The following is a 50629-nucleotide window of genomic DNA, read 5'->3' on the forward strand; positions in this document are numbered from 1 at the left end:
GCTCAATCCCTTCGCCGGTATAATCCGGATCAGGTTCCGCGGGTATGGTCTCAGCCCGGCATTTGCCCAGCACCCCGTTGAGTTGTATTGAGTGTAACACGCCCAAAGTAGCAATTCTTTATGACCGCCGCGCAAGCCTGTATCGTGCGACTAGCTGGTTCAGCCGCTCAGCATAAACCGCCGCTTGGCGATAATACACTGCCGGCTGCCACCGATAAAAAACGAGGAGAAAGCAGGTGCCAAAGTTTCTACATACAGCCGACTGGCAGATGGGCCGAACGTATAGTCGATTTGATACAGAGAACGGTTCGGCACTTGTGGAGGCGCGCTACGAAACCATAGAGCGCTTGGCGGCGCTGGCTGCAGAACAGCAGTGTGATGCGGTGCTGGTGGCCGGCGACGTGTTTGATGCACAAACGGTATCTGACCGCACCATACGGCGCGTATTTAATGCCACCCGCGGCTTTACGGGTCCTTGGGTAATGCTTCCCGGTAATCACGATGCGGCGCTGGCGGAAAGTGTGTGGACGCGCGCAAAACGACTGAATGCCATTCCGGAAAACATACACATTGCCCTTGAACCTGGCGTTATATCCTTGCCAGAGCAGGGCATAGCAGTATTGGCGGCACCTCTTACACAACGCCATACCTACGGCGATCTGACCCAGCCATTTGATGATATGCAGACAGCTCCGGGTTTATTGCGCATAGGCCTGGGGCACGGCAGTGTGCAGGGCGTTCTTCCTGACGAGATAGATGCATCAAACCCCATCGCCCCGAACCGGGCCGATATTGCAAAGCTGGATTACCTGGCCCTGGGCGACTGGCACGGAGTTAAGGAAATTAACCCGCGCACCTGGTATAGCGGTACACATGAGCCGGAGCGCTTCCGGAATAACGATGCGGGCTACGTACTGATTGTGGATATAGCGCAGCCGGGCGCCATGCCTGAGGTTACTCAGCGTGAGACCGCCCGTTATCAGTGGCACCAGTGGCGGGAGCACTTATCCGTGCCATCGGATCTGGATAAGCTGTTGAACCGAATAACCCAACTGCCCGAAGCCTCGGTTTTAGACCTGAAACTAAACGGCACCTTAACACTGGCTGGCGACCGAAAACTGACCGATGTATTGTCGGTAGCCGAAGCAAGGTACCGCAGTGTAACTTTCGATCGCACCGGGCTTCAGTTGGAGCCAACTGAAGATGACATTTCTGCACTGCATGCAGACGGCTACCTTGGAGAGGTGGTGCAGGAACTGCGAGAAAGGCAGCAACCTACCCATGCAGATAGTGATGCCGGGGTAGCACGAGATGCTCTGGCCATTCTGGCCGGCTTGCTTACGCCCAACGACACGGAGGTGGCCAAGTGAAACTTCAACGCCTTCGAGTTGAACAGTTCAGGCAGTTTGGACATGCCGTTGAACTGAGAGACCTGCAGCCCGGTATCAACCTGATTCACGGCCCCAATGAGTCGGGAAAGAGCACCTTGGTTCGCGCCATTCGTGCAGCTTTTTTTGAGCGTTACCGGTCAAAATCCGCGGAGGATCTTGCGCCTTGGGGAGACTCTTCTGCAGCGCCCACAGTTGAACTCTCGTTTGAGCACAATGGCCAGAGATGGCAGCTAAATAAACGCTTCTTGAGGCGGCACCGCTGTGATCTTTTGGTTGACCGTGAAAATTTTAGCGGTGAGGAAGCCGAAGAGAAGCTTGCGGAACTGCTGGGTTATCAATTCCCCAAAAAAGGGGCGAGCAAAGAGGAGCACTGGGGTATTCCAGGCTTGCTATGGGTTGAGCAGGGTACCGGGCAGGATATTGAAAAAGCCGTTCAGCACGCTGGCGGCCACTTGAAATCCGCGCTGAATAACCTGGTGGGCGAAGTGGCCAGCACCGGCGGCGATGAGATTATTCAGTCAGTGGAGCAGCAAAGAAAGGAGCTACTGACCGTTACCGGAAAGCCCCGGGGTGACTATTTAGCCCTTGCCAGCGACCAGGAAACTCTACAGCAGCAAGTGTCAGACCTGCAGGGCCGGGTTGAACAATACCAGGTGCAGGTAGATCGCCTTGGCAGCCTGGCGGTTGAGCATGACAAAGCCAGCCAGGAACGGCCGTGGGCGGAAGCAAGGCGCAGCATGCAGCTCGCGGAAACCAGATACCGCGAGATTGAAAGGCTGCAGGAGCAGCAGGATCGTGGGTTGGACGCCCTGAAGCAATTGAAACAGAACCTCACCTTGCTGCAGCAAAGTCAGGCTCACTGGCGCAACCAAAGCGAACAATTGGAGCAGCGCCATCAGAGTTATCAGAAGGCAAAAACAAACCTTGAACGCGAAGAGCTTGCCAGCCCTGAGCTGACAACCGCGATTGAAAACGCCCGCAGCCAATACCAATTCGCTACGGCAGCTGTGGATCGAGCCCACATAAGAGATAAGCGTGAGCGATTGCAGAAAGACTGTGAGCGACTCAAAGCAGAGCTGGCCAGGCAACAGCAAAACCATGAAAAGGCCAGGGGCGTTCACACCTCGCTGGAAAGTGCCCAGAAACAGAAACACCAGAACCAGATCGACGCAGGTGCACTACGCCAGTTACAACAAACACAGCGCGAGTTGGATGACGCACATATTCGAACTCAAGCTGTGGCTACCCGCGTAACGTGGAACCTGGACGTAGGCGAAAGCCTGGCACTTGATGGGCAGAGCATTGAGGGGCAGGGAGAGAAGCTTCTTCTGGAGCAGGGTGTGCTCGAAATCCCGGGTATCGGTAGCCTGGGTGTTCAGCCTGGTGGCGATGAGCTTGCACGCTTGAGCCGTCAGCTTGAACGACTGGAACAGTCGCTTGCTCAGCAATTGGCGATTTTAGCGGTTGGGTCTGTTGAAACAGCTGAGAAAAAGCAGGAGCGGCAGCAGGAAGCAGAAGCGCAGATACAACGTTTCCAGGAGTTGCTGAGATCCCTGGCGCCAAATGGAGTTGAGCAACTGCGTTCAGTCGGTGCTGAAGTAGAAGCTGAATTGGACGCCCACATCGCCGAATTGGAAGCGCTGCCGGCAGTTTGTGCTGTTGAGGGAGAAAGGCCCCTGAACCTTGTGGAGGCCGATCTGAAGCAGGCAGAGCAGCGGCTGACAGATGCAGAGTCGCGCCAACGGGATCAGGAAACGACATTATTGAAAGCTCGCTACGCCACTGAGGCAGCCCATCGCGAGTGGCAGCGAATGACTGCCGAGCTAAACAGCCCTGAGAGACAGAAACAGATACAAGAGCTTACCGATGACATTGCTGGTGCGAAGAACCAGCAGGCAGAGCTTGAGGCTTCTCTGAAAGCGCGCGAAGCCAAGATTCACGAGGCTCGCCCGGATCTCTTGAAGCAGGACATTGATCGTTACCGGGCCACTGCCGAACATCAGGAAAGTGCACAGCAAAAGCGGACCGTGGAACTCAGCGAGATTCGTGCAAGGCTGGACGCTTGGGGTGCTGAAGGGCTGGACGAGCAGTGCAACGAGAAAATGGCTGAGTTGGAACACGTCAACCGCCGGTACCGTGAATTGGATCGGCGGGCGAAGGCGCTGGACTTGCTACTGCACCTGCTGAAACAAAAGCGCCAGGCCCTTACGCGTCGGCTGCAAGCCCCCTTGCAGAGACACCTGGATCACTACCTGACCGTGCTATTTCCGGAAGCCAGCCTGGAGGTGGATGAAAACCTGATGCCTGGAAGGTTCAGCCGGGGTAGCGAGCTTGGGCAGATGGCCGAGCTGAGTTACGGTGCCAGGGAGCAAATGGGGCTGATCAGCCGCTTGGCTTATGCCGACCTTTTGCAGGAAGCAGGGCGCCCAACGCTGATTATCCTGGATGACACGCTGGTGCACAGTGATTCTGAGCGCATGGATGGTATGAAGCGCATTCTGTTTAATGCCGCAACTCGACATCAAATATTGCTATTTACCTGCCACCCGGAAAAATGGCGGGATTTAGGCGTTGAGCCTCGTGATCTTGAAGCTTTAAAGCTGCAGAGAGTTGCTGGTTAAAATTTGCTCTTAAATTGCCCACAAAACAAAAACTTAAAAAAAGTATTGACGCAAGAACCGTAATCCGTAGAATACGCATCCGTTGTCGAGGCATTACTTCGATTACGAAGAGCGGGAATAGCTCAGTGGTAGAGCACAACCTTGCCAAGGTTGGGGTCGCGAGTTCGAATCTCGTTTCCCGCTCCAAATAATTCCAGACTCTCAACTCCCACCTGAGAGCACAAAGAATCGAACTCTTCGATCTTTTCTGGCGCGGTGGTAGAGTGGTTATGCAGCGGACTGCAACTCCGCGTACGCCGGTTCGATTCCGGCCCGCGCCTCCATTATTTCTCCTTTTTTTCAGTCGCTTAGATTTTTTCTCCAGAGCCGGTGTATCGATGTCGACAAAATGGCGACAACGAATCAGGTTTTCTCCGTGGGACAGAAACTCGTCGGTCAAACCCTTCTTGCGCAAATCTCTCAACTGGTATGCACCTTTGTACCCGGCTTCTTCGCAGGCTTGTGCCCAGGCTATTTGAATATAACGGTGCCTTACCGGTCGCGTGCGACTTCGAAAATCAAAGGTTTTGAGCTGCATTTTTTTACGGTAAGGGCCTATGCCGCTGATGCCGATGGCCATTGCGCTTAACACTCCGGTTTCGATGCTCACCTAGACTAATCCTCGATCGATCTATTTCCAGTATTGTGGCCAAATTACATATGAAACGATGGCTTTTCAGATTGGTCATGGCCTAATTCTGTTTGAACAGTCGTCAGTAAGTCGGTCAGGGTTGTGGTCAGATATGACTGAAACTTGTCTTGGCCGAGTGTCCGTTCGTGGACATCAGCCGGAAGAAATCTCGCCATTTCATCCTGGAAGTTTTTACCAGCAACGATCTCAGGTAGCCGTGGAATCATGTTATCTAGCCTGTCCAGATAACTGTCTAGCCGGTAGTCCACCATTTTTTTCTCTACCAGTGCGCTGTTCACCTGGGCTCCACGTTGGGCCAGCCATGCCAGATCCCAGATATCACGGTTGCGAACGTATTTTTGGTTTGCCGGCAACGAGAACAGCTTGTCCGCCATGATTTCGTCGCGCGTTTCCGCCATGACCAATAAGTCCTCATATCCATCCGGCAAAAAATCGTAGTTTCGTACCAGTGGTTGCGCGACTCTGGTGTACGCCGGAATATTAGCCACTTCAAATTTGATCATTTGTTTGGGTAAGTCCCGACGATCGGGGGAAGTGACAACCCTAATCTGCCACTTGTCGATCTTCAATTCAGCGTACTTTGGGTCACTTCTCAGGGACGCTGGTTCTTTGACGGTCACTTCCAGCTCGTATCGCTTGGACAGATAGTCTTCGATACAGGTTTTCATATCCGCTAACTTTTGAGAGGTGAAACTCACTCCGCCGGCAAAATCTAAATCTTCGCTAAACCGGCTACCCCCGTAGCATAGCCTCAGGCATGTGCCGCCTTGAAACACAAGGTTGTCCAGCATTTTTTCTTTGTCCAGCGCATACAGCAGGTCATAATGCAGCAGCTCTTTTTCGATAACAGGTCGTATGTGTCCTAACGCCGGATCTTTCATCGCTTGATCTACTAGGGATTTGAAATCATCAGGCTCAGTCATCTTGTGAGTCCTTCTCATCAATAAGGTGAGTGTTGCGACCAACGCGTTTGAGGTCTCGGAGCGCCGCCATCCTGGCAGCAATCTTCAGAGGCCGCCCGCGATCTTTGGTGACAGCCAGAATTTCCGGCACTAGACGCTTGGTATGGGTGAACTCAATTACTCCATAAGGGGTTTTGTACTCACCTTTACGCCCGGTAGTCATTACTGTTAGCCGACCTACTGGAATTTGGGAGATCACCCCATACTCTGACAGGGCAGATTCCAGGCTGATGTAACTGTATTCGCCCCTACGCAGGGTCTTGGCAATTATTTCCAGAGTGTCCGGCCCTTTATGCTGCGATAACGCATAGAGGTACACGCCTTTGGATGGGCGCTCAAGAATGCCTTCGTTGACCAGGCGTTTCAACGTCGCTTCTCTACCCCGAGGGGTATCTTCCGGAAACACTTTCGACATGTCCCGAGCAGCAAAAATATAGCGTCCGCGCTGATCGAACTCAGCAAGACGTTTGATGGCCTCACTTTGCTTCATCTTAACTCCTAAGGTAACAGTAACAACACCGAAACACGTGGTTAGTGTCCACATCATAAAAGAAAAAGATAATAAGTGCACATTAACGTGTTGCTAACTTCGCTTAACCGGCAAGCAGGAGGCGTGAATATAGAAACAATTTGTTGATAGGGCCCACAGTTTAACGAGCGCATAAGAAGGCGCAATGCACATCTTTTAAGATGGTTAGCGTCCACTTGTCGGCATGAGGGATGTAAGTTTGGTTAAAAATAATAATGTTCGGAGGTGGCAGGGGGCAGCGGTTCTCGATCCCATTTTGGGCAATGCATTTTGTATTTTTCCTGAAAAAGATTGCATATTATAGCTGAATTACTTCTATACGAAACAATAGGTTATAATCGTCTTCAGAGCGAAGTAAAATATACATAGGTTAATATAAGTGTATGAATTTAATAGTAAAAGTTTGATATTATTCGGTGGTCTTGAAAACCGGTCAAATATCGTACTACCTGCACATTTGCAATATAAAGAGACGTCAGAGAAAGTGCCAACAGACCCAAGGGCCTTGGCTCTTTTTGTTCAGATGCGCCTCAACAGAGGTTCTGTGTAATGATGGTTTGCCTCAGCCAGCGCACAATACCCGTGCGCTGGCTGGGATCAATTGGACAGGCTGGTTTTATGGCTAAAGCTGGGTAATAGGCCGTAATTAGCCCAAAAAATAGAAACGTAACTTGCTGATCGGAATGGGTTATTTATTTCGCAAAAGAGCGATGCTTCCCTTCATTAAAAGTCTATAATATGTTGATTTATATAGATATTGTTGGATCATAGGGTTCGGTCTGCAACTCCGCGTACGCCGGTTCGATTCCGGCCCGCGCCTCCATTATTTCTCCTTTGTTGTTCTCGCCCTACGAAAGAAATTCAGCTGTCAGCCCTTTTTGCGTAGACCCTGGAGCTGACATTAGCCTACCAATCCCTGCCAGCCTTTTAAGGCTTTTCTCAGCTGCAACGGGTGAACCGCCGTTGATGAGTGCGTCCGGATTGGAAGGCTCTCCCAAACAGCCTGTTAGTCGGCAACAACACCGCAGGCTATACGAGCACCGCCGCCGCCCAGAGGCTGGGGGGAATCCGAGTAGTTATCTCCTCCGCCATGAATGACCAGGGCCCGTCCTTTAAAATCGCTCAGCTCCAGCCTTGGTGCAATATTAGTCTGGGCATTCTCTCCATCAGGGCCCACATGCAGTCTCGGTAGATCTCCAAGATGCCCTGAGACTTCGAATGGGCCTTTATGTGATTTGGACTTTTGCGGATCGTAATGGCCGCCAGCGGCGCCTGCAGACGTCGTCTTTCCATTTTCTTCTGTTGGGCTGCAGTCGGGGTTTTCGTGTAGATGGAAACCATGAATACCCGGCGCAAGCATACGAAGATCAGACTCAACCAATACCCCCTGATCATAAGCGATGAGGGTTACCGTACCTAACGAATCCCCTTTACCATCGACACTTGCCTTGAACATCTCAACCTCAAGTGTTGGCTCTGCGAGTACCTGTGACGTTGACAGGAACAAAGCAGCGGAAGCAGCCAAAAGGGGCATCCCGAGTTTTTTGTAGTACATGATTTTCTCCTATTACAGTCACTAATCAGAAAGGCCAAAGTTAAGGGTAGTCACAGTTTTGTTTTTTTTAAACATTTCTATATGGGCGATGCTATGCAGAACGATTTTGGGGCATGGTTTTTTAAAGATAAAAGCGCCATTCGGGCAGTTTCTTCAAGCAACCGAATTCATCCCTCAGGGCGCATGAGGCGTTAGTTCGGTACCGCTCCGCGCCTGCCGATTCTGTCACACAGGGTTTGTAGTAAGGATTTTTTTCAGAAAATCTTTTGTTCGGGGGTCTTTCGGGCTGTGAAATATCTGGCTGGGCGGTCCTTGTTCTACAATACGCCCGCCGTCGATAAAGATAACCCGGTCGGCCACATCTCGCGCAAACGCCATTTCATGAGTGACCACAATCATCGTCTGTCGCTCTGACGCCAGCTTTTTCATTAATCCCAATACCTCTTCCACCCACTCGGGATCGAGCGAGGAAGTGGGTTCATCAAACAGGATGGCCTCAGCATTGGCAGCCATGGCTCGACCAATGCCGATTCGCTGCTGCTGGCCACCCGACATGGACGCAGGGTAGGCATCGGCCTTGTCTGCCAGACCAATCTGATCAAGGATCTCCCTGGCTCTTTGATACGCTTTTTCTTTAGGCCATTTATCCACGACCAGCAAGCGTTCGGCGATGTTTTGTAGCCCGGTCTTGTTGGCGAACAACGCGTAGTTCTGGAATACGAAAGCGGTTTGTTGTCGCACGGCAAGGATATCCTTCCGGGTGGCGCGGTTTACGTCCAACGTAAGACCACCCACGGTCATGGTTCCTGAGGTTGGTTGTTCCAGAAAATTGATGCAGCGCAAGAGGGTGGACTTGCCCGTTCCGGACGGGCCGATGATTACCACGATTTCGCCTTTTTCAATGGTCAGGTCAACCCCGTCGAGAACCACGGTCCCGCCAAAATGTTTGCTCAGTGACGCCAGTTTGATCATCGGTTATAGGCCTTGTTCAGGCGAGTTTCCAGGTAGTTCTGAAGCTTGGACAGTAGCTCAACCACGATCCAGTACATGATGGCGGCAACAATGAACGCCTCGAAGTACAGGAAGCTGCCAGCGGCCTCTTTCTGGGTGGCGCCCATCAGTTCCGTAACGCCCAGAGTGAATGCCAGGGAGGTGGCCTTGATCATGTCGATGAAGTAGTTCATCAGCGTGGGCAGAGCCACGCGGGTAGCCTGAGGCAGGACAATCCGTCGCATCAACTGGCCATTGGTCATGCCGATAGACAAGGCGGCTTCTGTCTGGCTGCGGTCGACACCCACGATGGCGGCGCGAATGGACTCGGCCATGTAGGCAGAAAAATGCATGGTCAGGCCCATGATGGTAGCGGTAATACCATCGATCACTGTCAATGCACTGAATAGTTGTGGCAGCCCGTAATAGAACAGAAACAGTTGCACCAATAATGGGGTGCCCCTGAAGAAGGAAATGAACACGATCGTGAACTGGTTAAGCACCGGAATGCGCAGCACCCGAACAACCGCAAACAGGCAGGCAAGGATCAGAGCAAGCACCATTCCGATGCCCGCCAGTTGCAGGGTGAGAGGCAGGTACCTGAGCAGAACAGGCACCAGGCCAAGCATATACTCGACGTTCAACACGTCCATAAGAAATCAGACCTTGGTGCGCCCATCAGGGCTTGGTAATGTCCGTGCCGAACCATTCCTCGGAAATGGACGCCAGGGTGCCGTTATCACGCAGGGTGGCCAGAGCTTTGTTAACCTCGTCGCGGAGGGCTCGCCCGGCGTTGGTGTCGTGGAACGGGTAGGCATTGGTAATCTGCGAGAAAGTGGGGCCTGCAAGCTCAAGGGGCAATGGCTTGTCCTTGATAATTTGGCTGGCACTGACCCGGTCCATCACGAACGCATCCACGCGACCCAGCGCGGTATCCCGCTCCAGATTACTCTCATAGGTCTTAATGTTGATCTGGTCTGCGTAGGGAAGCTCCGTCAGGAGCGCTTCGAAATTGGAGCCCAGGTTCACGGCAACGGTTTTCCCTTTCAGGTCTTCCACACTTTGAACCTCGGTGTTGCCTTTCTTGGTGACAACCTGTGCACCGTCATAAACGTAGGGGTCGCTGAAAACATACGCCTTCTTCCGCTCGTCGGTGATGGTGATCTGGTTAGCAACCGTGTCGATGCGCCCGGATTGCAGCATGCCAAACAGGCCGGAGAAGTTGGCGGTTTCGTACTGGATATCACGCCCCATCTCTTTGCCCAGAGCGTTCATGACATCAACTTCGAAACCTTTAAGTTCATCCTGCTCAACAAACGTAAACGGGAAATACTGGCCGGACATCCCGACTCTCAATGCATCATCCTGTGCCAGCAAAGGCGTGCTAGCGAACAGGGATATTGCAAGGAATAGATTGATTAGTGGTGTTTTCATAAGGCCTCCTTTGGGCGTGCATGGTACCTGAAAGCATAGCCTGAGGTGAATATTGGGCAATGACTGTAATGCGGATTCTTGAATAGTCCCCCCCCCGGGCGGTTCGTATTCATCCCCGTCGCGAAGTAGCAGGACGGCTTACCAGTACCCACACACTGGGTTACATCTCCGGAGCATTAGCGGGCGGCTGGCTTCTGGATACGTATCCGGAGTGGGTCCTTGCGGCATTCGTGTTACCCGCGCCTTTGCTTATTGTAATAGCGGTGAAGGCCAGTAAAGAGAGGGCGAAGGAAGGGGCAACTGAGGAGCGAGCCCATAAAGAGGTGGAAATCTGAATGCGTCGACCCGCCAACCCTGGCAGGTCGTCTGGAATTCACGGTTCGCCGCCTCTAGGGCTGCAAAGGGCCTTTGCGATTATTCTCAAGGTACCTCGCAGCATTATCACGCAACGGAAGTTTCAGCGCTTTCATAACCTCTTTGCGCTCGTATCCCATATCGGCAAGCGCGTCGTACGGCTCTGACAAAAGCGCATTAGCGGTGCGCCGGAACTGCTGTCGCCTGGAGAAACGCTCAATCCATGAGAGGGTGTCAAAATCGGTCGTGGTTTCTCTTCGTCTGGTGCTAAACATCATGGTTACCTGCTCAAGATAAGATGACTTGAGAGCCTTTGGTTCACCTGAACTGCCTGATCAGTGCATCCATGTACAGGTTGGCCCTGAAAGCGGCTTCAATCAAACGAAAAGAATTTAACTCTGCATTAAGTTATTCTGAACTCATTGTTGGGCTCGGTAGGGCGCAATAGTGTTCTCATTGTCTGATATCCGCCGAGGTACTGACCATGACAATTCCACTGTTTGATAACGACGTTCTTCGGACCTTTGTTGCGATTTCTGAATGCGGAACGTTTACCGGGGCGGCAAAATCAGTGCATCGCACACCCTCCGCGCTGAGTATGCAAATAAAACAGCTGGAACGCATACTGGGTAAAAAACTGTTTATTCGTGAGCCCCGCCAGGTCAGACTCACGTCAGACGGTGAGGCTCTTCTGGATTACAGCCGTCGCTTGCTTCGATTGAATGAGGAAGCCGTTAGATATTTCCTGTCGCCGAGTCTCGAAGGCAAGATTGGTATTGGCACATCAGACGACGTAGGCACCCGAATTCTTCCCAAAGTGCTGGCAGAATTTTCTCGCGCCTATCCCGCCGTAACAATTAATGTCGTTGTGGGCTCAAGCAAAGACAACCTGGCTCGTCTCGATGCGGGTGAACTGGATCTGGCATTGGTGACCGTTGCTGAAGATGTGCGGAATATTCGTGGTGAGGTAGTCCATGAGGAACCATTGGTTTGGGCCGGATGGGAAAACTCATCGGCATTCTCACGGATCCCTCTGCCCGTTGCGGTGGCTCATGAGGGTTGTGCCTGGCGCAGAATAGCGCTGCGAGCACTTGAAGAGGCGGGTAAATCCTACCGAATTGCCTACACCTGCGAACATTGTTCCGGGCAGGAAGCTGCCATGGCAGCGGACCTTGCTATTGCCCCTTTTCCAAAAAGCATTGTTCGAGCGCCGCTCAAGGAAATTACCGGCTGGGATTTGCCAACGATAGGCATGTACCAATTAGCGCTGGCCCGGCGCGGCGCAAACGAACTTAATGATATCTTGGCCCACCATGTAAAGAAGGCTTTTCGGGAGCTGCAATAGCTATTATTTAAAGTAAATGTGAAATGTCGAGTTATTTGTGGCCACGGAATTACTCGTTCGTCATTTGGCCCTCGACCCGGCTTTTTGCTACGTTTATTCGGCGACGTAGTTTTCCGAATCGCTAATTCGGGCATTGATCGCGTGTACCTAGAAGAGCGTCCTTAGTGCAATTTCGCTTCGGGCGACCGCAAAAGTAACGTTCTACAGGAGTACGACAATGCGTACACTTATTACTCGCACAATGGGCGCCTCCCTGCTGGCAGGCGGAATGGCAATGAGTCTTTCAGCGACGGCAGCAGAGGGACTGTATTCCATGGATGGGCTGTCGGATGCCAACGTTTTTGACAGCAGCGGTGAAGAGATTGGCGAAGTAGAAGACATTTTGATGAGTAACGATATGTCGGTACATTCGCTGGTTATCGAAACCGGCGAGATACTTGGCATAGGAGGTGGTGAGGTTGTTGCGGAACGTGGCACGTTTACCGTAAAGCCAGCCTCCAAAAAGGCCGGCTTCGACAACGTCGAGTATGAAGTCCACATGGACATGACTCAGGATGAGTTGAAACAATTACCTGAGTACAACGAGGGCTGGTGGAATAAGACAAGCGAGAGCTTGCAACAGGCATGGAAAAACACCAAGGACATCAGTGAGAGCGCCTGGGAAAACACAAAAGAAGCCACCTCTTCCGCTTGGTATAACGTCAAACAAGGCGCAGAAGAGATGGGTGACGAAGCCAAGGAGGCGACTAAGTAACTGACTCTGCCAGGAAGTGCCCATAGGGCGCTTCCGGCACTTTTCTCAATAGCCCCTCACGTTCCGGCTCTGGCACTGGGATAGATCAATTCTCCATCGTCGCGGACAGCGGCTCCCTCAGTCATTTTTGCAGGTACGATTCGGTCTTTATTCATTAGATGGCAGACTTCGTGGCGGCGATGAAGTAAGTGGTCTGCGATTATTCGTCGATGGCAGCGCCACCATACGGCCTCTGCACACATAATGGCGCATGTATGTTGGGTGCCGAGTCGGATTAGCGCATCCAGCCCGTTCTGAAACGATTCCGATAGGGCATAATCCGCATAGTTATGAAAACTTCGGTTTCTCCAATTCCCATTCACATCATCGTTCACACTGGTAGACCGCTTACGCAGCCCGGCCAACGCGGAACAGTGGGTATAGCCGACGCCAACCGCTTCAAGCGCTCCGGGCAGCGTATCGTGATTGAATTGCGGATTACTGCGCGAGCGTGGCATAGCCCGAACATCGACGATGTGATCGATATTTCCTGCCCGCAGCAACGTGAAGAACTCGTGGAGAGTGCGAGTTGAATGCCCCACGGTATAGAAAGAGTGTGTCATGTTCGAAAACCCTTCATTGGGTAGCCCGGACTACAGCAATTCCGGCTCATCACCCCCATAACGATGCAGCGCCCCAGATTACCAGCACCCCAATAGTAACAACGATGGTAGCCTTCACCTTGTGGCGCTCGAAAATAGCCTGAGCCTGATTGCCCGCGATAAGCACCAGCAGCCCCAGGCCGTAGTACCTCACCGCCCGTGACAATGCAGATGCAAGCATAAACAGTGGGAACGAATAACTGGTAGCGCCCGCTGCCAGCATGGCAATCTGAAACGGCACCGGAATAACGCCAACGCTCAAAACAAACCAGAAGCCATCGGCCTCCATGCGCTGGCGCACACTTTCAAACTGCTCCGGCGTTGAGACCAACTCCACCAGTTGTTGGCCTATAGCGTCAAACACATAATATCCCACTAAGTACCCGACCGTGGCGCCAGCCAGGCAGCCGAGCAGGGCGATTGTGCTCAGCAGAAAAATCTGATTGCGCCGGGCCTGCATCAACGGCACCAAGATCGCCTCCAGCGGAATCGGGATGAGTATGGACTCAAGAAACGATGCAATACCCAGCCCGAGAAAAGCATGTCGGGAGTAGATCAGTCGCAGCGCCCAGTTTTTAATGCGGGCTCGTTTACGGGGGGGTTGGGTAGTTGCGTTGTTCATTAACGTTCCTCAAAAAAACAAGGCGAACGCTGAGCCGGGAACCAATGCAACGCCCAACTCATCCAATAGCCAGTCCGCCATTTGCTGGTCGTTTTCTATGCCTTCCCTTGATTCGATTAAGCCGGAAAAGTCGGGCAGGCAGTAAAAACTCCCATGGGGCGGCTGAACCTCTATGGTCTCTATGTCGTTAAGCGTCTCGGTCACAAGGCGGGCCCTTTGGGCGAACGTCTGTGTCATTCGGTGCACGTCCCGAAGCCCGGATTCGAGGGCTGTGGTGGCTGCAACCTGAGATACAGCAGCCGTGTGGGAGTTGGTTTGTCCCTGCAATTGCTGCATCTTCGTAATGATGTCAGCAGGGCCGGCAACAAAACCGACACGCCAGCCGGTCATGGCGTAGGCTTTGGAAACCCCATTGATCACCAGCGTGCGCTCTTTCAATGACGGGCACACATTCAGGATGTTTGCGTAGGGTTCATTATCGAACCGCAAGTGCTCGTAGATATCATCTGACAGGATGAACACCTCCGGATATTCCAGCAGCACATTGCCGATCGCCGACAAGGTTTCCCGGCTGTAGATCCGGCCTGTGGGGTTGTTTGGGGTGTTCAGAATCACCATGCGGGTGCGCGGGCTGAGACACTGCTTGAGGGTTTCAGCACTCAGAGTAAAGCCCTCATCAAATGTCGTACGCGCATCCACAACCCGGGCGCCCGCTATGTTAGCGATAGCCGGGTAGGTTCCCCAGTGAGGGGAAGGGATGATTACCTCGTCGGATGGCTCCAGTAGCGTCATGCAGGCATTGAACAGTGCCTGCTTGGCACCACAGCTATGCATGACTTCGTCATCGTTATAATGGAGGTTGTTCTCTTTGCGAAATTTCTCGCGAATCGCGGTTTTCAGCATTGGCAACCCGCCAATGGGAGTGTAGCGGGTAAAGCCATCGTCGAGGGCCTGTTTCGCTGCATCGATAATATACTTTGGCGTCTGGAAATCCGGCTCTCCGGCGTCCATGCGCACAATGTCACGGCTTTGCTCCGATAGCGCTTTTGCCCGCGCACCAATACGGAATATTGACGACGGCGACAGAGCATCGAGCCTGTGTGAAAATGCCGGGTGGTGCTCGTGTTTGGCATTGCTCATTTTGCTCACCCTGCTTTTATCTGTTTAAAAGACTGTTTGATCATGCGCCAGGCCGACGGGTCGCCTTTAATCATCGACGCGAGAAAACCCTTTGCCTGGTCCAGATTGATATGGGGCGGCAGAGGACCGACTTCCGGGTCCACATACGCGTTGATAACCACGGGCCTGTCGGCCGCGAGCGCTTCGTCCCAGACCCGATCCACGTCCTCGGGTGTGCTCATTCTCAGGCCTTTCAATCCCAGCATATCGGCGTAGCTGTCGTAGGCGAAATCCATCAGGTCCTGGGAGCTTTCATATTTCGGATCGCCCTCCATAACCCGTTGCTCCCAGCTCACTTGGCTCAGATCCCGGTTGTTGAGCACCAGAATGATGCAGCGCGGGTCTTCCCATTCCTGCCAGTATTTGGCAACGCCTATCAAAGCCTGGTTACCCAGCATCTGCATGGCGCCATCGCCCACCATGGCTATGCCTGGCTGGTCGGGAAAGGCAAACTTCGCTGCGAGCAGGTAAGGAATCCCGTTGCCCATGGACGCAAGGCCGCCGGACACTGAACCATGCATGCCCCGGCGAACCTTAAGGTAGCGGGCGTACCAGTTGGTGGCCGACCCCACATCACTCGCCAATAAGGCGTTATCCGGCAGGCGCTGGTTCAACGACCAGAACACCTGTTGCGGGTTGATGGGTTTGGCTGATTGGCTGGCACGCTCGCCCATCAGCTCCCACCAGTCGTGGGTGTTTTTTACGAGGGTTTGCTGCCAGCTGCGGTCTTCTTTGCGGTTGACACGCTCAGTCAGGGCTTGCAGCGTGGCGGCCGCATCTCCGTGAAGGTTGATTTCGGTAGGGAAGCGCAGGCCGAGTGCTTCGGCATCCAGGTCAATCTGTATGGCCCGGACTTTCTTGTCTACCGGCAAAAACTCGGCATAGGGGAACCGGGTGCCTACCATTAACAGCGTGTCGCATTCATTCATCATGTCCTGGCTGGGGCGGGTACCCAGCAGGCCCATGGTGCCGGTGACAAATTCCACGTCGTCAGGAATCATCACCTTCGCCAGCAGGGCTTTGGCGACCCCGGCCCCCAGTTTTTCGGCCAGGGCCAGAACGTCGTCCACTGCGTTTTTGCAGCCAGCGCCAGCCAGTATGGCTACCTTTTCGCCAGCATTAAGCAGCTCTGCGGCTTCGTCGAGGTCTTCAGACTTTGGCAGGAAGTGAGGCCGGCGGTAGCCTGTGCCCGAGAATACAACGCCGTCGGAAGCCGTGGGCTCCTCCATGGGCAGATCCTGGACGTCGTTGGGGACAATAATGGCAGTCACGGTGCGCCTGGCTATGGCAATGCGCACGGCTTGATCAACGAGATGGCGTGCCTGGGGCGGGTCGGAAAGCACATGCACGTAATCGCCCGCCACGTCTTTGTAGAGGGAGCCCAGATCTATTTCCTGCTGGTAATCGGTACCAATGGTCTTGCGGGCCTGCTGGCCGATGATGGCTACCACGGGAACATGGTCTTTTTTGGCATCGTACAGCCCGTTCAGCAAATGCACCGCCCCGGGCCCGGAAGTGGAGATGCATACCCCCGGCTGGCCGGTGAATTTGGCGTGGCCCGTGGCCATAAACGCACCGATTTCCTCATGTTGCGGCTGAATCATACGCAGTTCGGGTTCCGCGCGTCGCAGGGCCGCCATCATGCCGTTGATGCCATCCCCGGAATAGCCATAGACACGCTCTATACCCCAGGCCTGCAATCGTTTGATCATGAAATCGCTGACTGTTTCCGACATGTGAGTGTCTCCGTTTCAAGTTAGTGGCTACATCCTAAAACCGGTGTGGGCTGGCGCTTTCCCAGTCTGCAAAATAGGCAGGAGGGATATTGTTTCTCAGAAAATCTCCGGATGTTACCCGGGGATGAAACGCCCGATAGGTGGCCGCAGGGCCAGATTCGGGGCGGTGATATATATGCTCCGGGCGCAGGTCTTCAGGCGAGGAAAACCCCATGGCACCGATAATGTCCAGAAAGGAAGCGATGGTGGCATGGTGGAAATTGCGCACGCGCTCCGCCTTGGAGGGCACGTGCAGTGATCGGGTGCGCGCCGGATCCTGGGTTGTTACGCCGGTGGGGCAGGTGTTGGTGTGGCATCGCTGTGCCTGAATGCATCCCACAGAGAACATGAAGGCTCGCCCCGAGTTGCACATATCGGCACCAAGCGCGATTTTGGTAACCATATCAAACCCCATGACAACCTTGCCGCTGGCGATAACCGTGATTTCTTGCCGCTTGCCAATGCCGGTCAGGCAGTTGTGCACAAAGGGGATGGCCTCGTTAATGTAGGTGCCCAGAAAATTCTCGAACTCGGTCGGGGCAGCACCGGTACCACCTTCGGCGCCATCGACGGTAATGAAGTCCGGCAAGATACCGGTCTCAAGCATGGCTTTGCAGACACCCATAAACTCTTCTTGCCGGCCCAGGCAGAGCTTGAAGCCTACCGGCTTGCCCCCGCACAGGTCTCGCAAGCGTGCTACAAAATGCATGAGCTCAGTGGGGGTTCTGAATTCCGGGTGTTGAGCAGGGGAGTGGCAATCTTGTCCTTCTTCTATTTCGCGGGTTTTGGCAATCTCGCGGTTAACCTTGGCTCCGGGTAGGAGCCCACCATGACCGGGTTTGGCTCCTTGTGACAATTTTATTTCGACCATTTTCACCTGGTCTGAGACCGCCTTTTCCTGGAACTTCCGGGGGTCGAACTGCCCGTCATGGGTACGGCAGCCGAAATAGGCACTGCCGATTTCCCAGATCAGATCGCCACCATGAACCTTGTGGTAGGGGCTGATGGCGCCTTCACCCGTATCCTGGGCAAAGTTCCCCAGCATCGCCCCTTTGTTCATCGCCAACACGGCGTTGCTGGACAAAGCCCCAAAACTCATGGCAGAAATGTTCAACCGTGAGGAATGGTAGGGTTTCGTACAGTGCGGCCCGCCAATCATCAGCCGCGCGTACTGTGGGTCGACGTCTCTTGGGGTGATTGAATGCTGGGCGAAATCATAGCCTGCGCCGCCTACATCCCGGGTGGTGCCGAAGGGCTCGGTATCCGGGAGGCCGTCGGCGCGCTTGTTGACAATTTCGCGTTGATCACGGTTAAACGGCCGACCGCTTTGCCCTGACTCAAAAAAGTACTGGCGTAGTTCCGGCCGCACAAATTCCAGCAGGTAACGGATATGCCCCAGTATCGGGTAATTACGCAGTACGTTGTGTTTGGAGCGAAGGTCTTGTGCTCCGACTATGGCCAACAGGAAGAACACTGCCCACAGAGGCAGCCAGGCTGGTGCCCAGACCAGAGCCGCTATCCCTGAGAACAGTGTCAGCGTTGCGAAGCATGCGTAAATAAGGCGTGGCCAACCGAACATGATAAAACCTCAGACTGGCGACAATACCTCAATAATGCGGGCACAAAACGCATCCAGATCGTCGGGGCTGCGGCTGGTAATCAGGCCATCGTCATCGCACATTTCCTTGTCCACCCAGGTGCCACCGGCATTGCGTATATCGGTTTGCAAGCTGGGAAATGAGGTGAGTGTCTTCCCTTTCAGCACACCCGCCTCGATCAATAGCCAGGGAGCATGGCATATAGCAGCGACAGGCTTGTGGCTGTTTACGAAATGCTTAACAAATGAGACCGCATCCTGGTTCAGTCTCAGCGCGTCGGGGTTGGCGACACCGCCTGGCAATACCAGGGCGTCGTAGTCGTTGGCGGTTACCTCGCTTACAACTTTGTCAGAAGGGAAACTGTGGGCTTTGTCCAGATGATGGAAGGCGTTGATTTCGCCTTTTTCGAGAGTGACCAGGTGCAGTTCGGCGCCGGCGCCCTGTAAGTCTTGCCAGGGGCGAGTCAGTTCAATCTGTTCTACGCCGTCGGTGGCCAGAAAGGCGATTTTCTTCTCGTTCAGTGGTGCGCTCATAAGATTGCTCCTCTGATCTAAAAAAATATTTACACTTCGACAGTAGTGTAGTAATAAATAGGCAGGCGAAGGTCATTCTGGCTCAAACCTACCGAAATTTAATTTAACACCCCCTTCTGTTTAATTAATAATTAATGTGGCCGGGATGAGCACAAGGCTCCCGAAGATCCCGAGTTCACTCCAGCTGTTCGTTAGCAGATCGATTTTCAACCTCTTCCTTGCGATCTATACGACGGAACGACGATGCGGATGAGAAGTCCGTCGCGTTCAATGTTTCGACCGTTTTGCGCAATTTACGGCGTTGCCATACCGACACCAATTTTTTTGTATCCCATGAGGTTGGCCTCAGCGATAACCTATTTGCGTTTAGTGACAGGTCGAAACTACGCTCTGCGCCAATGGGCATATTTTCGGGTCCATAAATACCAATAAGGCGCAGCGTTAGTCGCGTGAACTCCAAGTCGCCCTCCGGCACATTCTCTTGCATCCGAATGCCTTCGTCACCGGCAAGTCGCTGTATGAGCTCGCTGAACGTGCCGATGTGCAGAAACCCACCAGATTCTAATGGCCCTTGCCAGGTATTATTCATAACGCTGATTGATCGTTGGTTTAGCGTTGATCGACCTCGTTTCCCCTCTGGGTCTTCATCTCCTTCGTCATATTCCTGTTCAAAATCGGTGACGTCCATGGTGATAGTGCCTTCCGAGGTCTTAAGTTCAGCAATGATGTACTCGATGAAAATGGCTTCCGCACTCATGTTACTGATAAGGCAGAGCGCATTGATGTTCTTGTTACGGCCACGGTTAATGATAAGTCGCGGACTGCGTTGCCGACGAAACCCCAAGTACAGGAGTTGAGCGTAGACCAGCCAGATGATCACCGAGCCTAAACTGGCAAGTACGGACAGCACTTTCTGATGTTCAGCTATCCAGTCATACATAATGCTATCTATCCTTAAAGTCAGTTTCCGATTATTCCCGTTCAACCTTAAGCCAACTCCCTCCTTCACCAAGGGCCAACTCAACGATGCGCTGGCGCATCATGAAAAAATGCGTTTCACGAGCTGAAGTAGGTATTCAGGGAACCTTGCTCAACCACTCCGGGCTTTTGAATTTACTCGTTACCAGCGCCTCGGCGTCCGCCAGTTCCTGAGCCGTATATTGGCTGAGCCGGGTGTCGTATCTCTGCTGGAAGTGGTTGATGAACGCCTGGATAATCGCTTCGCGCTCCATACCTGTCTGGCTGCGCATCGGGTCAACCCGTTTATTGGCGCTGGTTTTGCCTTTGTCAGACAGCTTTTCACGACCAATTCGTAAAACTTCCAGCATGCGCTCTGCGTCAATGTTGTAGGCCATGGTCGCATGGTGTAACACCATGCCATTGGAGAAGCGCTTTTGAGCGGCACCGCCGATTTTGCCTTGGTCCGACACTATGTCGTTTATCGGCACATAATGGGCGTTGATGCCGACATCAGCCAGGGCGCCTAACACCCAGTCATCCAGAAAGGCGTAGGATTGCTCAAAGCTCATACCATCCACCAGTGACTGAGGCACCGCCATTGAGTAGGTAATGCAGTTGCCCGGTTCCATGAACATGGCGCCGCCGCCGGTTACCCGGCGAACGACCTCTATGCCATGGCGCTCGGCCTGTTCCGAATCGACTTCGTTCCTGAGTGACTGGAACGAACCTATCACCACAACCGAATCCGGCCAGTCCCAAAAGCGCAGCGTGGGTCCTCTCTGGCCAGTGGCTACAGCATTAACAATCACTTCATCCATAGCAACATGCTGGGCCGCCGGTAAGCTCAGCGCCGGGATAACCTCGAATACATGGTTGTACCAGGTGCTGGCTTTACCCAACGCCCGGCGCAAGGCGATGGCAATGGCTTTGGGCGAGAATCCCACCATTACGGTGTTTTCATCCACTACAGTCTCGATGGCCTGGATAATGTGCTCTGGGGCAGCATGTTCGTCCAGGCCAACAAGAGCCTGGTTGATGTGCTCCAGGGTCGAATCCGGCTCCAGGAAAAAATCGCCGGAGATACTCACCCGCGCCAGTTGGCCTTGCTCAACGTCAACGTTCGCCACCACCAGCTTGCCGCCGGGAACCTTGTATTCACCTTGCATATTCGCCTCGCTATCACGTTGTAGTGGCCGGTAAGTGTTTAACCTTAGCATGAGCCGAATTGTGAGTTCAGCATGCTGTTACAGGGCCTGATTAATTTTGCAAGAAGTAATCCAATGCGTTTGCAGTTCGTAAGTGGCTATGCTGCGATAGCTTTCCCGATTTTGGATCACTCGTTAAGGATGCTTGTATATGGACGCTCTTGAAGCTCTCTGGATTAAGGGGGGTGGTTGGTCGCCCTGGATATTTATTGCCTGCCTGATGGTTGTTCTGCTGGTGGCAACCCGTATTGTGCATGTCGTAGTGAGGGCCCTGGCAAGCAAAGCCAAACCGTCACAACATGTCTGGCGGAACGCGCTGTTGGTGTCGTTAAGTGCGCCGTTGAATGGTTTCATTTGGGTATCAGTGCTGACCCTCGCAGCCAGAGCATTTTATCCGGTGGGCAATAATGCGCAGGTTGATTCCGCTTTGCCGTCGCTGTTCCAGGTGGTGTGCACCTTGCTGATGACCTGGTTTTTGCTGCGTCTGGTCAACAACGTACGCAAAAATATGCAGTCCCAGTTGGCAAGTCGTGGCAGTGATCTTGACCAGACCGCCGCCGAGGCCGTCAGCAAGCTGGCTTGGGTGGTGATTATTGCCAGTGCCGTTCTGGTGGTTATGCAAACACTGGGCATTTCCATCGCCGGCTTGTTGGCGTTTGGTGGCGCTGCCGGTATTGCGGTGGGTTTCGCCGCCCAGAACCTGGTGTCCAACCTGTTCGGCGGTCTCACCGTGTTCGCCAGCCGGATTTTCAAGATAGGCGAGTATATTATTATCCCGGGCACGGATTTGATGGGTGAGGTGAGGCACATTGGCTGGCGCTCGACGCTGGTCATGGGGTTCGATCGCAAGCCTTTTTACATTCCCAATGCATTGTTCAACTCCAGTACGATTATTAATCACTCTCGAATGGAGCGTCGCTGTGTTGAGCAGACTATTCATATGCGTTATCAGGACATCGACAAGGTTGAAGCGGTTATCCGCCGTGGCAACGAGTTGATCACGGCCCACCCGGGCATTGACCAGGAGTTCTTTGTCTTCCGCTTTGACAACTATGGCGAGCGTTCTCTGGAGCTGTTCCTTTATGTGTTCCCGCTGGCCACCGGGTATGTGGATTACATGGTGCTAAAAGAAGAGGTGTCTTTGAGTATCGCCCGTATTATCCGGGAGGAGGGCGGAGAGATCTTGCCGGTAACCAGCATCAGTATGCCCGAACGGCGCCCGGAGGCAGAACCGGACGAACATAGGGCTCCGGTTGCGGCCCACTGACTGTGAGCTGGCTCAACCCGTCGCAAACCGCCGGACCGGGCTAACCCCGGTTCCGGTGAGTTTATTCGCCAATCTGGTTCGTTATTCTGCACTTCGCAAAAACTGCGTCGGCAGTTGCTCAAAGAACAACTGAATGGAATGTGATGCTTCACGCTGCAGGTGGAATTTTTCCGGCATCAGAAGCCACAGGTAGACCATCCCGGTCACCTGCACCTGCAAATGCGTAATGGCGCTGTCTGTATCCAGGTTCTGGGGCAGTTTCCGATTTTGCACCGCTGTGTTGAACGCTTCGCGCATTCGCTCCGAGCCAATCAGGGCGTTCTCTTTCAACAAAGAGCCGATCGGCTCGTTCTGAGCGGTGATCTCGCACTTTTGAAAGATAATTTCATACACCAAGCGACGATGTGGGTTGTGCTCTATATCGTGAATTACGTGCAAAATGGACTGCTGCAGGCGGGCAAGGGAATCCTCTTCACCGGAGGCTTCCAGTGCCGGGTTTATCTGCTCGAAGGTCAATGTCTGACGATCAAGCATTGCTTTAAAAATGTCCTGTTTGTTCTTGAAATGCCAGTAAATAGCTCCGCGAGTAAGCTTGGCTTCTTTGGCAATGTCATTCAGTGACGTCTGCGCCACGCCTTTACGGTGAAACACAATTTCCGCGGCATCAATCAGCTGCTCTCGGGTTTGCCGGGCTTCCTCTTTGGTTCGGCGCGCCATGCCGGAATTCTCCTTGTAGGTATTTTTACACCATGATATCACTTTTATACATTCACTGGTGTATGTATAGTGCAAGTCCTTAAATTCCGCAGTTGGAGAGCAGAGTGAAACGCATGAAATTCAAGCATTCGATGGCAGGCCTTATGGGGGTCCCGATCCTGGCCGCTATGTTTGCTGTCCCGGCTATGGCGGCAAGTAACGGCTCCGAGTGGTCAGTGGGTCTTGGTCTTGGTGGCGGCTGGTCACCGGAATACCGGGGTGCCGACAGTTACTCAGCCGAAGGATTACCCTGGGTGCAGGTGGAAAAGGGAAGGTTGTCTGTCAACCCGGTGACCGGGCTGAGCTACGACCTGCTGGCCAGTGAACGCTGGACTCTGGCTCCCACCCTCTCTTACGCCAAAGGCCGGGAAAATACCGGCGCATTGGCGAATTTCGAAGATGTGCACGGCGGCCTGATGGCTGGTGTGGTGCTTAACTGGACCAGCCATCACTGGCAACTGAATGGCGATATTGCGGCGCCGGTAAGTGGCGATATCGAGGGTGTACGGGCACGAGGCTATTTGCGTTACCGGGGCCAGATTACCAAGCGCCTGTTGTTTGCCACAGGCCCCGGCGCCTCCTGGGGCAATGACCGCTGGAATCAGGCACTGTTCGATGTATCTGCCCGGGATGCCGCTCGCTCTGGTCTAAGCACCTACATTGCAGACAACGACTATCTTCGCGCCAGTATGAATGGTCGGCTAACCTATCTGGTTACCCGCCAGCTGAGCGTATCCACCGTGGCCCGGTACAGCCGGTTGCTTGGCGATACTGCCGACAGCCCGATTGTCAGCACCGTAGGCGATGCCAACCAGTGGCATGGCAGCCTGGCAATTAACTATCAATTCTGATCTTTCAGTTAAAGGAACCTGATTCATGAACCGTTTGTTTTTGCGGAACACCGTTGTCATAGCGGTATTGGCAAGTTTGCTCAGCATTGCTGGCTGTTCCGGTGAAGAGCCGGAACCCGCCCAACAAACGGCCGCGCCAGCAAGGCCTGCGGCTATTCAGACCATTACCGGCGCCACTCTTGGAAACAGCGTTTTCAATGGGGTGGTTCGTTCCGCCGAGCGGGCTGAACTGGCGTTTCGGGTTCCTGGCAAGCTGATTGACATGCAGGTGCAGGAAGGCGATCAGGTTGCTGAAGGCGATGTGCTGGCGCAGCTGGATCAGGAAGAATTTTTGCGCGCGGTGAGTTCTGCAAAAGTGGAGTTTGACAAAGCCCAGGCGGATTATCAGCGCGGCGTGCAGATATTCGAATCCACTCAGGCAATTGCCAAGAGTGATCTGGAAAAACTGAAAACCAAGCGCGATCTGGCCAGAAACAAACTGTCCAACGCCCGCCAGGATCTTGAGAACACCAAGCTCAGGGCGCCGTTTGCCGGCGTTATCGCGAAAAAATCCGTCAGCAATTTTCGCAACGTTAATTCCGGCCAGGCGATATACGTGCTGCACGATCTGACCGATCTTGAGGTGGTGATCAACATCCCCAGTCGCCTGTTTCTGTCGCCAGCCCGACAAAAAAAGGCGTTTGCAACGGTTGAGAATGATCGAGGCGAACGCTTGCCGGTGGTGTACAAAAGCCATTCTTCCGAATCGGATTCGCTCTCCCAGACGTTTCGGGTGGTGCTCGGCTTTACTGATCTGAAAGAACAGAATGTGTTGCCCGGCATGAACGCCCGGGTGTATCCCATTGAAAACGGTGCGCCCGGCAAGATGGTTATCCAGGTACCTGTTCATGCCGTGATGCCCACTAATACCGGCGAGGAGTTTGTGTGGCTGATGAATGATGACGGGGAGGTGACAAAAAACACCGTCCGGATAGGTGGCCTGCTGGAAGACAGGGTAGTGGTAAAGGACGGCCTGAAGCCGGGCGACCGCATAGTCGTTGCCGGTGTTCATGCACTCACTGAGGGCATGAAAGTTCGCCCCCTTGAAGAAAAGGGGCAGAAATAATGAATCTTGCAGCCTACGCCATTCAGAAGCGCACCAGCTTGTGGGTGATTATTTTCCTGATTCTGCTGGGCGGCTACCTGAGCTATACCAATCTTGGACGATTTGAGGATCCGGAGTTCACCATCCGCAAAGCCGTCATTATTACCTCCTATGAAGGTGCCAGCGCCCAGGATGTGGCGGATGAGGTAACCGACCCCATTGAAGCCGCCGTGCAGTCCATGCAGGAGGTAAAGAGGGTTGATTCCGTGTCCAAGCAAGGCCGCTCGGAAGTGAATGTGGAGATTGAACTGGCGTTCTCCAAAACCAAAGCCGAACTGGAGCAGGTGTGGGACAAGCTGCGACGCAAGGTGAACGACGCCCAGCGGTCCTTGCCCTCGGGTGCCGGCCCTTCTTTTGTAAATGACGATTTCGCCGATGTGTATGCGCTGTTCTATGCCATTACGGCGCCAGGGTACAGTAGCAAGCAGTTGCATGATTATGCCGATTTTCTCAGCAAGGACCTGGCTCTGGTAGACGGCGTTGCCAAGACGGCCCTCATTGGTGAGCGCGAAGATCGCATTTACATCGAAATCTCCAGCGAGCGCCTGGAAAACCTGGGGGTTAGCGCCGAACAGGTGTATCAGGTGCTGCAAAAGCAGAACACCATTACCGTGGCCGGTGATGTGCAGGCGGGCACTATGCGCCTGCCTGTGATTCCGGAAAACGCCGTCGGCAGTTTCGAGCAATTGAAAAACCTGCCGTTGGGGATTGGCAATGATGGGCAAACGGTGAAGCTGCAGAATGTGGCGACGGTTAAACGTGGCTATCAGGAACCCGCTGCCTTTTTGATGGAGTATAACGGCGAGCGGGCCATCGGCCTGGGTATTTCCAATGTGTCCGGTGGCAATGTGGTGGAAATGGGTGACGCCGTGAAAGAGCGCCTGGCCGAGCTGGACGAGCAGCGCCCGTTGGGTATGGTCCTGAACCCGGTTTCCATTCAGTCGGATTCGGTGCAGGCTTCCATAACGGATTTCATCAGCAATCTGGCGGCGGCTGTGGTGATCGTTTTCGTGGTGTTGCTGGCGTTTATCGGCCTGCGCTCCGGGGTGATCATCGGCTTTGTGTTGCTGCTGACCGTGGCCGGTACGCTGATCATCATGCTGATGGACGACATTGCCATGCAGCGGGTTTCTCTGGGGGCGTTGATTATTGCCCTGGGCATGCTGGTGGATAACGCCATTGTGGTCACCGATGCGGTGCTGGTGAAACTCAAAAACGGCGAGGACAGATACCAGGCGGTGCTGGATGTGGTGCAATCCACCAAATGGCCGTTGTTGGGCGGTACGCTGGTAGGCATTCTGGCGTTCAGTGCCATCGGCTTGTCGCCCAGTGATATGGGCGAGTATGCAGGGTCGCTGTTCTGGGTGATTCTGTATTCCATGGCGCTGAGCTGGGTGTTCTCGGTAACGGTTATACCCATGCTGTGCTACCAGTTCCTTACCGTGAAACAGACGAATGAACCCGTCTCGGAAGGAAAAATATTAAGGGGTTACCGCCAGCTGTTGCAGTGGGTTCTCAAGTATCGGAAAACCACCGGGGTGGTTCTGATTGCGCTGTTTGCCGGTGGCATCGCCGGTACCGGCCTGGTGCCCCCGGGCTTTATGCCGGATTCCCAGCGGCCGCAGTTTGTGGTGGACGTATACCTGCCACAGGGCTCGGATATTTCCCACACCGCCAATGTGCTGGGCAAGGTGGCCGAGGATGTCAAAGCCCATGACGGCATTACCGATGTCACCTCTTTTATTGGTGGCGGAGGGCTCAGATTCATGCTGACCTATTCGCCGGAGCCCCGGAACCCGGCCTATGGGCAATTGCTGGTGGATGTGGCGGATGAAACCCTGATTTCGCCGTTAATCAACGAGCTGCAGGGCGAACTGACGGCCGCACACCCGGAAGCTTCGATCAAGGCCTGGAAGTTCATGCTGGGCCGGGGCGGCGGCAAGAAAATAGAAGCCGGCTTCAGTGGCCCGGATTCAGCGGTGTTACGCCGTTTGGCAGAGCAGGCCAAAGCGCTGATGGCGCAGGATGACAACCTGATCGCGGTGCAGTCTGATCCGGCGCCGGGGGTGGGCACCAACGAAGCCTTTGCGTCCATTCGCTCGCAGATCGAGTCTATTGAGCGACCACCTGGCTATGAATTGACCTGGTACGGTGAGTACAAGGCCTCAAAAGACGCCAACGAGGGCCTCGCTATCTCGGCACCCTATGGCTTTGCCGCCATGATTCTGGTGGTGGTGTTCATGTTCAATGCCATACGTCAGCCTTTGGTGATCTGGTGCACGGTGCCCTTTGCCTTGGTGGGCGTGGTGATTGGCCTGGCGTCATTCCAGGCGGCGTTTGAGTTTATGGCTATTCTCGGCTTTTTGAGCCTGATTGGAATGATGGTAAAAAACGCCATAGTGCTGGTGGATCAGGCCGACAACGACGTTCGCGCCGGTATAGAGCCCTTTGACGCCGTGGTACATGCCTCCATCAGCCGGGCCAGGCCGGTGGTGTTGGGTGCATTGACCACTATACTGGGGGTGGCACCCCTGCTGATGGACCCCTTTTTCAAAAGCATGGCGGTGACCATTATGTTCGGGTTACTGTTTGCAACGGCCTTGACGCTGGTTGTTATTCCGTTGCTGTATTCAGTATTGTTCAGAATCCGCAGCCCCGAACCTGCATAGATATAGGGAGATGCCGATGCTCGCCGCCTTGATTACCTGCACTTTGGTAATCGCTATCGCCACATTGCTGCCTTTGTGGCGAAACCCTCACTGGTGTGTGCGAAGCTGGGACTTTCCCCGGCTTCAGCTTGCCGTTCTGGCGCTGGTACTTATCGTTGCGCAACTGATTTTTCTGGAGTGGGGTGATATCACCACCTGGGCGCTCGTCAGCATCACAGGGCTGGCATTGGGGTTACAAGTCTGGTGGATACTTCCCTATACAGCGCTCTGGCCCAAGGAAGTCAAGGATGCCAAAATTCAGAGCCCTGAACGAAGCCTATCCATCATGACCTCTAATGTGCTGACCCCCAACCGTAACGCCGGCGCGCTGATTGCACTTGTCAGACAGCACAAGCCAGACGTGCTGGTGACGCTGGAATCCGATCAGTGGTGGGAAAACCAGCTGGCTGTATTGGCGGATGAAATGCCTTACCGCATAGAGTGTCCTTTGGATAACCTTTACGGCATGCATGTATTCTCCCGCTTACCTTTACACGAGCCTGAGGTGTGTTTTCTGATTGAGGAGAAAGTCCCCTCAATGCATGCTTTGGTGGAAATGAAATCCGGGCAGAAGGTGCGCATGCATTTTGTGCATCCAGCGCCGCCCAGCCCCACCGAAAACGAAGAATCCGGTGAGCGCGATGCTGAACTGGTGATTGTTGGCCGCAGTGTGGCAGACAGCGATGAGCCGGTGATCGTAACCGGTGATTTGAATGATGTAGCCTGGTCACCCACCACACGCCTGTTCCGAAAGGTCAGCGGGTTGCTGGATCCCAGGGTGGGGCGAGGGTTCTTCAGCACGTTTCACGCCGACTACCGCCTGTTGCGATGGCCGCTAGACCATCTGTTTCACAGCCACCACTTTACCCTGGCCTCCCTCACCCCGTTGCCTTCCATCGGCTCGGATCACTTTCCACTGTTCAGCCGCCTGATGTTTGCGCCTGTCAGGGGAGAGGATCAGGAAACGCCAAGCCCTGATGGTGACGATAAGGGGTTTGCAAACCAGATTGTCCGGGAGCAGGGTGCCAGCAAGCACGATGTGCCCGAGCCGGGGGAGTAGCCAGTTTTAATTCAAACAGCTGCAACATTAAGGAACCTGCCCATGCACAAACACACCCTGCTTGCGATTGCTATAGCAACGGTGCCCTTGATAGCACAGGCCGACATAACCTCGGCCACCCTGTACCCCTCACATGCCCAGCTTACCTGGGCGCACAGTGAACAGGTGGAAGCCGGCGCGGGCACGGTTATTATTGAAGGATTGCCGGAAAGTCTGCAAGCGAACAGCCTGAACGTGAGCCTGGCCGGCGTGGATGGGGCGCAACTCCGCCAGGTACAAGTGCAGCGGGTTGAACAGGCAGATTATGTTGCGGAGGAAACCCGCAGCATTCGCAAGCAGCTGGCTGAGGTGTCCTTGCGCATTCAGCAACAGCAAGATGTCATCCAATCATGGAATCAGCAGGTTACCCTGATGAGCAGTGCCGCCAAAGCGTCGCATCAGCTCTCAGCCTCGGAACTGAACGAGATGGCAGCCGCACTCAAAACCACCACACAGAGTGCGCTGTCTGAGATACGGGGCATTCGTGAGGCCATGTCCGACGACCTTGCGCTGAAAGACCGGCTTGAACGGGAATTATCAGCCGTGAGGCAGGACGCCCGGGCCACCAAAACAGTACAGGTTCGTTATCAGGTACCCGGCAGCGGCAGGCTTCAAGTAACGCTCGGGTTCCAGACACCACAAGCCAGGTGGCGCAGCGAGTATACCGCCCGCCTGAATACCGAACCGGAAGCCCCGGCAAAAGGTGAGCTGGCGCTGGAGCATCTTGCGGTGATTCAGCAGACCACGGGCGTCGACTGGAACAGCGTTGAGGTGCGCCTTTCAACCGCCAACGCACGGCGCGGTACCGGCATGCCGCCGGTCCATTCGTGGGTGGTCAGCCCCGAACAGCCCCTGACATTCAGTGGCAAGTCGTCCGTTAGCCGGGCCGATGCGCCCATGATGGAGGTCAGCCAGGAACAAACCGTCGCGATTAACCGCCAGAGCACGTTTACCCAGAGTTATAAATTGCAACAGCCGGCCGATTTACCCAGCGGCTCAGCGGAACAGAGAATAACCGTATCAGAACATACGATGCCGGTGAACATCGCCACCTGGGCTGCACCGGTACTGGATGCCACCGGCTACCTGCATGCTACCGGCACTCTTGAAACTGAATCACCGCTGCCCACTGGCCGGGTGACGTTATTCCGGGACAACCAGAGTGTGGGCCAAAGCCGGCTACCCGACATAGCAGACGGTGAGGAGCTGGCTCTCGGGTTTGGTGTGGATCGTGGTATCGGCGTAACCGTGGTCAACGAGCTGGAGCGCAGCGGCGAAGAAGGGCTCTGGAAGAGTGAGAATGTGCAGAGACGACAAAACCGGTTTGAAGTCACCAACCACCACGCACAGGCTGTGCAGGTGCGAATTTTTGATCGGCTTCCTGTATCGCAGAAAGACATTCTGACGGTAAAACCCTTAGAGATAAGTGAGCCGGTACAGCGCAATGTCGATGACAAAAAAGGCGTCCTGGCCTGGGAGCGGGAAGTGCCGGCCGGCGAGACTGTTACCCTGAAATCCGGGTTTGAAGTTCGGGTTCCCGAGGGTACCTCGCTGCCAAGGCTGTAACCGGAAGAACCGCATAGGGCACGAGCGTCTGATTATCAGGGCCTGCAGGCAGATACCCGGCCTTTGCATAAAGCCCAGGAATATCCCAGAATTCAAGGCAAGGCTCGGTTGTATTCCTGAAAGAGGATTTGGTTAGCGCCTTCTAAACGCTTACAGGAGGTAGATCATGCCAGACGCACATCTGCAGGAGGCACAGCCCACCACCGGCTCACACTCCATCGACAGAGTCATCAGCGACGTGCTCACCAAGGCCGACGTTGTTATAAATGGCCCCCGCCCCTGGGATATCCAGATTCACCACCCGGACACGGTCTCCCGTGTGGCCCGCCAGCGCTCGCTGGGGCTGGGTGAGTCCTATATGGATGGCTGGTGGGATTGTGAAGCACTGGATGAGTTTTGTTTTCGTATTCTTAAGGCTGGTGCCGAGGGTATTGCCAAAAATCAGCTGACCCTGACACTGCAGTGGCTTACGTTCCTGTTTCACAACCGCCAAAGTGCCCAGCGCGCGCCCCAAGTGGCCAGGCAGCATTATGACCTTGGCAATCAGCTTTTTGAATTAATGCTGGGGCGCACCATGGCTTATAGCTGCGGCTACTGGCACGAGGCCCAAACGCTTGACCAGGCACAGGACGCCAAACTGGACCTGGTATGCCGCAAACTCGGCCTTGAACCGGGGATGACACTGCTGGATATAGGTTGTGGCTGGGGCAGCCTGTTGGAGCATGCGGCCAAGCACTATGGTGTCAGCGGAACGGGCGTAACCCTTTCCGAAGAGCAGGTGGAGGGTGCCCGCGTGCGGTGCCAGGGGCTCCCCGTAAAGATTCTGCTGGAAGATTACCGCGAGCTCAGCGGTCGCTATGACTGTGTGGCGTCCATCGGCATGTTTGAGCACGTGGGGCGGCGCAATTATACAACTTTCATGGAGACCACCGCCCATCTGCTTCGGGACGATGGGCTGATGCTGCTGCACTGCATAGGGGAAAACAAAAGTACCGCGGAACACGACCCCTGGATTGAGAAATACATCTTCCCGAATGGTGAGCTGCCGTCAATCAAGCAAATAGCGGAGGCGGCCGAAGACCGGTTTGTGGTGGAGGATATGCACAACTTCGGGCCGGACTACGCCCGCACGTTAACAGCCTGGGATGCCAATTTCCGGCGCCACTGGGGCACACTGAAAACACCGTATGATGAACGCTTCTACCGCATGTGGCGGTACTATCTTAATCTGTGTGCAGGGGCTTTCCGGGCTCGTAATACGCAGCTCTGGCAGTGGGTGTTTTCAAAACCGTCGCAGCGGAATACAAGCTACCGGGCGCCTCGATAAAACGCACGCGGTTATTTCGGATAGCCGGTGATTTGCCGGATTTTCCGGTATAGCGGCTGCAGTTGAGGGTACATCTTCAGATACACCTCCGAATACAGCTGCTCGTATAAAGCCTGTGTGTCGGGCTGTGGGTAGAAGGTGTCGCCCACTCGTGTCATCTGCGCCACTGCGGTTGCAAAATCCGGGTGCAGGCCAAGGCCCACAGCCGCATCAATAGCCGCGCCCAGGCCAGACGTTTCATAGGTGTGGGGGCGTTCTGCCGGCAGACCGAATACGTCGGCGGTGAGTTGCATGGCGGCATCGCTTTGTGAACCGCCGCCCGCCACGCGCAGGGTTTTGATGCGCACACGGCTGCGTTTTTCAATGTTTTCCTTGCCCTCCCGCAGGGCGTAGGCCAGGCCTTCCAGAATGGCGCGGTAGATGTGGGAGCGGGTGTGCACATCGCCAAACCCGATAATAGACCCCTTGGCCTCGGGGCCTGGTTGTTTTACCCCGGGTGACCAGTAAGGTTGCAGCATCAGCCCCATGGAGCCGGCTGGCACTTCCCGTACCAACTCATCGAACAGGGCCTCCGGCTCAATGCCACGCTGTTTGGCAAGGGTCTGCTCGCGCAGGCCGAATTCCCGTTTGAACCAGCTGACCATCCAGAATCCACGATAAATCATCACTTCAGTGGAATAGTGCCGGGGGAGGGCCGATGGGTAGGGCGGCATCAATTTCACCGGCTCTACGTAGCGGTGGTTGGTGGTATTGATGGTGGCGGTAGTGCCATAGCTCAGGCACCCGATATCCGGCGTTAAACCGCCGGAGCCAAGTATTTCACAGGCTTTATCCGAGGCTGCAGCGATTACTGGCAGGCCTTCTGGAAGCCCTGAATGGTTGGCTGCCTCTGAGGTAAGATAACCCAAAACAGAACCAGGGCTGACAAGCTCAGGCAGCATGGACTTCTTTACCGGCATCATGTGCCATTTGAAATCCCGTTTTCCAGCCCAGCAATGTTTCTTGTAGTTAAAAGGCAGGTAGCCTACCTGGCTGCCGGTGGAGTCCTTTAAGTGGCCGGTTAAGCGAAAATTCAGATAGCCGGACAGTAGAACGAAGTGTCGTGTCTTGTTCCAGATTTCTGGCTGGTTTTGCGCTATCCAATTGGCTTGAGCCTTCTCCCGAAAGCGATTAATTGTGTCTTCAAGCCTGGTCAGTTTGAAGAGCCAGCCCCAGGCGCCTTTTACTGGCCCATCAACTTGAGCATGACGTTGGTCGAGCCAGATAATGGCGGGACGCAGTGGCTTGCCGTTGCCATCGAGATTGATCACCGTGCCACGCTGGGCGGTGACGGTAACGCCCATAACCCGGTCGGGTGTCACGCTGGTAGATTGCCAAAGTTGCTCGCAGGCCCTGCCCAGGCTGTCCCAGAAATACTCCGGGTGTTGTTCGGCCCAACCAGGCCGCTCGGAAAAGTATGGCTGAATTTCCTGCTTACCTTTGGCAACCAGGTTGCCCTGGCGGTCGAAAAGCAGGGCGCGAACGCTTTGTGTGCCGTTATCTATGGCCAGAATCAGGGGCTCGGGATTCATCTTAGTGCTCCGGCCGGTCAGGCAGCGAATAGGCCTGATGCCACAGCGCCAGATAACGGATCTCTTCACTGTGCCATCGTTCGTCGTCCCAGCCCAATGCACTCTGGCAGTGTTGCTTCAGGCTTGGCAACAGAGCTTTACCGCCCTTCGGTGCGATCAAACCAAGCCGGGTGCGGCGTAGCATCAGGTCATCCAGGTGTTTTACATCTTCCTGCTTGCACGCCCATATCACTTCCGCCCACAGCAGTTCACCCGGCACTGCAAGTGAAGCCATCTCATCGTTTACGAGCTCGGTGGCTCCAGCCTGTAGAACAGCGCTAAGGTCTGATCCATAAAAGCCCACAAGCCGTTGCCAGTTCTGGTGACTGATATGCTCTGGGCGCAGGGGCTGGGCGGTTTGGTGAAACACCGGATCTGTTCCCGGGCGTAATCGCTCTTCACTTCCAAGCCCGCGTGCCAGTGCTTCCCTTGCGATAAGCCGAAAGGTGGTGAGCTTGCCACCGGCGATACTGATCAAGCCATGATCGTCACGTAATTCGTGCTCCCGACTTTCTTTTGATGGGGCTTTGGGGCCGGATGCGCTGGGTTCTCCTGTTACAACAGGGCGAACCCCCGCCCATGTGGATAGCACGTCGGTTCTGGAAACCGCCGCACTCGGGAACAGGCTGTGGGATATTCTCAGTAGATAATCGAGCTCTTCATCGGCGATACGGGGTTCGTTATCCAGATTATGTGTATGGTCCAGGTCTGTGGTGCCCAGGACGGTTGTGCCGGCCCAGGGAAAAGCAAAAACCGGGCGTTTATCATCCGGGTGAAATAAAGAAACCGAGCAGGAAACAGGTAGTTTTTGCCAGGGAACAACCAGGTGACTGCCGCGTAGTGGGCGAATGGCCATGGGCTTTTGCCCGTCCACGGGCTGCTGTAGTCGGTCGGCCCACACGCCCGTGGCATTGATAATCAAAGGCGTATTAACGGTGAACGTTTCGGTTGTTTCCTCTGCCTGCAACTCAATACCACTCACATCGCCGTTCGTTCGCAGAACGTTCACCGCTTTTACGTAGTTCAGGCACTGGGCGCTGTCTTTGCGGGCTTCGGCTATTACCCGCTGCACCAGGCGAGCGTCATCGGTTACCGCATCGGTAAAGCCACTGGCTCCCGCCAGGTTTTTGGTATTCAGGCCTGGGACCCATTGCATGGTTTCGCTTGGTGTCAGAACGTGGCGAGAGGGTGAGCGGGCTATCCAGTCGTACACTCGCAGCAGAATTTGGAACAGCCGTGGACCGGGAAACTGTTGCTGAAAGTGGGGCATGATGAACCGTAAGGGGTCAATCAAGCCCGGTGCCTCAGCCATCAGTCGCTGACGTTCTGTCACAGCATCCCGGGTCAGCCGGTATTGGCCGCTACCAAGATACCGAAGGCCACCATGCACCATTTTCGAAGAGCGGCTGGAGGTTCCCCATGCGAAGTCCTTTTGCTCAACCAGCAGGGTAGTCAAACCACTGCCGGCGGCTTCCCGGGCGATACCCGCACCGGTAATGCCACCCCCGATAACCACAACATCAAATGAGTGAGTGTTACCCCGGAGCTCTTTGAGGAGCGAGTTTCTGCGCCCCACCTGGCTTATTGCGCTCATGTCGCTCACTCCAGAAGTGTTTTCGGGTTGAGAATGCCTTCCGGATCAAAACTCTGGCACAGGGAGCGGATGGCAAGCATGCCTAATTCGCCTTTTTCAACCGGCAGAAAAGGTGCGTGGTCTTTACCCACCCCATGTTGATGGCTGATGGTGCCACGGTTGCGCACGATTAGCTCAGAGGTGGTGTTTTTGAGGTGTTTCCAGCGGGCCAGGGTCTCCTCGTAGCTGTCCGCAACCCGGAAAACATACGTGGTGTAAATGCTGCAGCCCTGTCCATAAAAATGGGACAAGTGAGTAAATACATGGGTGCGCTCGCCCGGGCTTTCTTCGCGGGATTGAAGGCCTTGGCGAAGGCTGCCTTCCATAATGCCAAGCAGGTTGTCTACGTTGTCCCAGTCAGTGGCGGTTTCGAGCGTGTCCACGGCGTAACCCAGCTCCCAGAGTGCTTCCCGAAGGTAGGGCATGGTAAAGCGCTTTTCGGCCCATTTTTTACCCATATGGGTGCCGGTATACACACCCTTGTATTCGGAACAGATGCGCCTGGCTTCCTGTTTTGCACCGGTGCACTGATGTTTACTGCCGGTCAACCCGAAGGTCATCATGCATTTGCCCTCGGCAGAACCGCGTAAGGAAAGGAATTTTTCCAGCATGCCGATAAGGTGCGGGTGGCCAGCCAGCGCCAGTTGCGTCTCTGTCTCAGTAGCGTTGCTGAGTCGCAACATGGAAAGCTGAGTGCGATTCTGCACAAGCTTGCGGCAAGCGTTTCGGGCGCTGTCCCAGTCCGGGAAAAACACAACATGAAAGCTCTCTTGCTCCGGCAGGCGAGTGATTCGGACTTTGACTTCGGTGATCAAGCCTATGCGGCCCTCGGATCCTAAAAACATCTCGCGAATGTCCGGGCCAGCGCTGGAGGCCGGAATGGTTGGTAAATCCAAAGTGCCTTTCAGGGTTTCAACTCTTCCACCAGCGAATAACTGCTCGATTCGGCCGTACCGTAACGATTGTTGACCGCTGGAACGGGACGCGACCCAGCCACCGATCGTTGAGAGTTCAAACGACTGCGGAAAGTGACCAAGCGTGTAACCATGTGCCCGTAACTGAGACTCTACGAGCGGGCCCGGCGTACCTGCACCAAATGTGGCTATCTGGCTTTCCCGGTCCAGATCTATAAGGCGGTTCATGCGACCCATGTCTATCGTCAGCACAGGTTTGTCGCTAACCAGCGGGTTAATGTGCCCGGCAACACTTGTGCCGCCACCATAGGGTATCAATTCCAGATTGTTGGTCTGGGCATAGCTCAGTAGCTTTTGCACATCAAGATTGCTCTCGGGACACGCAACCCCGTCCGGGAATACTCCGATATCACCGCTGCGCATCGCTAGCCAATCTGGCAGGCTCTGACCACGAGCGTGGCGCACCCGAGCTTCAGGGCTGGTGTCGATCAGGTTATCGACGATGGTATCAACGGGGAGCCGGGTCGCAGTCACTTTGTCGCACACAGACGGGAGGGATACATCCTTCAGTGGCTTGCCGGAACCTACAAGATCTGAGAGAAAAGCCTGCCCTTGCGCAGGAAGCTCCAGATTAAATTGCTCATCACCCCAGCCATTCCAGCGTCGCATCAAATTACACTCCCGTTGGTAAATGAATAGACTTCAGTCTATCGATTTATACAGAGCTTATATATGTCCCATGACGACATTGACTGTGTCATTTACCGACACAACAGCGTCATTACCGATACAACAGCGTGACGGGAAATTTGAAAGGCTAGCCGTTGGTGCGAAGTCGCTCACGAAGCTGTTCGAGGCGCTTGCGAATTTCTTCGCGGCGCTGCTGGTCATTTTTTGCAGGCGGGGTAGATGAGGCTGGCCGGTTGCTGGCGGCTGGTTTTTGGCGCCGTTGTGTCGATGTTTGTTGGCGATTGTCGGCGTCGGACGAGAAGCTCATCCCGGTTTGTTCTTCAGACTCTGGAAAATACAGGTTTTCGAGCTTGCCTGAGCGATCAAGAATAACGCGGTTGGCGTGAACAGAGCGCAGTTTAGCATTGCCAGGCAACTCATCCCCTACAAGAAACACGTCGGTATTGCGTTTATCGTCTTCTATCAAGGCACTGCCCGGGAAGTCACCCTCGGCTGCGAGTACACCTCGAAGGGTAAGACGCAGATTGGTTTCTGGCAGGTCTTCGGTGCTTTCTGCTGCTGCCGCTCCGTCAGTCCGGGCTGTGCCAAAGAAGGCCAGGGATGCAAGTGGCAGACTAGGCGAGGTATGTTCTTTGGCTTGTGATTGCGCGGTAGTTTGTTTGTTCCCGGCCGGTAGGTGGTTTTGCGTTTGCCAGAAACTATAACCTTGCCATGCGGTCACACCCACCATGGCTAACCCCAGGATAAAAGCCAGTGCAAGTGGAACCTTTGGATTAATTGAAAGCATTGATTGTCCTGAATGCAAGTTCGCAAGCCGCCAGAAAACCGCTGGCCAAGAAAGGCTGCCCAAGAAAGGACTGGCCAGGAAAAGACCGAAAGTATCACAGGTTATCAGAATCGCGCCTTTTATTGGGAGTATAGTGTACAGGGTTATTCAGCGTGCCTATATCCTGTGGTAGCCTTCCCGAATCGCATAAAACAGAAAGGGTTTCACAGTGTGCACATGCGCACAAAGCCCTGATTGCCTGATAATAACGAGGACAACCTTGAGCACAGAAACCGAACTTCAGCCGCAGGATGCTCCGCTGGGTCGTCTTCCCTTCACCTTTGCAAAGCGCAATGGCGTGATTCTGACTCGTTCTGAAGAAGGCAGCCCGGTTATTCTGGTCAGGCCCGGAGCGCCTCACACTGCACTGGCGGAAGCAAACCGCATAAGCGGGGGTCGGGCGCGATTTACCACGATTGAACCAGATCACTTTGATCAAGCTCTGAATGCGGCTTATCAGAACGACTCTGCAGAAGCCATGCAGATGGTCGAAGGTATTGGCGACGACATGGACCTGGCGTCACTCGCCGATTCGGTGCCAGAAACCGAAGACCTTCTTGAGCAGGAAGACGATGCGCCGATTATCCGCCTGATTAATGCCATCCTTACCGAGGCGGTAAAAACCAGTGCCTCCGATGTGCATATTGAAACCTATGAAAAACGCCTGGTGGTACGGTTTCGTGTTGACGGGGTATTACGGGAAGTTGTTCAGCCAAAGCGGGCACTTGCGCCTTTGCTGGTGTCGCGTATCAAGGTAATGGCAAAGCTTGATATCGCCGAAAAACGGGTACCCCAGGATGGCCGCATCGCGTTGCGTGTGGCAGGTCGGGAGGTGGATATCCGGGTGTCTACCATGCCGTCATCCAGCGGTGAGCGGGTTGTACTGCGCCTGCTGGATAAACAGGCAGGTGCGATTCGCCTGGAGTCGCTGGGCATGGCGCCAGCCGACTTGAAGATTCTGCGCCGGCTGATTCACCGGCCATACGGCATATTGCTGGTGACCGGCCCAACTGGTTCTGGTAAATCCACGACTCTCTATGCCTCTTTGCAAGAAATAAACGACCGTAGCCGCAACATTCTTACGGTTGAGGATCCGATTGAGTACAATCTGCCGGGCATTGGCCAAACTCAGGTAAATCCAAAAGTCGAGATGACCTTTGCCCGTGGCCTGCGCGCTATTTTGCGTCAGGATCCGGATGTTGTGATGATAGGTGAAGTCCGGGACCTTGAAACTGCCGAAATAGCGGTGCAGGCAAGTCTTACCGGCCACCTGGTATTATCCACTCTGCACACGAATACTGCAGTAGGCGCGATTACCCGCCTTATGGATATGGGGATTGAGCCTTTCCTGATTTCATCAAGCCTGGTTGGAATCGTGGCTCAGCGTCTGGTCAGGGTGTTGTGCAAGGATTGCCGGGAAACCTATATACCCACCGAAGAACACTGTGAATTCTTGCAGCAAAATGCTGCCGAGCCACCGACTATATACAAGGCCAAAGGGTGCGAGCACTGCAATCACCTGGGTTACCGTGGGCGAATTGGTATTTATGAGGTAGTAGAGGTGAGCGAGGAGATCAGTGCTCTGATTCACAAGCGCTCAGGCGAGCTGGACCTGGAGCGAGAGGCACGCCTTAAAGGACCGAGCATTCATGCCGATGGCGTTCGGAAGATACTCGAAGGGGTGACCACAGTGGAAGAGGTGCTTCGCGTAACGCACCGGGGCCAATAAGCTATGCCTGCTTACGAATACAAGGCACTCGATTCACGCGGGAAGCAAAAGCAAGGCGTGGTTGAGGCAGATGCCCCTCGTGCCGTGCGCCAGCAGCTACGGGAAAAAGGCCTTACACCGTTGGCGGTTGAGCCAGCGGTTCAAAAGCGAACGCCCAGTAGCCCATTGAGTAGCGGCGGCTCCCTGGCCGCTGCCGATCTTGCATTGATTACGCGCCAACTGGCAACGTTAATCCAATCGGGCATTCCTATTGAGCAAACCCTTTCGGCAACCGCACAACAAACGTCCAAACCGCGCATACGCAGCATGCTTATTGCCATTCGGGCCAAGGTTATGGAAGGCTACACGTTGGCGGACAGTCTTGGCGAGTTTCCCAAAGCCTTTCCACGGCTTTATCGCTCAACCGTCGCGGCAGGTGAACATGCCGGGCATCTCGATCTGGTCCTTAATCGGCTGGCTGATTACACGGAGAATCGACAGGAAGCACGCCAGAAAATCCAGTTGGCTGCAATTTACCCGATTATTCTAAGCTTTGTAGCGATTGCCATTGTGGTTTTTCTACTCACTTACGTTGTGCCAGATATCATTGAGGTTTTCGTGAAGCAGGGCCAGGAACTGCCTGGACTCACCCAAGCCATGCTGGCCATGTCGGAATTTCTTACCAGTTACGGTGTTTACCTCGTCATACTGCTTGTTTTGGGGATCATGGGGTTTCGTTATGCTCTGAATAAGCCGGGCTTTCGCATGCGATTTCATAAACGCCTGCTGCATTTGCCTTTGTTTTCGGGGATGGTTCGAGGCGTCAATACCGCCCGATACGCAAGCACGCTCAGCATTCTCACTACCAGTGGTGTGCCATTGGTTGATGCTATGCGGATTGCCGGAGAGGTGCTTTCCAACGAATATTTACGCCGGGAACTTAAGGAGGCGGCCCGCAAAGTCAGTGAAGGTGGCTCTTTACAGCGGGCGCTGGATCAGACTGGTTACTTTCCTCCGATGATGTTGCACATGATTGCCAGTGGCGAGGCCAGTGGCGACCTGGATAGCATGCTTGAGCGCACGGCAACTATGCAGGAAAACACGCTGCAATCCAAAATGGCGGCGATTGTCGGGCTTTTTGAGCCCATGATGCTGCTGGTGATGGGCGTGGTTGTTCTGATTATTGTTATGGCGATCATGCTACCGATACTGAATATGAGTAACCTTGTTGGTTAACTTTCAACGCTAAACTTCTAAATTTAAACCAATAACGAGTGACGTGATGATGATTGAAAATCTGACTAAACCACAACGCAGCCGAGGGTTTACCCTGATCGAGATTATGGTTGTAATGGTCATTCTCGGGCTGTTGGTGGCTGTTGTGGCACCCAACATAATGGGCCGAAGTGACCAAGCCAAGGTAACTGTTGCGGAAACGCAGCTCACTAATATTTCCAAAGCACTGGATATTTACCGTTTGGATAACAGCCATTATCCCTCTACGCAGCAGGGGCTGGACGCCTTGAAGTCCCGGCCATCTGGCAGCCCGGAGCCAAAAAACTGGAACCCTGACGGTTATATGAAAAGCATCCCGGAAGATCCCTGGGGTAACGATTTTCAGTATGTGAGCCCGGGCACTGAAGGCGCTTATGACCTGTATTCATACGGCTCCGACGGCCGTGAAGGCGGTGACGAAGACGCAGCGGATATCAGCATCTGGACCATCGGCAACTGATTTATGATGCTTCCCCGATCAGAACACAACAACAGCGGCTTCACGCTCATTGAAATATTGGTTGTTTTGGTTCTGATTGGGCTGCTCGCGGCTCTTGCGGTACTCACCATGGGTGGCAACTCGCAGCAGAGGGAGTTGCAAAACGAAGTACGGGAACTGTATCTGTTGATGCAAACTGCATCAGACCAAGCCGTTCTCAATAATCTGGAGTTGGGCCTGTTGTTTGACGACAACGGCTATCGCTTTGTTGCTTTTCAAGACGAAACCAACGACTGGAAGGCATCAGGAGAGCGCATATTCCGTACCCGGACCTTTCCGGAGTGGCTAGTCACGACGCGATTTATAGAGAGCGATGCGCCTCGCCTGGCATCTTCTGAAGACAAACTCCGGCCGGATGTCGTGTTCTTTTCCAGTGGCGAAACTACGCCTTTTGAACTGGAATTTACGGTTGGTAGTGAGACGGACTACGTCCAAACGCTTGCATCCGATGGAATTTCCCCCATTGAGTGGCGACGGCCCGGCGAAGAGGGAGACGACTGGTGATACGGCGTGGCCAATCCAACCTGCCGAAATCCGCCAAAGGCTTCACGCTTATTGAGGTGATGGTTGCGTTGTTGGTGTTCGGACTGATTGCAACAGCCGCAGCCGAGGTAGGCAGTCAGTATATTTCCAGCTATGAACGCATCCGCGACAAAACCCTGGCAGGCTGGCTTGCTGAAAACCGCATAAACGAAATTCGGCTAGAAGATAACCTGCCTGACATCTCCGAGAACGCGAAAGACAAAGACTATGGCCCCTTTCGCTGGCAAGTGACTACTAAAGTGCTGGCAACCGCCGAGGCAAAAATGCGGCGAGTGGAGGTTAAGGTGGCTCGTTATCAGAATGACCGTTCAAAACCCTATCCGGTACACACGCTGACCGCGTTTGTGGGTGAGCGATGAAGAGCCAACAAGGTTTTACGCTCCTCGAGGTACTGGTGGCAATCACCATTACCGCGGTCATTGGCATTGGCGTGTGGCAGGTTATGAGCGGTGTGATTCTCTCCCGTGATCGGGTGGATGAGCTTGCCGGGCAGTTTGATGGCCTTCAGCGTGCAATGTTGCTTTTGGAGCGGGATATTACCCAGATAGTAAACCGACCGGCTCGGGATCTTTACGGCGACTTTCAACCCGCATTAACCAGCCGGCAAGACGAATTTGTTTTATTACTTACACGGCAAGGCTGGCGTAACCCGTTGGGTATCCGGCGTAGCAGCTTGCAACGGGTAGGTTGGGAGTACACGGGTACCGAGCTACGCCGCCGGTATTGGCCTGTTCTGGACCAGGGCCAGGAGGATAATAGCCGGGATTTGTTATTGCTTGAGAATGTAACCGAATTTGATATCCGATTTCTCAATGACCAAAACGCCTGGCAACCGGAGTGGCCCTCTGCTGATGCGATGGCAGCACTTAGCCCCGGTAGCCGGCCGGATATCCCGTTTCCTGTAGGCATAGAAATTACGCTGGAGCATGAACGCTTTGGTGAGCTGGTTCGCACCTTTGTGCTACCGGATTTTGATTTATCGGGTGCGCAAGGCCTCGTTAATCAGGTTAACGAGGCGCGTAACAAGGACGATGAGGCCCAAGGCGCAACTGCTGAAGGCGATACAGGGCAGGGGGGCTAACTGTATGGCGCCCCGTTCCTATTATGTGTTCCCCAAAAAACAGCAGGGTGTAGCGTTGATTATGGTGCTGCTAGCCATGGCCATGGTGGTTATGCTGGCCTCAGGCATGACCCAGCAACAAAGTGTAAGAGTATTCAAGGCCGGGCACTATCTGGCGCAACAACAGGGTCGAAGCATCGCGCTTGGCGCAGAGGCCTTTGCCCGTCAGATTTTAATGCGGGATTTTGAAGAGGATAAAGAAGCTAACCTGATGGTCGACAGCCTCGATGAGTTTTGGGCAATGAATGCGGCTATTTTGCCTTTAGACGCCAATGGGGTGGTAGAGGTTCAGATAGATGATCGGGGGGGGCGGATAAACCTGAATGATCTGGTGTCGACTAACGGCCAGGTGGACCCGATAATGAAAGATCGTCTTACCCGTTTGCTGGTTGCCCTCAATATTACCGGAGTGTCTGTTGATGCCCTGGTGGACTGGATTGACCCGAACGATCAGACAATCAGCGCCTATGGTGCCGAAGACAGCCAGTACCTGATGGCCGACCCCGGGTTCCGTGCGGCCAATCAACCGTTCGTCAGCGTGTCGGAACTGCGGTTGATTGAAGGCATGACCGAAGAAATATACGTTGCATTGCGGCCCCATGTGGCCGCTTTACCGATCAGTGGATCAGGCATCAACGTGAATACGGCCACTGCAGAAGTGTTGATGTCCCTGCATGAGGAACTGACGACAGCACAGGCTGCGTCTATTCTTGAAAAGCGGGAAGAAGAACGGTTTGAAAGCCTTCAGGATTTTCTGGCGCTTCCGGAGTTCGCCGGGTTGGGCTTGAAACCCATAGGGCTGGGGCTGCAAACGCGTTTTTTTGAAGTTGTATCACGGATTACCTACGATAACCGTGTTGTAAATATGGTGAGTACGGTTTTTCGTAACCAGGAAGGTAATGTCCGGACGGTTCACAGGGATACCGGACAAAAGAATCGCATTACCAAAGAGCCCTTTACCATCTCGGAAGGATAACCATGTCTTATCGCCTTTATGTGCGACCCTTGCCACCTTTTGCGGATCCCGGACAACATCCGGAAGACCGCCTGTTCAATTGGGTACTTTACGATGCCGGTGGTGATGCCCAGGCTCAGGGTAGCAGCGATCTCCGTAGCACCATTGAACAAACGCTAAGCCAGAATGGACTTGAGGGCGTGCAACTTGTGGGGCTTATTCCCGGCGATGAAGCCTTGTTATGCATGGCCGATATTCCTGCCAAGCAAAGCCGTTTTATAAACCAGGCTCTGCCTTATGCAGTAGAAGAACAGATTGCCCAGGACATTGATGAAGTACACCTGGCTCTTGGTCCCCATACCCGTGACGGATACAGGGTAGCAGCGGTCGACCGCAGCACAATGGCACAATGGCTTGAGCTTTTCCGTGGCTGGTCCCACGCCAGGCTGGAGGCCATATACCCTGATGCTGCATTGCTCCCGGTGACAGAAGGTGGTTGGTCCATTTGTCTTGATGGCGAGTCAGCCATGATGGCCAGCGATCGCGGCGAATGGCTGAGCATGCAGTCTGCCAACCTGGCAATGTTTGCCCAAACATTGGCGGTGCCGCCTTCCGAGGATGTCGTGGCTGAAGTACCGGTGGTCATATACGGCACGGACTCTGAACTTGAGCAGCAACAAGCGGTGCTTGGAGAGCTCATGGCGCCGGGACGGCTTTCTGTTCGCAGGGAGTCTTTGGAGCTTATGCCGCTTGAACTGCTGGCTTACGCTCACCATAACCATCTGTGTCGCCCAATCAACTTATGCCAGCGAGATTTCTCGGTTAAGGGCAGCAAGGCCAGCCCGCTGAAACCCTGGAAGCCGCTCATTGCTGTGGCCGCTGTCTGGTTTGTAGTGCAGGTGGCGCTGGAAGCCGGAATGGGGTTTTACTACCAGTCACAAGCCTATGATATGCGCCAACAGGCTATGTCGGTGTATAAGAGTGCCTTCCCCAACGACCGCAGAACCCACGCAGGCAATGTAAAAAGGGTGATCGAAGGGCAGCTGCGTATGGCGGGCTCTGATGGCCCGGATATAGACTTTGTCACTCTGATGAAATACACAGGCCAACAGTATTCGCAAGTGGCCGGTTCAGGCTCGGTAATGTTTAATGCCATCAATTACAGTCAGGCCCGCGGTGAACTGGTGGTTGATGTGCGTGCAGACAGCTACGACAGGCTAAGTACGTTGCGCAGTGGTCTTACGGACCAGGGGCTGGACGCCAAAATTGGCTCAGTGGTCAACGAATCCAGCGGTGCTCGTGGCCGCTTGACCGTATCCGGAGGTTGACGCCATGTGGACGAAGCTAAAAGAGCAGCCATCGGTTGGAAAGATGATTGCCCAGTATGATCAACTTCCTAAACGGGATCAGCAGGCACTGGCCGTGTTAGCTGTAGCAGTGTTTCTTGGAATTTTGTATTTTGCAGTGTGGAGCCCGGTCACCAGCTTTCATGATGAGGCGGCCGCTAGTAAACAAAACGCCGCCGAGCTTGTCGCCTGGATGCAATCTAACGAGCCGGTTATACGCCGCCTGAGTAATAGTGAAGCAGGGCCGGCAGCCACGTCGGCAGAGATACCCGCTGATGGCCGGGCATTAATGGGCCTGGTAACCCGTTCTGCGAGAGAAACCGGGCTTACGTTGCAGCGTTTTGAGCCTAGCGGAGACAGCGCTATAAGGGTGTGGCTGGATGCGGTTCCCTATTCAAAGGTTGCAGCGTGGCTTGAAATGCTCAATGGTGAGCATGGTGTAGTGATTGATCAGGCTGCGTTGGATCGCGCAGACGATCCTGGCCGGGTATCTGTCCGTTTAACCTTGGCTATCTGACCGGGAATAACTGGGTGCCGGGGCAGTTCTCTCCGGACAGAGACAGGAGCAAAAGCATGAGCAACGACAGCGAAAACAGACCGGAACCGGTTATTGTCCGGCTGGATATCAATGCTGTGAATGTAGCCAGATCCATTCTGTACGATGCCTACCGGAACGAACCAGCATTTCAGTACCTTTTCAACCATCGCAAACCCGGCTATAAGCAGCGTGTCCGGGCCACGGTACGTGAACTGGTTGATCTGTACTTTGCTCTTGACCAGGACGCCGTTGGTGTATTGGTTAATGATTCGCTGGTCGCAGTGGCATTTATCGGCGATCCGGACCTGCGCTTAAACCTGGCGAATCGATTTAGCTGGAGAGTTCGCATGGTGTTAACGGCTGGTTTCGCCTCCACTCGTCGTTACCTCGATTATCACGAGAAAATACGGGCAATGCTGCCGCAACCATTGGCGCATCAGCTGCCATTGATGGGTGTTAATCCCAAATATCAGAATCTTGGTTATGGCCGGCACCTGCTTAAAGCTATTCAACGGTTGTGTGCCGACAATCCAAGGGGAACCGGGTTGGTACTGGATACCGGCAACAGCCGCTATTTTCCGTTTTATGAATCAGAAGGTTTTCGCAGCCTTGGAAAAATTCGCCTTGGTGGTTTCGAGGATCACATATTGTTCCGCGAAATCCATCCAGAAGCCAAGGCAACTGCCAATCAAAATTAATGTTGCAACAAACAACAGGAGACACTGTGTCTGACAGCCTGGATTATGATCTTATTGTTATTGGTGCCGGTAGTGGCGGTGTGCGCCTGGCGCGGATGTCAGCCGGCCGTGGCGCCCGCGTAGCGGTTATTGAATCCCGTTATCTCGGTGGCACCTGTGTTAACGTTGGCTGTGTCCCCAAAAAGCTGTTTGTTTATGGCGCCGGTGTCAGTGACGAACTTGAAGACGCGGCAGGCTATGGTTGGGACGTACCCAAGGATGACGTCAGCTTTGACTGGCCCACGCTGGTCGCTAACAAAAATACCGAAATAGAAAGATTAAATGGTATATACGGCCGCTTGCTTGAGAATGCCGGCGTGACGGTTATTGAAGGCACTGCCACCATTAAAGATCCGAACACGATTGTTGTTGGGGGTAAGGAGTACACCACCGCTCACATAACAGTTGCGACAGGCAGCTGGCCGGTTGTACCAGACATTCCGGGTAAAGAATGCATCCTAACGTCGAATGAGATGTTTTATTTGCCTCAGCTACCCAAACAGGCCGTGGTATGGGGTGGTGGTTACATCGCCGTAGAATTCGCCGGCATTTTGGCCGGTTTAGGCGTGGAAACAACACTGTTATACCGTGGCGATCTCTTTCTTCGCGGGTTTGATAGCGATGTGCGCCGGTTCGCCGAACAGGAAATGCGCAAAAAAGGCGTACGGCTTGAGTTTGGCGTAACCATCGAGTCGGTCGAGGCTGAAAACTCCCATTACCAGGTTAATCTCAGTAACGGCAATGTTATGGAAACCGGGCTTGTTATGGCAGCGACGGGTCGGCGCGCTCTGGTGGATGGTCTTGGACTGACCGAGTTGGGTATAGAGCTAAGTGCGTCCGGCCATGTTGTGGTTGATGACTACTTTCGCACCTCAGTACCTTCTGTGACTGCTCTTGGAGATGTTATTGGTACACCGCAGCTAACACCGGTTGCGCTTGCCCAGGCTATGGTACTTTCCCGCAGATTGTTTGGTGATGGCGAAGGTGAAATGGATTACACCGCGATCCCAACCGCAGTTTTTTGCCAGCCCAACATTGGCACCGTGGGATTAACAGAGGAAGAGGCCAGGAACGCTGGGCACGCTGTGCAAATATACCGCTCTGAGTTCCGGCCCATGAAGTATATCCTCAGCGGGCGGGAAGAGCGTTGCCTTATGAAGCTTGTTGTCGACGAGGCAACGGATAGAGTACTTGGCGCCCATATGGTTGGGCCAGACGCAGGGGAGATTACTCAGGGCCTTGCGGTGGCCATCAAGGCTGGCGCAACCAAGGCCCAGTTTGACTCCACTATGGGTATTCACCCAACGTCTGCAGAAGAATTTGTCACCATGCGCGAACCTGCCGTCTGATTAGGGTGGAAGCCCATGGCTGGGCCAAGTGGCTATAATGTCTTGTCGTTTTTGTTATCGTGTTTGACTATACGTTGTTTGTCTCTCAAAAACGTAATGAATCTACAGGGTGGGAGTAAGCTTGATATGAGTTTTAGCGAAGCCGATCGCGATCTGGATGCTTCACAGCGCCAGGTTGTCCGTGAGGTGATGATTCAGATCAAGGCGCTGCTGAACGACTCTGGTCGATGCCGCGATGCAGGTATCTGGAAGGCTATATTGTGTGAGGCCCCAGCGGATCAAATGCCTTTGCGTCGGGAAATTGGCCGGCAGTTAGAGCCTCAACTCAAGCCTATGGCTGAAAATGGCAGCTTTCCATCACCGGTTGTGGGGTTTCTGGGTGAATGGTTTGACTGGCATAGTTTGCAGGATGTCATCGTTCAGGAAGATGAGCGCGGCCTCGCGGAGCAAAATGTTGCAGATGAAGAATTCGAATCAGAACCCTCGCAATCGGTTAATTTTTGGCCAGCAGTGATAGGTTGGATTATAGGGCTGATTGTACTTGCCACTATCTTTGGCGGAATGGGCGGAGGCTAGCACCACCGCTCGTTCCATTAGATTTTCGCTTTTTCTGAATGCGAAGCGGCTATTTTGTCGTGATATTTCTGGGCCAGAATTGCACCTAAAATAACTTGAACCTGGTTGTAGCACATAATCGGCAGTACGATCATGCCAAACCCGGGGTGCCCGGAAAAAAGCACTTTTGCCATCGGCAACCCGGAGGCCAGGCTTTTCTTGGAGCCGCAGAATACAACCGCTGCCTCATCTTCCAGGCTAAAGCCGAACCGCCGCACCAGAAACCTCGCAAAGAACATAAACAACGCTAACAACCCGATGCACAACAATATGGTCAGAGCAATGGCTTTTACCGGTAGGTTTTGCCAAAGGCCGCTTTCTACCGAATGTGAGAAAGCGGAATACACTATCAGCCAGATAACGCATTTGTCATAGCGAGTCATCAAACTTTCGTGGCGGCCCAGAAAGCTTCCAATCCAAGGTCGCATTCCGTGTCCAATTGCAAACGGAAGCAACAACTGCAGCACAATATCTTTCAGGGCTTTGCCTATCTCGAAGTCCCCGCTTCCCGCCGAGCTGACCACTAAAAGCAATAAAAATGGCGTTAGCATCATACCGAACACATTGGACGCGGCGGCGCTGCAGATTGCTGCGGGCACATTTCCCCTGGCCATGGCGGTATAGGCTATAGAGGAAGAAACCGCAGACGGCAAAACCCCTAAGTAAAGAAAGCCAAGCCCCAAATCTGCTGGCATCCAGGTAGGCGCAAGACCACTCATGCCATTAATCGGTAGCACTACGAGGGGAAAAAAAACGAAGGTAAGCGCGGTAATCAATATATGCAGCCGCCAGTGCGAAGCCCCCGCTACAATTTGCTCGCGGGATAAAGCTGCCCCATGAAAAAAGAAGAGCAGGGCGACAGCAACAGTCCCTGCGGTAGCCAGCAAACTCCCGGCATTGCCAGTTGCTGGTAAAAAAGAGGCCAGGGCAATCGCGCCAAGTAGCAAAACGGTAAAAATGTCTGGCTTGAACTTCATCTTCAGGAACCCCTTTCGTGAAGTGCTTCAAGGCTGGGTGCGAGAAGATCCTGGGCAAGCTTCCCGGCTTTTGCTGAATCTTGACGACGAACAGCGGCCAACAGCAGCTCATGATCTTCCTGCGAAGGCTCTGGTAAGTCTGAGTCGTTTTCTGTGCGCTCAATGGTTTGAGTGATGGCGTGGGAAAAGTAATCGTATAGCTCTGCGAGCGCAGAGTTATGGGACGAAGCCACCAGCGCGTGATGAAAAGTCTCATCGTGATGAATGCGGGCCGCAAGATCTGAGTCAGCCTTACCCCTGTTATCAAGAGCCACCGTCATGTTCTGAAGGTCCTGCTTGGTGCGACGTTGGGCGGCAAGTTTAGCCGCTTCCGTTTCCAGCATAATGCGCACTTCCATTTGATCTTTCAGCTGCGTGCGCGCTATTCGTTTAAGCGTTTCCCCGGCATCGCGGGTTGCTCTTACGTAGGTGCCGTCTCCCTGGCGGGTTTCCAGCATGCCAACGTGAGCAAGTACACGTACAGCTTCGCGTACGGTGTTACGACTTACTCCCAACACTTCGGAGAGCTCCGACTCCACCGGCAGTTTGTCACCCACCGACCATTGTTTTGTTTCTATGGCGTGCCTCAGGCTTTCTATTGCGGTTTCAACGAGAGAGCCTTTCTGGATTTTTTTGAGCATCAACATATCACCCTGTTAACCTATGACCCAATCATCCTATGAATTAAGGACCGACGCAACCCGTTGTTTGATTGAGGAGCAGATACAGATTACCCGGTAGAATTAAGGAACTGATAATCCGCTGTATCTACACGGCGTGTGGCAAACCGATAGGAGAACGTAAAGCCCGGCCAGTTAAGGGTATTTTTACCGTTGGCGTCAAGATACCAGGATGAGCAACCGGAGACCGTTATCCCTTTAAAGGCTACAGCGCCGTCCTGCCAGGCGTCATTCAACGTGATGCCTGCGCGACCGGTGACACGAATTGGCGACAGAAACTCCGAAGCACGAAAGCCAGTACCAAAAATGATGGCGTCAACTGAATGGTGTTCGCCAGACTGTGTTTGCACGCCAGTACTGTCAATTTTTTCAATCGGATCTGTTACCAGATTCACGTTGGTACGGTTAATGGCGGGGTACCAGTCGTTGGAAATCAGTATTCGTTTGCAGCCAATCTGGTAATCCGGAATTAACTGTTTGAGCTTTTGCGGATCCGCAACCTGTTTGCGTGCTTGCTCTTTGGCCTGCCTCGCAAATACATTCAGAAGGCGGTAAAAACGAGTAAAGGCGAGGGCGCGGCTCTCGTTCTTCCAGTAGATCAGGTAGCGATAAAACCTGTCCCATGCAGGGAACGCTTTGAACAGGGTGTGCTCCCAGCTTTTGAAGAGGGTTGGCAGACAAACGTGAAAAATTCCCCAGAAATGCTCCCAACCTGTTG

Annotated in this window: 45 protein-coding genes, 2 tRNA genes, 1 pseudogene and 1 riboswitch; of the genes and pseudogenes, 25 read left to right on the forward strand and 23 right to left on the reverse strand. The window is 53.9% G+C overall.

The genetic code is table 11. From position 1 onward, the window contains the following. Positions 1-87, reverse strand: a riboswitch (TPP riboswitch). This riboswitch is flagged as partial in the annotation. 149 nt (positions 88-236) lie between these two features. The 4 genes from ACTHYN_RS09610 (at position 237) to ACTHYN_RS09625 (ending at position 4335) form a co-directional block, all read left to right on the forward strand. Next, positions 237-1370, forward strand: a complete 1134-nt coding sequence (locus ACTHYN_RS09610; RefSeq protein ID WP_441812231.1) for a metallophosphoesterase family protein — start codon at positions 237-239, stop codon at positions 1368-1370. Next, complete coding sequence (locus ACTHYN_RS09615; protein WP_441812232.1) at positions 1367-4012, forward strand: AAA family ATPase; 2646 nt, start codon at positions 1367-1369, stop codon at positions 4010-4012. Before ACTHYN_RS09610 ends, ACTHYN_RS09615 begins: the two co-directional genes overlap by 4 nt. A gap of 111 nt (positions 4013-4123) precedes the next feature. Then, positions 4124-4198, forward strand: a tRNA-Gly gene (locus ACTHYN_RS09620). 63 nt (positions 4199-4261) lie between these two features. Beyond that, positions 4262-4335: transfer RNA gene (locus tag ACTHYN_RS09625), tRNA-Cys, on the forward strand. 370 nt (positions 4336-4705) lie between these two features. Here the strand turns inward: ACTHYN_RS09625 and ACTHYN_RS09630 are convergent. The 7 genes from ACTHYN_RS09630 to ACTHYN_RS09660 all read right to left on the reverse strand — a co-directional run bounded on the left by ACTHYN_RS09630 (position 4706) and on the right by ACTHYN_RS09660 (position 10805). Further along, positions 4706-5626 (reverse strand): nucleotidyl transferase AbiEii/AbiGii toxin family protein, encoded by a 921-nt coding sequence (locus ACTHYN_RS09630; RefSeq protein ID WP_441812233.1) that lies wholly within the window; start codon positions 5624-5626, stop codon positions 4706-4708. After that, positions 5619-6155, reverse strand: a complete 537-nt coding sequence (gene abiEi / locus ACTHYN_RS09635) for a type IV toxin-antitoxin system AbiEi family antitoxin (RefSeq protein ID WP_441812234.1) — start codon at positions 6153-6155, stop codon at positions 5619-5621. The genes ACTHYN_RS09630 and abiEi overlap by 8 nt, the downstream gene beginning before the upstream one ends. A gap of 1045 nt (positions 6156-7200) precedes the next feature. Beyond that, positions 7201-7749 carry a superoxide dismutase family protein gene (locus ACTHYN_RS09640; protein ID WP_441812235.1) on the reverse strand — a complete coding sequence of 183 codons (549 nt, stop codon included), beginning with the start codon at positions 7747-7749 and terminating at the stop codon, positions 7201-7203. Positions 7750-7974: 225 nt separating this feature from the next. Next, positions 7975-8721, reverse strand: coding sequence for an amino acid ABC transporter ATP-binding protein (locus ACTHYN_RS09645; protein WP_441812236.1), 747 nt, complete (start codon positions 8719-8721; stop codon positions 7975-7977). Further along, on the reverse strand, positions 8718-9392 hold the full coding sequence (locus ACTHYN_RS09650; RefSeq protein ID WP_441812237.1) for an amino acid ABC transporter permease: 675 nt from the start codon (positions 9390-9392) through the stop codon (positions 8718-8720). The genes ACTHYN_RS09645 and ACTHYN_RS09650 overlap by 4 nt, the downstream gene beginning before the upstream one ends. 25 nt (positions 9393-9417) lie before the next feature. Further along, positions 9418-10173 carry an amino acid ABC transporter substrate-binding protein gene (locus ACTHYN_RS09655; protein ID WP_441812238.1) on the reverse strand — a complete coding sequence of 252 codons (756 nt, stop codon included), beginning with the start codon at positions 10171-10173 and terminating at the stop codon, positions 9418-9420. Positions 10174-10562: 389 nt separating this feature from the next. Continuing rightward, positions 10563-10805, reverse strand: a complete 243-nt coding sequence (locus ACTHYN_RS09660) for a hypothetical protein (RefSeq protein ID WP_441812239.1) — start codon at positions 10803-10805, stop codon at positions 10563-10565. A gap of 206 nt (positions 10806-11011) precedes the next feature. Here ACTHYN_RS09660 and ACTHYN_RS09665 point away from each other — a divergent pair, with 206 nt between their 5' ends. Both ACTHYN_RS09665 and ACTHYN_RS09670 read left to right on the forward strand, forming a co-directional pair. Continuing rightward, on the forward strand, positions 11012-11872 hold the full coding sequence (locus ACTHYN_RS09665; RefSeq protein ID WP_441812240.1) for a LysR family transcriptional regulator: 861 nt from the start codon (positions 11012-11014) through the stop codon (positions 11870-11872). A 217-nt stretch (positions 11873-12089) separates the two neighbouring features. Continuing rightward, positions 12090-12626, forward strand: coding sequence for a PRC-barrel domain-containing protein (locus ACTHYN_RS09670; RefSeq protein ID WP_441812241.1), 537 nt, complete (start codon positions 12090-12092; stop codon positions 12624-12626). A gap of 56 nt (positions 12627-12682) precedes the next feature. Here the strand turns inward: ACTHYN_RS09670 and ACTHYN_RS09675 are convergent, their stop codons facing one another. The 8 genes from ACTHYN_RS09675 to ACTHYN_RS09710 form a co-directional block, all read right to left on the reverse strand. Then, entirely contained in the window at positions 12683-13228 is a 546-nt protein-coding gene (locus ACTHYN_RS09675; RefSeq protein WP_441812242.1) for a DUF488 domain-containing protein, read from the reverse strand. A gap of 49 nt (positions 13229-13277) precedes the next feature. Beyond that, positions 13278-13889 (reverse strand): YqaA family protein, encoded by a 612-nt coding sequence (locus ACTHYN_RS09680; RefSeq protein WP_441812243.1) that lies wholly within the window; start codon positions 13887-13889, stop codon positions 13278-13280. A 9-nt stretch (positions 13890-13898) separates the two neighbouring features. Beyond that, complete coding sequence (locus ACTHYN_RS09685; protein ID WP_441812244.1) at positions 13899-15029, reverse strand: pyridoxal phosphate-dependent aminotransferase; 1131 nt, start codon at positions 15027-15029, stop codon at positions 13899-13901. A gap of 5 nt (positions 15030-15034) precedes the next feature. Further along, the gene (locus ACTHYN_RS09690) at positions 15035-16804 is read right to left on the reverse strand and encodes a thiamine pyrophosphate-requiring protein (protein ID WP_441812245.1); all 1770 of its coding nucleotides are present in this window, start codon (positions 16802-16804) and stop codon (positions 15035-15037) included. Between the two features lie 34 nt (positions 16805-16838). Continuing rightward, on the reverse strand, positions 16839-18422 hold the full coding sequence (locus tag ACTHYN_RS09695; protein WP_441812246.1) for an FMN-binding glutamate synthase family protein: 1584 nt from the start codon (positions 18420-18422) through the stop codon (positions 16839-16841). 9 nt (positions 18423-18431) lie between these two features. Continuing rightward, entirely contained in the window at positions 18432-18974 is a 543-nt protein-coding gene (locus ACTHYN_RS09700) for a type 1 glutamine amidotransferase domain-containing protein (protein ID WP_441812247.1), read from the reverse strand. A gap of 175 nt (positions 18975-19149) precedes the next feature. Continuing rightward, positions 19150-19914 (reverse strand): hypothetical protein, encoded by a 765-nt coding sequence (locus ACTHYN_RS09705; protein ID WP_441812248.1) that lies wholly within the window; start codon positions 19912-19914, stop codon positions 19150-19152. A gap of 136 nt (positions 19915-20050) precedes the next feature. Further along, on the reverse strand, positions 20051-21100 hold the full coding sequence (locus ACTHYN_RS09710) for a lipoyl protein ligase domain-containing protein (protein WP_441812249.1): 1050 nt from the start codon (positions 21098-21100) through the stop codon (positions 20051-20053). Between the two features lie 190 nt (positions 21101-21290). Here ACTHYN_RS09710 and ACTHYN_RS09715 point away from each other — a divergent pair, with 190 nt between their 5' ends. Next, entirely contained in the window at positions 21291-22406 is a 1116-nt protein-coding gene (locus ACTHYN_RS09715; RefSeq protein ID WP_441812250.1) for a mechanosensitive ion channel family protein, read from the forward strand. A gap of 81 nt (positions 22407-22487) precedes the next feature. Here the strand turns inward: ACTHYN_RS09715 and ACTHYN_RS09720 are convergent, their stop codons facing one another. Continuing rightward, positions 22488-23123 carry a TetR family transcriptional regulator gene (locus ACTHYN_RS09720; RefSeq protein WP_441812251.1) on the reverse strand — a complete coding sequence of 212 codons (636 nt, stop codon included), beginning with the start codon at positions 23121-23123 and terminating at the stop codon, positions 22488-22490. A gap of 113 nt (positions 23124-23236) precedes the next feature. Here ACTHYN_RS09720 and ACTHYN_RS09725 point away from each other — a divergent pair, with 113 nt between their 5' ends. The 6 genes from ACTHYN_RS09725 to cfa all read left to right on the forward strand — a co-directional run bounded on the left by ACTHYN_RS09725 (position 23237) and on the right by cfa (position 31857). Beyond that, positions 23237-24013, forward strand: a complete 777-nt coding sequence (locus tag ACTHYN_RS09725; protein WP_441812275.1) for a MipA/OmpV family protein — start codon at positions 23237-23239, stop codon at positions 24011-24013. Between the two features lie 25 nt (positions 24014-24038). Beyond that, a complete protein-coding gene (locus tag ACTHYN_RS09730) occupies positions 24039-25118 on the forward strand; it encodes an efflux RND transporter periplasmic adaptor subunit (RefSeq protein WP_441812252.1) in 1080 nt (359 codons plus the stop codon). After that, a complete protein-coding gene (locus tag ACTHYN_RS09735; RefSeq protein ID WP_441812253.1) occupies positions 25118-27826 on the forward strand; it encodes an efflux RND transporter permease subunit in 2709 nt (902 codons plus the stop codon). The genes ACTHYN_RS09730 and ACTHYN_RS09735 overlap by 1 nt, the downstream gene beginning before the upstream one ends. Before the next feature lie 16 nt (positions 27827-27842). Then, a complete protein-coding gene (locus tag ACTHYN_RS09740) occupies positions 27843-28925 on the forward strand; it encodes an endonuclease/exonuclease/phosphatase family protein (RefSeq protein ID WP_441812254.1) in 1083 nt (360 codons plus the stop codon). A gap of 42 nt (positions 28926-28967) precedes the next feature. Further along, the gene (locus tag ACTHYN_RS09745; protein WP_441812255.1) at positions 28968-30530 is read left to right on the forward strand and encodes a DUF4139 domain-containing protein; all 1563 of its coding nucleotides are present in this window, start codon (positions 28968-28970) and stop codon (positions 30528-30530) included. A 166-nt stretch (positions 30531-30696) separates the two neighbouring features. After that, complete coding sequence (gene cfa / locus ACTHYN_RS09750; protein WP_441812256.1) at positions 30697-31857, forward strand: cyclopropane fatty acyl phospholipid synthase; 1161 nt, start codon at positions 30697-30699, stop codon at positions 31855-31857. A gap of 11 nt (positions 31858-31868) precedes the next feature. Here cfa and ACTHYN_RS09755 read toward each other — a convergent pair whose 3' ends face one another. The 4 genes from ACTHYN_RS09755 to ACTHYN_RS09770 form a co-directional block, all read right to left on the reverse strand. Continuing rightward, entirely contained in the window at positions 31869-33428 is a 1560-nt protein-coding gene (locus ACTHYN_RS09755; RefSeq protein ID WP_441812257.1) for an FGGY-family carbohydrate kinase, read from the reverse strand. A 1-nt stretch (position 33429) separates the two neighbouring features. After that, positions 33430-35061 (reverse strand): glycerol-3-phosphate dehydrogenase/oxidase, encoded by a 1632-nt coding sequence (locus ACTHYN_RS09760; RefSeq protein ID WP_441812258.1) that lies wholly within the window; start codon positions 35059-35061, stop codon positions 33430-33432. Between the two features lie 5 nt (positions 35062-35066). After that, positions 35067-36683, reverse strand: a complete 1617-nt coding sequence (locus ACTHYN_RS09765; RefSeq protein WP_441812259.1) for an FAD-binding oxidoreductase — start codon at positions 36681-36683, stop codon at positions 35067-35069. Between the two features lie 148 nt (positions 36684-36831). After that, the gene (locus ACTHYN_RS09770) at positions 36832-37491 is read right to left on the reverse strand and encodes a type II secretion system protein N (protein WP_441812260.1); all 660 of its coding nucleotides are present in this window, start codon (positions 37489-37491) and stop codon (positions 36832-36834) included. 259 nt (positions 37492-37750) lie between these two features. Here ACTHYN_RS09770 and gspE point away from each other — a divergent pair, with 259 nt between their 5' ends. The 12 genes from gspE to ACTHYN_RS09830 all read left to right on the forward strand — a co-directional run bounded on the left by gspE (position 37751) and on the right by ACTHYN_RS09830 (position 48176). Beyond that, entirely contained in the window at positions 37751-39259 is a 1509-nt protein-coding gene (gene gspE / locus ACTHYN_RS09775; RefSeq protein WP_441812261.1) for a type II secretion system ATPase GspE, read from the forward strand. Between the two features lie 3 nt (positions 39260-39262). Further along, positions 39263-40474, forward strand: coding sequence for a type II secretion system inner membrane protein GspF (gene gspF, locus ACTHYN_RS09780; protein WP_441812262.1), 1212 nt, complete (start codon positions 39263-39265; stop codon positions 40472-40474). A gap of 46 nt (positions 40475-40520) precedes the next feature. Beyond that, entirely contained in the window at positions 40521-40973 is a 453-nt protein-coding gene (gspG, locus tag ACTHYN_RS09785) for a type II secretion system major pseudopilin GspG (RefSeq protein ID WP_441812263.1), read from the forward strand. A 3-nt stretch (positions 40974-40976) separates the two neighbouring features. Further along, complete coding sequence (gspH, locus tag ACTHYN_RS09790; RefSeq protein WP_441812264.1) at positions 40977-41516, forward strand: type II secretion system minor pseudopilin GspH; 540 nt, start codon at positions 40977-40979, stop codon at positions 41514-41516. Further along, positions 41513-41914, forward strand: coding sequence for a type II secretion system minor pseudopilin GspI (gene gspI / locus ACTHYN_RS09795; protein ID WP_441812265.1), 402 nt, complete (start codon positions 41513-41515; stop codon positions 41912-41914). Before gspH ends, gspI begins: the two co-directional genes overlap by 4 nt. Beyond that, positions 41911-42636 carry a type II secretion system minor pseudopilin GspJ gene (gspJ, locus tag ACTHYN_RS09800; RefSeq protein ID WP_441812266.1) on the forward strand — a complete coding sequence of 242 codons (726 nt, stop codon included), beginning with the start codon at positions 41911-41913 and terminating at the stop codon, positions 42634-42636. Before gspI ends, gspJ begins: the two co-directional genes overlap by 4 nt. Before the next feature lie 4 nt (positions 42637-42640). Continuing rightward, positions 42641-43651, forward strand: a complete 1011-nt coding sequence (gene gspK, locus ACTHYN_RS09805) for a type II secretion system minor pseudopilin GspK (protein WP_441812267.1) — start codon at positions 42641-42643, stop codon at positions 43649-43651. A 2-nt stretch (positions 43652-43653) separates the two neighbouring features. After that, positions 43654-44958, forward strand: coding sequence for a type II secretion system protein GspL (gene gspL, locus ACTHYN_RS09810; RefSeq protein ID WP_441812268.1), 1305 nt, complete (start codon positions 43654-43656; stop codon positions 44956-44958). Positions 44959-44962: 4 nt separating this feature from the next. Then, positions 44963-45493 carry a type II secretion system protein GspM gene (gspM, locus tag ACTHYN_RS09815; protein ID WP_441812269.1) on the forward strand — a complete coding sequence of 177 codons (531 nt, stop codon included), beginning with the start codon at positions 44963-44965 and terminating at the stop codon, positions 45491-45493. Positions 45494-45549: 56 nt separating this feature from the next. Next, positions 45550-46212 (forward strand): GNAT family N-acetyltransferase, encoded by a 663-nt coding sequence (locus tag ACTHYN_RS09820; protein WP_441812270.1) that lies wholly within the window; start codon positions 45550-45552, stop codon positions 46210-46212. Next, positions 46212-47600: a glutathione-disulfide reductase gene (gorA, locus tag ACTHYN_RS09825; protein WP_441812271.1), complete on the forward strand. Its 1389-nt coding sequence runs from the start codon at positions 46212-46214 to the stop codon at positions 47598-47600. The genes ACTHYN_RS09820 and gorA overlap by 1 nt, the downstream gene beginning before the upstream one ends. A gap of 126 nt (positions 47601-47726) precedes the next feature. After that, positions 47727-48176, forward strand: coding sequence for a hypothetical protein (locus tag ACTHYN_RS09830; RefSeq protein WP_441812272.1), 450 nt, complete (start codon positions 47727-47729; stop codon positions 48174-48176). A gap of 17 nt (positions 48177-48193) precedes the next feature. On the opposite strand, the gene ACTHYN_RS09835 is transcribed toward ACTHYN_RS09830, so the two are convergent. The 3 genes and pseudogenes from ACTHYN_RS09835 to ACTHYN_RS09845 all read right to left on the reverse strand — a co-directional run. After that, the gene (locus ACTHYN_RS09835) at positions 48194-49192 is read right to left on the reverse strand and encodes a bile acid:sodium symporter family protein (RefSeq protein WP_441812273.1); all 999 of its coding nucleotides are present in this window, start codon (positions 49190-49192) and stop codon (positions 48194-48196) included. 2 nt (positions 49193-49194) lie between these two features. Further along, entirely contained in the window at positions 49195-49872 is a 678-nt protein-coding gene (locus ACTHYN_RS09840) for a FadR/GntR family transcriptional regulator (protein ID WP_441812274.1), read from the reverse strand. A gap of 89 nt (positions 49873-49961) precedes the next feature. Continuing rightward, positions 49962-50629, reverse strand: a pseudogene (locus ACTHYN_RS09845) (hypothetical protein); the annotation flags it as partial.

Source organism: Marinobacter sp. (assembly GCF_052091845.1).
Taxonomy (GTDB): Bacteria; Pseudomonadota; Gammaproteobacteria; order Pseudomonadales; family Oleiphilaceae; genus Marinobacter.

Bases quoted from the DNA above. Each gene is read 5' to 3' on its own strand.
- ACTHYN_RS09720 (WP_441812251.1), bottom strand. From the start codon at position 23,123: ATGGCGCGCCGAACCAAAGAGGAAGCCCGGCAAACCCGAGAGCAGCTG.
- ACTHYN_RS09740 (WP_441812254.1), top strand. From the start codon at position 27,843: ATGCTCGCCGCCTTGATTACCTGCACTTTGGTAATCGCTATCGCCACA.
- ACTHYN_RS09735 (WP_441812253.1), top strand. From the start codon at position 25,118: ATGAATCTTGCAGCCTACGCCATTCAGAAGCGCACCAGCTTGTGGGTG.
- gspJ (WP_441812266.1), top strand. From the start codon at position 41,911: ATGAAGAGCCAACAAGGTTTTACGCTCCTCGAGGTACTGGTGGCAATC.
- ACTHYN_RS09660 (WP_441812239.1), bottom strand. From the start codon at position 10,805: ATGATGTTTAGCACCAGACGAAGAGAAACCACGACCGATTTTGACACC.
- ACTHYN_RS09685 (WP_441812244.1), bottom strand. From the start codon at position 15,029: ATGAGCAATGCCAAACACGAGCACCACCCGGCATTTTCACACAGGCTC.
- ACTHYN_RS09630 (WP_441812233.1), bottom strand. From the start codon at position 5,626: ATGACTGAGCCTGATGATTTCAAATCCCTAGTAGATCAAGCGATGAAA.
- ACTHYN_RS09830 (WP_441812272.1), top strand. From the start codon at position 47,727: ATGAGTTTTAGCGAAGCCGATCGCGATCTGGATGCTTCACAGCGCCAG.
- ACTHYN_RS09710 (WP_441812249.1), bottom strand. From the start codon at position 21,100: ATGCAAGGTGAATACAAGGTTCCCGGCGGCAAGCTGGTGGTGGCGAAC.
- ACTHYN_RS09645 (WP_441812236.1), bottom strand. From the start codon at position 8,721: ATGATCAAACTGGCGTCACTGAGCAAACATTTTGGCGGGACCGTGGTT.
- ACTHYN_RS09655 (WP_441812238.1), bottom strand. From the start codon at position 10,173: ATGAAAACACCACTAATCAATCTATTCCTTGCAATATCCCTGTTCGCT.
- ACTHYN_RS09675 (WP_441812242.1), bottom strand. From the start codon at position 13,228: ATGACACACTCTTTCTATACCGTGGGGCATTCAACTCGCACTCTCCAC.
- gspH (WP_441812264.1), top strand. From the start codon at position 40,977: ATGATGCTTCCCCGATCAGAACACAACAACAGCGGCTTCACGCTCATT.
- ACTHYN_RS09760 (WP_441812258.1), bottom strand. From the start codon at position 35,061: ATGAGCGCAATAAGCCAGGTGGGGCGCAGAAACTCGCTCCTCAAAGAG.
- ACTHYN_RS09765 (WP_441812259.1), bottom strand. From the start codon at position 36,683: ATGCGACGCTGGAATGGCTGGGGTGATGAGCAATTTAATCTGGAGCTT.
- ACTHYN_RS09820 (WP_441812270.1), top strand. From the start codon at position 45,550: ATGAGCAACGACAGCGAAAACAGACCGGAACCGGTTATTGTCCGGCTG.
- gspK (WP_441812267.1), top strand. From the start codon at position 42,641: ATGGCGCCCCGTTCCTATTATGTGTTCCCCAAAAAACAGCAGGGTGTA.
- ACTHYN_RS09770 (WP_441812260.1), bottom strand. From the start codon at position 37,491: ATGCTTTCAATTAATCCAAAGGTTCCACTTGCACTGGCTTTTATCCTG.
- abiEi (WP_441812234.1), bottom strand. From the start codon at position 6,155: ATGAAGCAAAGTGAGGCCATCAAACGTCTTGCTGAGTTCGATCAGCGC.
- ACTHYN_RS09725 (WP_441812275.1), top strand. From the start codon at position 23,237: ATGAAATTCAAGCATTCGATGGCAGGCCTTATGGGGGTCCCGATCCTG.
- ACTHYN_RS09745 (WP_441812255.1), top strand. From the start codon at position 28,968: ATGCACAAACACACCCTGCTTGCGATTGCTATAGCAACGGTGCCCTTG.
- gspM (WP_441812269.1), top strand. From the start codon at position 44,963: ATGTGGACGAAGCTAAAAGAGCAGCCATCGGTTGGAAAGATGATTGCC.
- gspL (WP_441812268.1), top strand. From the start codon at position 43,654: ATGTCTTATCGCCTTTATGTGCGACCCTTGCCACCTTTTGCGGATCCC.
- gorA (WP_441812271.1), top strand. From the start codon at position 46,212: ATGTTGCAACAAACAACAGGAGACACTGTGTCTGACAGCCTGGATTAT.
- ACTHYN_RS09650 (WP_441812237.1), bottom strand. From the start codon at position 9,392: ATGGACGTGTTGAACGTCGAGTATATGCTTGGCCTGGTGCCTGTTCTG.
- ACTHYN_RS09840 (WP_441812274.1), bottom strand. From the start codon at position 49,872: ATGCTCAAAAAAATCCAGAAAGGCTCTCTCGTTGAAACCGCAATAGAA.
- ACTHYN_RS09705 (WP_441812248.1), bottom strand. From the start codon at position 19,914: ATGTATGACTGGATAGCTGAACATCAGAAAGTGCTGTCCGTACTTGCC.
- ACTHYN_RS09715 (WP_441812250.1), top strand. From the start codon at position 21,291: ATGGACGCTCTTGAAGCTCTCTGGATTAAGGGGGGTGGTTGGTCGCCC.
- ACTHYN_RS09755 (WP_441812257.1), bottom strand. From the start codon at position 33,428: ATGAATCCCGAGCCCCTGATTCTGGCCATAGATAACGGCACACAAAGC.
- ACTHYN_RS09640 (WP_441812235.1), bottom strand. From the start codon at position 7,749: ATGTACTACAAAAAACTCGGGATGCCCCTTTTGGCTGCTTCCGCTGCT.
- ACTHYN_RS09730 (WP_441812252.1), top strand. From the start codon at position 24,039: ATGAACCGTTTGTTTTTGCGGAACACCGTTGTCATAGCGGTATTGGCA.
- ACTHYN_RS09700 (WP_441812247.1), bottom strand. From the start codon at position 18,974: ATGAGCGCACCACTGAACGAGAAGAAAATCGCCTTTCTGGCCACCGAC.
- cfa (WP_441812256.1), top strand. From the start codon at position 30,697: ATGCCAGACGCACATCTGCAGGAGGCACAGCCCACCACCGGCTCACAC.
- ACTHYN_RS09670 (WP_441812241.1), top strand. From the start codon at position 12,090: ATGCGTACACTTATTACTCGCACAATGGGCGCCTCCCTGCTGGCAGGC.
- ACTHYN_RS09695 (WP_441812246.1), bottom strand. From the start codon at position 18,422: ATGTTCGGTTGGCCACGCCTTATTTACGCATGCTTCGCAACGCTGACA.
- ACTHYN_RS09680 (WP_441812243.1), bottom strand. From the start codon at position 13,889: ATGAACAACGCAACTACCCAACCCCCCCGTAAACGAGCCCGCATTAAA.
- ACTHYN_RS09835 (WP_441812273.1), bottom strand. From the start codon at position 49,192: ATGAAGTTCAAGCCAGACATTTTTACCGTTTTGCTACTTGGCGCGATT.
- gspF (WP_441812262.1), top strand. From the start codon at position 39,263: ATGCCTGCTTACGAATACAAGGCACTCGATTCACGCGGGAAGCAAAAG.
- ACTHYN_RS09690 (WP_441812245.1), bottom strand. From the start codon at position 16,804: ATGTCGGAAACAGTCAGCGATTTCATGATCAAACGATTGCAGGCCTGG.
- gspG (WP_441812263.1), top strand. From the start codon at position 40,521: ATGATGATTGAAAATCTGACTAAACCACAACGCAGCCGAGGGTTTACC.
- ACTHYN_RS09665 (WP_441812240.1), top strand. From the start codon at position 11,012: ATGACAATTCCACTGTTTGATAACGACGTTCTTCGGACCTTTGTTGCG.